The sequence below is a fragment of the Pseudomonas sp. S2_H10 genome, from assembly GCF_054668285.1.
In genome coordinates, this window is record NZ_CP162754.1 from 6,491,008 (window position 1) to 6,547,647 (window position 56,640).

Annotated in this window: 52 protein-coding genes (1 of these 52 only partly in view); 25 read left to right on the forward strand and 27 right to left on the reverse strand. The window is 61.8% G+C overall.

Going from position 1 to position 56,640, the window contains the following annotated elements:
* Positions 1–414 carry the 5' portion of an HvfX family Cu-binding RiPP maturation protein gene (locus AB4O16_RS29460; protein ID WP_460156531.1) on the reverse strand. The gene continues 93 nt to the left of window position 1, outside the view, so the window shows 414 of its 507 coding nt (coding positions 1–414); it begins with the start codon at positions 412–414; its stop codon lies beyond the left edge, outside the window.
* A gap of 352 nt (positions 415–766) precedes the next feature.
* Here AB4O16_RS29460 and AB4O16_RS29465 point away from each other — a divergent pair, with 352 nt between their 5' ends.
* Complete coding sequence (locus AB4O16_RS29465) at positions 767–2,269, forward strand: aldehyde dehydrogenase family protein (protein WP_460156532.1); 1,503 nt, start codon at positions 767–769, stop codon at positions 2,267–2,269.
* Positions 2,270–2,330: 61 nt separating this feature from the next.
* Here AB4O16_RS29465 and AB4O16_RS29470 read toward each other — a convergent pair whose 3' ends face one another.
* Positions 2,331–2,990 carry a carbonic anhydrase gene (locus AB4O16_RS29470; RefSeq protein ID WP_160387840.1) on the reverse strand — a complete coding sequence of 220 codons (660 nt, stop codon included), beginning with the start codon at positions 2,988–2,990 and terminating at the stop codon, positions 2,331–2,333.
* 61 nt (positions 2,991–3,051) lie between these two features.
* Complete coding sequence (gene cynS / locus AB4O16_RS29475) at positions 3,052–3,519, reverse strand: cyanase (protein WP_460156533.1); 468 nt, start codon at positions 3,517–3,519, stop codon at positions 3,052–3,054.
* 123 nt (positions 3,520–3,642) lie between these two features.
* Here cynS and cynR point away from each other — a divergent pair, with 123 nt between their 5' ends.
* Positions 3,643–4,524 (forward strand): transcriptional regulator CynR, encoded by an 882-nt coding sequence (gene cynR, locus AB4O16_RS29480; protein ID WP_460156534.1) that lies wholly within the window; start codon positions 3,643–3,645, stop codon positions 4,522–4,524.
* 239 nt (positions 4,525–4,763) lie between these two features.
* Positions 4,764–6,133 (forward strand): IS3 family transposase gene (locus AB4O16_RS29485; protein WP_371925942.1). Its coding sequence is split into 2 segments (ribosomal slippage): positions 4,764–5,237 and positions 5,240–6,133, totalling 1,368 coding nucleotides; the frame shifts between segments, so codons are not numbered across the junction.
* A gap of 95 nt (positions 6,134–6,228) precedes the next feature.
* Here AB4O16_RS29485 and AB4O16_RS29490 read toward each other — a convergent pair.
* The 3 genes from AB4O16_RS29490 to AB4O16_RS29500 form a co-directional block, all read right to left on the reverse strand.
* The gene (locus AB4O16_RS29490; protein ID WP_110662543.1) at positions 6,229–6,558 is read right to left on the reverse strand and encodes a hypothetical protein; all 330 of its coding nucleotides are present in this window, start codon (positions 6,556–6,558) and stop codon (positions 6,229–6,231) included.
* Between the two features lie 524 nt (positions 6,559–7,082).
* Entirely contained in the window at positions 7,083–7,586 is a 504-nt protein-coding gene (locus AB4O16_RS29495; protein ID WP_460156535.1) for a GNAT family N-acetyltransferase, read from the reverse strand.
* A gap of 96 nt (positions 7,587–7,682) precedes the next feature.
* Complete coding sequence (locus tag AB4O16_RS29500; RefSeq protein WP_460156536.1) at positions 7,683–9,635, reverse strand: DNA topoisomerase III; 1,953 nt, start codon at positions 9,633–9,635, stop codon at positions 7,683–7,685.
* A gap of 271 nt (positions 9,636–9,906) precedes the next feature.
* Here AB4O16_RS29500 and AB4O16_RS29505 point away from each other — a divergent pair, with 271 nt between their 5' ends.
* On the forward strand, positions 9,907–10,275 hold the full coding sequence (locus AB4O16_RS29505) for a DUF427 domain-containing protein (RefSeq protein WP_160387835.1): 369 nt from the start codon (positions 9,907–9,909) through the stop codon (positions 10,273–10,275).
* Between the two features lie 44 nt (positions 10,276–10,319).
* Here AB4O16_RS29505 and AB4O16_RS29510 read toward each other — a convergent pair whose 3' ends face one another.
* Positions 10,320–11,942 (reverse strand): MFS transporter, encoded by a 1,623-nt coding sequence (locus AB4O16_RS29510; RefSeq protein ID WP_460156537.1) that lies wholly within the window; start codon positions 11,940–11,942, stop codon positions 10,320–10,322.
* A gap of 199 nt (positions 11,943–12,141) precedes the next feature.
* A complete protein-coding gene (locus AB4O16_RS29515; RefSeq protein ID WP_460156538.1) occupies positions 12,142–13,788 on the reverse strand; it encodes a GMC family oxidoreductase in 1,647 nt (548 codons plus the stop codon).
* A 131-nt stretch (positions 13,789–13,919) separates the two neighbouring features.
* On the opposite strand from AB4O16_RS29515, the gene AB4O16_RS29520 reads away from it, so the two are divergent.
* Positions 13,920–14,810 (forward strand): LysR family transcriptional regulator, encoded by an 891-nt coding sequence (locus tag AB4O16_RS29520; protein ID WP_160387832.1) that lies wholly within the window; start codon positions 13,920–13,922, stop codon positions 14,808–14,810.
* Between the two features lie 133 nt (positions 14,811–14,943).
* Here the strand turns inward: AB4O16_RS29520 and AB4O16_RS29525 are convergent, their stop codons facing one another.
* From AB4O16_RS29525 to AB4O16_RS29535, 3 genes are all read right to left on the reverse strand, one after another.
* Positions 14,944–16,041, reverse strand: a complete 1,098-nt coding sequence (locus tag AB4O16_RS29525) for a DNA alkylation repair protein (protein ID WP_460156539.1) — start codon at positions 16,039–16,041, stop codon at positions 14,944–14,946.
* 127 nt (positions 16,042–16,168) lie between these two features.
* Entirely contained in the window at positions 16,169–17,977 is a 1,809-nt protein-coding gene (locus AB4O16_RS29530) for a monovalent cation:proton antiporter-2 (CPA2) family protein (protein ID WP_460156540.1), read from the reverse strand.
* Between the two features lie 60 nt (positions 17,978–18,037).
* Positions 18,038–19,210: a DUF1624 domain-containing protein gene (locus AB4O16_RS29535; RefSeq protein WP_460156541.1), complete on the reverse strand. Its 1,173-nt coding sequence runs from the start codon at positions 19,208–19,210 to the stop codon at positions 18,038–18,040.
* Between the two features lie 179 nt (positions 19,211–19,389).
* Between AB4O16_RS29535 and AB4O16_RS29540 the strand changes: the two genes are divergently transcribed.
* On the forward strand, positions 19,390–20,304 hold the full coding sequence (locus AB4O16_RS29540) for a LysR family transcriptional regulator (protein WP_160387828.1): 915 nt from the start codon (positions 19,390–19,392) through the stop codon (positions 20,302–20,304).
* On the opposite strand, the gene AB4O16_RS29545 is transcribed toward AB4O16_RS29540, so the two are convergent.
* The 3 genes from AB4O16_RS29545 to AB4O16_RS29555 all read right to left on the reverse strand — a co-directional run bounded on the left by AB4O16_RS29545 (position 20,294) and on the right by AB4O16_RS29555 (position 23,629).
* Complete coding sequence (locus AB4O16_RS29545) at positions 20,294–21,070, reverse strand: substrate-binding domain-containing protein (protein ID WP_460158099.1); 777 nt, start codon at positions 21,068–21,070, stop codon at positions 20,294–20,296. The genes AB4O16_RS29540 and AB4O16_RS29545 overlap by 11 nt on opposite strands.
* A 26-nt stretch (positions 21,071–21,096) precedes the next feature.
* Entirely contained in the window at positions 21,097–22,401 is a 1,305-nt protein-coding gene (gene tcuC / locus AB4O16_RS29550; RefSeq protein WP_460156542.1) for a tricarballylate/proton symporter TcuC, read from the reverse strand.
* Positions 22,402–22,555: 154 nt separating this feature from the next.
* Complete coding sequence (locus AB4O16_RS29555; RefSeq protein WP_460156543.1) at positions 22,556–23,629, reverse strand: diguanylate cyclase domain-containing protein; 1,074 nt, start codon at positions 23,627–23,629, stop codon at positions 22,556–22,558.
* A gap of 173 nt (positions 23,630–23,802) precedes the next feature.
* Here AB4O16_RS29555 and AB4O16_RS29560 point away from each other — a divergent pair, with 173 nt between their 5' ends.
* Positions 23,803–24,141 (forward strand): FKBP-type peptidyl-prolyl cis-trans isomerase, encoded by a 339-nt coding sequence (locus AB4O16_RS29560; protein ID WP_160387825.1) that lies wholly within the window; start codon positions 23,803–23,805, stop codon positions 24,139–24,141.
* Between the two features lie 22 nt (positions 24,142–24,163).
* Complete coding sequence (locus AB4O16_RS29565; protein ID WP_460156544.1) at positions 24,164–24,640, forward strand: MEKHLA domain-containing protein; 477 nt, start codon at positions 24,164–24,166, stop codon at positions 24,638–24,640.
* A gap of 7 nt (positions 24,641–24,647) precedes the next feature.
* Here the strand turns inward: AB4O16_RS29565 and AB4O16_RS29570 are convergent, their stop codons facing one another.
* Positions 24,648–25,769, reverse strand: a complete 1,122-nt coding sequence (locus tag AB4O16_RS29570) for a cytochrome P450 (protein WP_460156545.1) — start codon at positions 25,767–25,769, stop codon at positions 24,648–24,650.
* 79 nt (positions 25,770–25,848) lie between these two features.
* Here AB4O16_RS29570 and AB4O16_RS29575 point away from each other — a divergent pair, with 79 nt between their 5' ends.
* Positions 25,849–26,610 (forward strand): ArsR/SmtB family transcription factor, encoded by a 762-nt coding sequence (locus tag AB4O16_RS29575; protein WP_160387823.1) that lies wholly within the window; start codon positions 25,849–25,851, stop codon positions 26,608–26,610.
* Positions 26,611–26,778: 168 nt separating this feature from the next.
* On the opposite strand, the gene AB4O16_RS29580 is transcribed toward AB4O16_RS29575, so the two are convergent.
* From AB4O16_RS29580 to AB4O16_RS29600, 5 genes are all read right to left on the reverse strand, one after another.
* Positions 26,779–27,798, reverse strand: a complete 1,020-nt coding sequence (locus AB4O16_RS29580) for a branched-chain amino acid aminotransferase (RefSeq protein WP_160387822.1) — start codon at positions 27,796–27,798, stop codon at positions 26,779–26,781.
* Between the two features lie 201 nt (positions 27,799–27,999).
* Positions 28,000–29,382: a dihydrolipoyl dehydrogenase gene (gene lpdA, locus AB4O16_RS29585; protein ID WP_160387821.1), complete on the reverse strand. Its 1,383-nt coding sequence runs from the start codon at positions 29,380–29,382 to the stop codon at positions 28,000–28,002.
* A 3-nt stretch (positions 29,383–29,385) separates the two neighbouring features.
* A complete protein-coding gene (locus AB4O16_RS29590; protein WP_460156546.1) occupies positions 29,386–30,657 on the reverse strand; it encodes a dihydrolipoamide acetyltransferase family protein in 1,272 nt (423 codons plus the stop codon).
* Positions 30,658–31,716 (reverse strand): alpha-ketoacid dehydrogenase subunit beta, encoded by a 1,059-nt coding sequence (locus tag AB4O16_RS29595; protein WP_015095444.1) that lies wholly within the window; start codon positions 31,714–31,716, stop codon positions 30,658–30,660.
* 1 nt (position 31,717) lies between these two features.
* Complete coding sequence (locus AB4O16_RS29600; protein ID WP_160387819.1) at positions 31,718–32,953, reverse strand: 3-methyl-2-oxobutanoate dehydrogenase (2-methylpropanoyl-transferring) subunit alpha; 1,236 nt, start codon at positions 32,951–32,953, stop codon at positions 31,718–31,720.
* A 185-nt stretch (positions 32,954–33,138) separates the two neighbouring features.
* Between AB4O16_RS29600 and bkdR the strand changes: the two genes are divergently transcribed.
* Complete coding sequence (gene bkdR, locus AB4O16_RS29605; protein ID WP_150717686.1) at positions 33,139–33,627, forward strand: Bkd operon transcriptional regulator BkdR; 489 nt, start codon at positions 33,139–33,141, stop codon at positions 33,625–33,627.
* A gap of 120 nt (positions 33,628–33,747) precedes the next feature.
* Here bkdR and AB4O16_RS29610 read toward each other — a convergent pair whose 3' ends face one another.
* The gene (locus tag AB4O16_RS29610) at positions 33,748–34,611 is read right to left on the reverse strand and encodes an MBL fold metallo-hydrolase (RefSeq protein WP_460156547.1); all 864 of its coding nucleotides are present in this window, start codon (positions 34,609–34,611) and stop codon (positions 33,748–33,750) included.
* A gap of 103 nt (positions 34,612–34,714) precedes the next feature.
* On the opposite strand from AB4O16_RS29610, the gene AB4O16_RS29615 reads away from it, so the two are divergent.
* The 6 genes from AB4O16_RS29615 (at position 34,715) to nahK (ending at position 42,780) form a co-directional block, all read left to right on the forward strand.
* Positions 34,715–35,056, forward strand: coding sequence for an ArsR/SmtB family transcription factor (locus tag AB4O16_RS29615; protein ID WP_160387817.1), 342 nt, complete (start codon positions 34,715–34,717; stop codon positions 35,054–35,056).
* Positions 35,057–35,245: 189 nt separating this feature from the next.
* Positions 35,246–36,490, forward strand: coding sequence for an NAD(P)/FAD-dependent oxidoreductase (locus tag AB4O16_RS29620; protein ID WP_460156548.1), 1,245 nt, complete (start codon positions 35,246–35,248; stop codon positions 36,488–36,490).
* A gap of 9 nt (positions 36,491–36,499) precedes the next feature.
* Positions 36,500–37,306: a sulfite exporter TauE/SafE family protein gene (locus AB4O16_RS29625; RefSeq protein ID WP_460156549.1), complete on the forward strand. Its 807-nt coding sequence runs from the start codon at positions 36,500–36,502 to the stop codon at positions 37,304–37,306.
* Between the two features lie 250 nt (positions 37,307–37,556).
* Positions 37,557–38,741: a porin gene (locus tag AB4O16_RS29630; protein ID WP_110659425.1), complete on the forward strand. Its 1,185-nt coding sequence runs from the start codon at positions 37,557–37,559 to the stop codon at positions 38,739–38,741.
* Positions 38,742–39,059: 318 nt separating this feature from the next.
* Entirely contained in the window at positions 39,060–40,217 is a 1,158-nt protein-coding gene (gene nosP / locus AB4O16_RS29635; protein ID WP_110659424.1) for a nitric oxide-sensing protein NosP, read from the forward strand.
* The gene (nahK, locus tag AB4O16_RS29640) at positions 40,186–42,780 is read left to right on the forward strand and encodes a hybrid sensor histidine kinase/response regulator NahK/ErcS' (protein ID WP_317851687.1); all 2,595 of its coding nucleotides are present in this window, start codon (positions 40,186–40,188) and stop codon (positions 42,778–42,780) included. The genes nosP and nahK overlap by 32 nt, the downstream gene beginning before the upstream one ends.
* 112 nt (positions 42,781–42,892) lie before the next feature.
* Here the strand turns inward: nahK and AB4O16_RS29645 are convergent, their stop codons facing one another.
* The 6 genes from AB4O16_RS29645 to AB4O16_RS29670 all read right to left on the reverse strand — a co-directional run bounded on the left by AB4O16_RS29645 (position 42,893) and on the right by AB4O16_RS29670 (position 48,062).
* On the reverse strand, positions 42,893–43,558 hold the full coding sequence (locus AB4O16_RS29645) for a response regulator transcription factor (RefSeq protein ID WP_110662661.1): 666 nt from the start codon (positions 43,556–43,558) through the stop codon (positions 42,893–42,895).
* 56 nt (positions 43,559–43,614) lie between these two features.
* Entirely contained in the window at positions 43,615–44,172 is a 558-nt protein-coding gene (locus tag AB4O16_RS29650; protein ID WP_160387810.1) for a PQQ-dependent catabolism-associated CXXCW motif protein, read from the reverse strand.
* Between the two features lie 184 nt (positions 44,173–44,356).
* Positions 44,357–45,148: an ABC transporter permease gene (locus AB4O16_RS29655; protein ID WP_110663034.1), complete on the reverse strand. Its 792-nt coding sequence runs from the start codon at positions 45,146–45,148 to the stop codon at positions 44,357–44,359.
* Positions 45,145–45,876 (reverse strand): ABC transporter ATP-binding protein, encoded by a 732-nt coding sequence (locus tag AB4O16_RS29660; RefSeq protein ID WP_110663032.1) that lies wholly within the window; start codon positions 45,874–45,876, stop codon positions 45,145–45,147. The genes AB4O16_RS29655 and AB4O16_RS29660 overlap by 4 nt, the downstream gene beginning before the upstream one ends.
* Positions 45,873–46,847: a YVTN family beta-propeller repeat protein gene (locus tag AB4O16_RS29665; RefSeq protein WP_460156550.1), complete on the reverse strand. Its 975-nt coding sequence runs from the start codon at positions 46,845–46,847 to the stop codon at positions 45,873–45,875. The genes AB4O16_RS29660 and AB4O16_RS29665 overlap by 4 nt, the downstream gene beginning before the upstream one ends.
* A gap of 30 nt (positions 46,848–46,877) precedes the next feature.
* Positions 46,878–48,062, reverse strand: coding sequence for an ABC transporter substrate-binding protein (locus tag AB4O16_RS29670; RefSeq protein WP_160387802.1), 1,185 nt, complete (start codon positions 48,060–48,062; stop codon positions 46,878–46,880).
* A gap of 157 nt (positions 48,063–48,219) precedes the next feature.
* Here AB4O16_RS29670 and AB4O16_RS29675 point away from each other — a divergent pair, with 157 nt between their 5' ends.
* The 9 genes from AB4O16_RS29675 to pqqB all read left to right on the forward strand — a co-directional run bounded on the left by AB4O16_RS29675 (position 48,220) and on the right by pqqB (position 56,639).
* Positions 48,220–48,384, forward strand: coding sequence for a hypothetical protein (locus AB4O16_RS29675; RefSeq protein WP_178120627.1), 165 nt, complete (start codon positions 48,220–48,222; stop codon positions 48,382–48,384).
* Positions 48,385–48,440: 56 nt separating this feature from the next.
* Positions 48,441–48,902, forward strand: a complete 462-nt coding sequence (gene pedF / locus AB4O16_RS29680; protein ID WP_057397446.1) for a cytochrome c-550 PedF — start codon at positions 48,441–48,443, stop codon at positions 48,900–48,902.
* Positions 48,903–48,905: 3 nt separating this feature from the next.
* The gene (locus AB4O16_RS29685; RefSeq protein WP_460156551.1) at positions 48,906–49,781 is read left to right on the forward strand and encodes a substrate-binding periplasmic protein; all 876 of its coding nucleotides are present in this window, start codon (positions 48,906–48,908) and stop codon (positions 49,779–49,781) included.
* A 10-nt stretch (positions 49,782–49,791) separates the two neighbouring features.
* Positions 49,792–50,553 (forward strand): quinoprotein dehydrogenase-associated SoxYZ-like carrier, encoded by a 762-nt coding sequence (locus AB4O16_RS29690; RefSeq protein ID WP_460156552.1) that lies wholly within the window; start codon positions 49,792–49,794, stop codon positions 50,551–50,553.
* Between the two features lie 16 nt (positions 50,554–50,569).
* Complete coding sequence (locus tag AB4O16_RS29695) at positions 50,570–51,508, forward strand: quinoprotein relay system zinc metallohydrolase 1 (protein ID WP_460156553.1); 939 nt, start codon at positions 50,570–50,572, stop codon at positions 51,506–51,508.
* Between the two features lie 275 nt (positions 51,509–51,783).
* Positions 51,784–53,559, forward strand: a complete 1,776-nt coding sequence (locus tag AB4O16_RS29700) for a PQQ-dependent methanol/ethanol family dehydrogenase (RefSeq protein ID WP_110661132.1) — start codon at positions 51,784–51,786, stop codon at positions 53,557–53,559.
* A 259-nt stretch (positions 53,560–53,818) separates the two neighbouring features.
* On the forward strand, positions 53,819–55,339 hold the full coding sequence (gene exaC / locus AB4O16_RS29705; protein WP_160387800.1) for an acetaldehyde dehydrogenase ExaC: 1,521 nt from the start codon (positions 53,819–53,821) through the stop codon (positions 55,337–55,339).
* A gap of 258 nt (positions 55,340–55,597) precedes the next feature.
* On the forward strand, positions 55,598–55,669 hold the full coding sequence (pqqA, locus tag AB4O16_RS29710; protein WP_110660746.1) for a pyrroloquinoline quinone precursor peptide PqqA: 72 nt from the start codon (positions 55,598–55,600) through the stop codon (positions 55,667–55,669).
* 55 nt (positions 55,670–55,724) lie between these two features.
* The gene (gene pqqB, locus AB4O16_RS29715) at positions 55,725–56,639 is read left to right on the forward strand and encodes a pyrroloquinoline quinone biosynthesis protein PqqB (RefSeq protein WP_223594742.1); all 915 of its coding nucleotides are present in this window, start codon (positions 55,725–55,727) and stop codon (positions 56,637–56,639) included.
* Position 56,640 lies beyond the last annotated feature (1 nt).

Genomic DNA, 56,640 nt, shown 5'->3' on the forward strand with positions numbered 1-56,640 from the left:
CAAAGGCAGTTTGAAGTTGCCGTAACCCTTGTTGCTGATGGCATAGCCTTGGGCAAGTTCACTCAGGCTGTGCCAGTCGGCGGGCCAATGCACGGCAGCGGTTGCGACCAGGGTCACCACCATCAGGCTCAACGCCGAAAAACGTGTGCCCAGGCCCACCAGCAAGGTCATGGCGAAGATCAGTTCGGCCCACATCGACAGTTCCCAGTTCAGCGCCGCCGGAATGTGGTCGAACGGAAACGGGAAGCGCTCCTGGATGTCGGCAAACCAGTTCTGGCCGTTGAGTTTTTCCAGGCCCGACTCAAAAAATTCCCAGGCGAGGAACACTCGCAGCGCCAAGGGGGCAACCCAGTCGCCAGCACGGTCGAGATTCAGGTGCAGGCCTTTGACGGCCGAAGAAATGGAGATGTTCATGGACGTTGATCTCTTTCAGGTCGGGGAGGCGGGGCAACGGCATGTCCCGTGAGTTGAACGCTTTGATCGGCCGGGCCAATCGACAGGCGTATTTCATCAACGGGGTGTATCTGCGGTGTGTCGTCGGGGCGGGGTTTTGCGTGCGGGGTGTGTCGGTGGCGGGGTTGTACACATTGAGATACGTAAACGGTCACCACATACCTCTTACCCCTGTGGGAGCGAGCCTGCTCGCGATGGCGGAGTGTCAGGCTGCAGCTATGTTGGATGTGCCGGCCTCTTCGCGAGCAGGCTCGCTCCCACAGGGAAATTGCTATACATTTTCCGGCCGCCCATTGCATGGTGTAACCGCTTCATGTCTCTTGCGCTCGAACGTCTAGTCGCTGGCACGCCCATCCCTTTCGCCGGTAATCGTGTCACTGTCGTCAGCCCCGAACTGGCGCAGCGTTTCCAGCCCGGTGACCACCTGCTGGTGGAGCAGGTCAGCGGCGAGTTGCTGTTGATCCCCGTGGCGGACCAGCAAGCGGCCAACGTTGCGATCGAGCGCGCCCAGGCGGCGTTCGGCGCGCTGTCGGCGGTGTCCGATCAAGCCATCAGCGCCTTCTTCGACCTGTTTGCCCAGCGCCTGGAAACCCCGCAATGCTGGGCGCTGATCGAGGCCGCCAACCTGGCCGACATCGAGCGGGCCAAGGCGCGCGGTCGATCGACCACCCGCTTGCTGGCCGACGAGCGCATGCGCCGCGACATGATCGCCGGCCTGCGCGCGTGGCGTGATGCAGCGGCCAGCCGTGGCAAGGTGATCAGTTGCGTCGAGCACGATGGCTGGAAAGTCGAGCAAGTGGTCTCGCCCCTGGGCATCGTCGCGTTCGTTTTCGAAGGCCGGCCAAATGTGTTTGCCGATGCGGCCGGGGTGTTGCGCACCGGCAACACCGCTGTGCTGCGCATTGGCAGTGATGCGCTGGGCACGGCCCAGGCGATCGTCACCCATGCGTTGAACCCTGCACTGAGCGACGCCGGTTTGCCGGCCGGTGCGGTGTCGCTGGTGGAAAGTGTCAACCACGCCGCCGGTTGGGCGATGTTCGCGGATCGACGCCTGTCACTGGCGGTGGCCCGTGGTTCGGGTCGCGCCGTCAGCCAGTTGGGCAGCATTGCGCAACAGGCCGGAACGGCGGTCAGCCTGCACGGCACCGGTGGCGCCTGGCTGATCGCCAACGCCGATGCCGACGCCGGGCGCTTTGCCGCCGTGGTGCGCAACTCCCTGGACCGCAAAGTCTGCAACACCCTGAACGTCTGCCTGATCCACCGCGATCGCGCCGCTGAGCTGGTGCCGCTGTTCCTCGATGCACTCAAGCAGGCCGGCACCGCACGGGGGCAGGGCTGCAAGCTGCACATCGTCGAAGGCAGCGAGTCGCACCTGCCGCAAGACTGGCTGACGGCAACGGTCGAGGTGTACCGCGCCGAAGGTAATCAGACCGAGGCGCAGGCCGAGCCGTTGCCGGAAGATCAATTGGGCCGCGAGTGGGAGTGGGAAGAAACCCCGGAAGTCAGCCTGAAAATCATCGACGACCTGGACAGCGCCATTGCCTTGTTCAATCGCTACAGCCCGCAATTCACCGTGTCGTTGATCAGTGAAAGTGCCGAGGCCCATGAGCGTTTCTACAACGCGGTCAACGCGCCCTTTGTCGGCAATGGCATCACCCGTTGGGTCGACGGCCAGTACGCGCTGAACAAGCCGGAACTGGGGCTTTCGAACTGGGAGAGCGGGCGCCTGTTTGCGCGCAGTGCGATTCTTTCGGGGGATGGTGTGTTCACCATTCGTAGTCGCATGACCCAGGTCGATCTGGGCGTCAAACGCTGAGAGAGCCGAAGCTGTGACCGCTGCAAGGGCGGTCACTTTTTTGATCAAGCGGTGGTTCTGATCAGGCGGCTTTGATTGCCCTGGCCGATACGGCACAGGTGTGCGGGTGCTCGACCAGCGACACGAAGCTGCGGCTGTCGGCATCCAGCGCGTCGATCGAACCGGTCTCGATGTCGTACACCCAGCCATGCAGGTTCAGCAGGCCTTTTTCCTGGGCCAGGCGCACGCTCGGGTGCGTCTGGATGTTGGCCAGTTGGGCGATGACATTCTCGCGAACCATCGAACTGACCTTGGCCGCCTCACTGGCGTGTGGCCGCGCCTCGTTGATCACTTTTGCCGACTCGGCATGTTGCAGCCAGCCGCTGACGGCGGGCAGGTGGTCCATGCAGGTGCACTTGGCCACCGCCGTCATGGCACCACAGTCCGAATGACCGCAGATCACGATGTCGGTGACACCGAGCACCGCGACGGCGTATTCGACCGTGGCCGACACGCCACCCGGGTGCGGGCTGTAGGACGGCACGATGTTGCCGGCGTTACGGATCACGAACAGTTCACCGGGCTCTTGCTGGGTCAGCAGCTCCGGCACGACACGGCTGTCGGAGCAGGTGATGAACAGCGTGCCCGGGTGTTGGGTGGTGGCCAGGTGCTTGAACAGGTCGGTGCGTTGCGGAAAGGCTTCTTTCTGGAACTTCAGAAAACCGTCGATGAGTGCTTTCATGATCGCTTCCTCTTGGATGAGCAGGGTTCGGCCCGCACCGGTCGTGCGGGCCGCTATCAACTTAGAAAGGACGCAGGGGCAGGAACTTGCCGTCGAGGGTGATGACCGCGCGGGAACCGCCTTCCGGATCTTCGACTTTCTTCATGTCGAGCTTGAAGTTGATCGCGCTGATGATGCCGTCGCCGAACTGCTCATGGACCAGGGCCTTGAGGGTGGTGCCGTAGATCTGGATCATTTCGTGGAAGCGGTAGATGGTCGGGTCGGTCGGCACACCCGAGAGACTGCCGCGCAGCGGGATGATCTGCAGTCGGGCCACGGCGTCGGCGTCCAGCTCCAGTTTGTCGCCGACTACCTGGGCGGCAGCTTCCGGCAGCGGGTGTTGACCGAGCAGGGCGGCGGTGACGTAGGCCAGGCTCAGGCCGGTACCGTCGGCCAGGTCCTGCCACGACAGGTTTTTGCGCGCCTTGGCACCCAGGACAGAAGTGGTCAGGGCCAGGCTTGGGTCGTTGTAGGCATGGGATTGTTGCATGGTGATTCTCCTATCGGGAGGGGTGTTGCTTGGGTGTGGGGCCATCTTCTGCCGATCCATCCATAGCGTCCAAGACCGATATACAATGCAATCCATAAGTACAGCCTATAGATGGAGAATCCCATGCTGCTTCGACATTTGCGTTACCTGCTGGCGGTGGCCGACCAGGGTGGATTCACCCGCGCCGCCGAAGTGCTGCACGTGTCCCAGCCGACCTTGTCGCAGCAGATCCGGCAGCTGGAAGAGTCCCTCGGTGTGAGCCTGTTCGACCGTACTTCGCGCACGGTCAAACCCACCGATGCCGGTGAGGCTTACATTGCATGTGCCCGGCGGGTATTGGTGGAGCTGGAGGCGGGCAAGCGTGCGTTGCATGATGTGAAGGATTTGTCCCGCGGCACCTTGCGCCTGGCCATGACACCGACCTTCATGGCCTATCTGGTAGGGCCGCTGGTGCGCGACTACGTGGCGCGATATCCGAACATCCACCTGGAGATTTTCGAGTTGTCGATGGACGAGATCGAGGCCGGGCTGGCGGATGATTCGCTGGATATCGCGATTGCGTTTGATCAGGTGCGGAGTGCTGACATCGAATCGATCCCGGCGTTTACCGAGACCCTGGGGTTGATGGTCGGGCGGGATCATCCGCTCTACGAACATCAGGGCGCGCTGTCCGCCGAAGAGGTGGGCCGGCTTGAGTTTGCCCTGCTGACCCCGGACTACTTCACTCGCACGTGCATTGATGAGTACTTCACTCAGGTGCAGATCACGCCCAATGTGGTGATTGAGGTGAACTCGGTCAACACGCTGCTGGAAGTCATCCGACACTGCGCCATCGCCACCATCCTGCCGGAACCCATCGCCACTCAGGATCGGGCATTACGCAGGCTTTGCATGCAGGGCACAGCGCCTGAGCGCGGGGCGGCATTGCTGCGGCGCAAGAACAACTACCACAGTGCGGCGGCGCTGGCGTTTGTGGAGTTGGTGTCAGGCACCGATTTTTCCTGAACACCACAAACCCCTGTAGGAGCCGGCTTGCTGGCGATGGACTCCAGAGCGCCGCGGTTACCCGGTACCCAAGCGTTATCGTTATCGACCATCGCTGGCAAGCCAGCTCCTACAGGAGACTACGTGTATCAATTGGCAGAGTGTTATCTGACACACCGTATTCGCGAGCAAGCCCGCTCCCACATTTTGGACTGCACCCCAAAAGCTGGACACCAATCCTGACTTTTGGCGGTGTTTCCATGGGCAAGTTTTCGCTTCAGTTCAAAATTACGGCCATTGAGGCTTATATCAACGGCAATGTAGGTTTTCGCAAGGTAGCTCACCGCTACTTGATCGACTGCAGCCTGCTTCGGCGCTGGGTCGCCACCTATCGGGCCCGAGGCAGTGCTGGCCTGCAATCTCATGGTCGCCATTACAGCGCGGCATTTAAACGCTCAGTCATCCAATGCATGCAAAAGGAGCGGCTCTCACATCGGGAAGTCGCCGCGCGGTTCGGGCTTGGTCAGTCCTCGCAGGTGGGCATTTGGGAGCGGCAGTACTACAGTGGCGGTCTTCCTGTCCTGATCGTACCCAAGAGAAAAAAGGCTGTCGTCATGCCCAAAAAAACGCCTGTCCCTGATCAATCCCAATCCGTGGACGACGATTCGAAGAGCCGAGAGCAACTGAAGGCCGAACTCGAACACCTGCGTATGGAGAACGCTTACCTAAAAAAGCTCGAAGAGATAAAGGAGGTTTCGAAGAGGAGTCGCCCCGGGAAAAAACCATCGCCGTAATGGCGTTGAGATCCAGGTTTCCTCTGGACGGTCTGCTCAAGCTAGCCAACCTGGCTCGCAGCACGTTCTATTACCAGGTCAGCGCCCTTCAGAAACCCGACAAATACGCCTCGCTGAAAACGAAGATCCGAGACCTCTACGACGAGCACGAAGGGCGATTTGGCTATCGCCGCATCGCTTTGGCGCTTCAAAAGAAAGAGTCGGTCAGTGAAAAAATGATTCAGCGCTTAATGGATCGCATGGGCCTTAAGTCCTTGGTGCGCCCCAAAAAATATCGATCCTACAAGGGGCAAATTGGAACCATAGCGGCGAATCTCCTGGAGCGTAATTTCGTCGCGCAACGGCCCAATCAGAAGTGGGTAACTGACGTCACCGAGTTCAAGGTCGGATCAAAGAAACTCTATCTGTCGCCGGTAATGGACTTGTACAACGGTGAGATCATCGCCTATGAAACGGCCCCGCGACCGTGCTTTGCTTTGGTGACCGGAATGCTGGAAAAGGCCTTCGAGCGCCTACGAGGACCGACTCATCTGCTGCTTCACTCCGACCAAGGCTGGCAGTATCAGCAACCTCGCTATCAGCATGCGCTGAAGCAACGCGGCATAAAGCAGAGCATGTCACGTAAGGGAAACTGCCTCGACAATGCGGCGATGGAGAGCTTCTTCGGCACCCTGAAGTCCGAGTTTTTCTACCTCAAACGCTTCGAGAACCTGGAAGAGCTGAATGTAGGGCTGGACGAGTACATCAGTTACTACAATCATGATCGGATCAAATCAAAGCTCGGCGGACTGAGTCCTGTGGAATACAGGACTCAGTCAGTGGGCATGTGGCAGTAGACCGTCCAACATTTTGGGGTCAGTCCATTTGATCTTTGTATGGGCATAAAAAAGCCTGCTCCTTATTGGGAGCAGGCTTTGTGTATCAATAGTAATCAGTAGAGCCGGTCAATCACCCGAACTTCGTTCTGGCCCTGCATCGAGGCCCAGGCCTGTTTCAGGGTTTGCAGAACATTACCGATGAAGTCCTTGTCGGCTGCGGCTTTTTTGCCGACATAGCCCTGGCCGCGACGGTACATCTTCAGTCGGGCCAGCAGGTTCTGGTTGTTCTGGTCGAACTCTGCTTCATGGGCATGCGGCGACAGGCAGTCGATATGAACCTGGCCACACTTGCTGATCCAGAGAATATGGTTGTCGTGGCTGTCTTTTTTTGCAGCGAACATACGAGCCAGTTCATCGATAGTTGGTTGATTGTTCAGATTCATCATATATGCCCCTTGACCAATTGGTGATCTTTCAAAGTTGATTCGCTAATACAGGTAGCCCATCGGTTAGTTGATCCCTGGCACCGAAACCAGGACGTCAGCGTTCGACCGCCTTATCGGGCGGGGTCCTGCGTCTGTTGCATGTAGTCGTGTTGAATAACTGCTACGCAATAGCGTCACAACGAAGAGAAGCGGCGAAAACCTTAAGGCCACTGCCGACGTTTTCAGGGTCGGCCACAAGCATCATGAGGATTGCTCGCCAAGTCTTCTCGCCCTTGTACTGGACGTTCAGGCCAGGTCAGCTTCTTCAATCTGCCTTGTGGGCAGCGTGTATCCGGGAAAAACAGCTCGGCGGTCAGACGAGCTTGCTCAAACGTGTTGCCTGTACTCCCGATCGGGGAGACGTCTGCATCATGCAAGGGCAAATCGGAGGCGTCAACGGTTTTGTAGTGAATATTTTCAGTCACTACATATTGTCGGACAAAGCTGTTCGGAATTAGCGAGGGGAGTCGGGGGCGCGTTGGTCAGGGCAACAAAGACGGACACTCAAAGCGGTAAAAAGTGCAGGGATGGCCGTCAACTACCTGCTGATGCAAGGTGAGCCCGTCAACGCCAAGCCCCGGCATTACGGCGGTCCAGAACAGGCGTGCCAGCCTGTTCGTGTCGATATGGAAAATCTGCCATTGACCGGGGAACCGGCTCAAGAGGGTGGATACGACAAATCGCGCGACACCCCGGCCACGGAAACCTCGGCTGACAAACAGATAGCCGATGTTGTAGTCGGCGCCGGGTAGATGGACCTGGTTATCCACGGTGACGAAGCCGGCCAGTTCCCCGTCAACCTTGATCAGGAAGGGGCGGGTGGCCGGGTGTCGCCAGTAGTCGGGCATGGGCAGGATGTTGAAGAGTCCGTATTCGCCCAGCTTCAATGGCAACCATTCGCTGAAGTCGTAGGTGTAGAACTGCATCAGGTTCTCGATGGTATCCAGTTCATCGCGTTGGGCGGCGTGCAGTTCAATCGAAGACATACGGGTTGGCTCCAGTTACGCCGGGGCAGGGACACCAATTCATTATGGTTGGCGACAAGTAATTTGTGGCGAGGGAGCTCGCCACAGGGTTCGGTGTCAGGTTTGAGGGTTGCTTGCCGGTTTTGCCTTGCGCCTGGTGCCGCTTGCTGGTTTGCGCGCAGTGCCTTTGCGCTTTTTCTTCCATGGGGCTGCGGCGGAGCCGGTGGGTGGCGGGCCGCTGATGGTCATGCTCAGCCCGGCGCAGCGACTGACTTGCTTGCTCATCCACGCCGCCTGTTTGGTGACGAACTCTTCCAGGCTCATTTCCCCGCTTTGCACCATGTCCAGGGCCTGTTCCCAGATCGCCGTGGTGCCCGGATCGGCGATGGCTCGCGGCACGGCATCGATCAGGCTGAACGCGGCCGGTGTGGCGGCCAGGGCCTTGCCGTGCTTGACCAGATAACCACGGTCGAGCAGGCCCTGGATGATCGAGGCGCGGGTCGCTTCGGTGCCGATGCCGGTGGTGTCCTTGAGCTTTTGCTTGAGCAGCGGGTCTTCCACCAGTTTGGCGACGTTCTTCATGGCCTTGATCAGATCGCCTTCGGTGAACGGCTTCGGCGGTTGCGTCCAGAGGTCCTTGAGTTGCACGCCGGCCACTGCGCAATCGATGCCTTCGGCGAGGTTGGGCAGGGTCTGCGGCGCAGGGGCTTCGCGTCCCTTGGCCGGCGCCAGGGCTTCGGGCAGGGCGCGTTTCCAGCCCGGTTCGATGATCTGCTTGCCGACCGCGCGCAGCGCCTGGCCCGCGCAGTCGAAGTCGGCCTGGGTGCGGTCGTATTCGTGGTTGGGCAGGAACTGCGCCAGGTAGCGCGCACGGATCAGCGTGTAGACGGCGCGCTGCTTGCCCGTCAGCTTGTCGAGATTCTTCGCCGCGGCGGTGGGGATGATGCCGTGGTGAGCGCTGACCCCGGCATCGTTCCAGGCTCGTGAGCGGCGTTGCGGATCCAGGTGGTCATGCAAGGCGTTCAACGCCGGATCGGCCTGGCGCAGCGCCGCCAGGATGGCCGGCGCCTCGCTGTGCTGGCTGAGGGGCAAGTAGCCGCAATCACTGCGCGGATAGGTGATGACCTTGTAGGTTTCGTAGAGCGCCTGGGCGATGTCCAGGGTTTCCTGGGCGCCGAGGCCGAGCTTCTTCGAGCAGACCTCCTGCAGGGTGCCCAGGTCGAACGGCAGCGGGGCCACTTCGCGCATCCGTTCGGTACGTAGCTTGATCACCCGCGCGCTGGCCGCGCCGCGCATGGCCGCCGCTGCTTGTTGTGCCAGCGCCTGATTCAGGCAGCGGTCCTGATCGTCGCAAAGCTCCGATGGCGCGCGCCATTGCGCGGTGAACGCGGTGTCGTTGTGCAGCAGTTGCACATCGATCGCCCAATAGGCGACGGGCACAAAGTCGGCGATGCTGCGATCGCGATCCACCACCAGGCGCAAGGTCGGCGTTTGCACCCGGCCCACCGGCAACACACCCTGATAGCCAGACTGGCGCCCGAGCAAGGTAAACAGTCGGCTCATGTTCATGCCGATCAGCCAGTCGGCCCGGGAGCGCCCCAGGGCCGAGTGATAGAGGCTGAAGGTTTCGTTGCCCGGTTTGAGGGCCGCGAGGGCCTTGCGGATGGATGCATCGTCCAGCGCCGACAGCCAGAGGCGGCGGATCGGCCCGCGATAACGGCAATGCTCCACCAGTTCCCGGGCGATCATCTCGCCCTCGCGGTCGGCGTCCGTGGCAATGATCAATTCGGACGCTTCACCGAGCAGGCGCTTGACTGCCTTGTACTGGCTGGCGGTGCGCGGCTTGACGGTCATCTTCCACTTTTCGGGGATGATCGGCAGGTCGGCCAGCACCCAGCGCTTGTAGCGCGCGTCGTAGGCATCCGGCGGCGCGGTTTCCAGCAGGTGGCCGATGCACCAGGTCACCGTGACGTCCGTTCCCAGCCAGCAGCCATCGCCCCGGCGCCGGGCGCCGAGGACTGCCGCAATGTCTTTGGCCTGGGAGGGTTTTTCACAGAGGTACAGCCGCATAACCACCATCGTCGATCTAATGTGCCAGAGGTGCACAGAATGGCGGTTGATGGGCGATGGAGCAATCTTTATCTGTATGGATGTACAGCTTGGTGTGTCGCTCCCGTTCGGCTGTGAAGCCGTCGCGAGGGTAAAACTTGGGTTATACCTGATGAATCGTGGTTTCAGGTTTTGGGGCTGCTGTGCAGCCCATCGCGGGCAAGCCACGCTCCCACACCACCACCATCATCATCGATTTGCAGGTCCATCACCGTCATGAGGAAGGTTTTCCATGAAAAGCTCCGGTCCTAGCCCTGTCATCACCATCGCCGAGCAGCCTGGTTGTCTGTTGGTGAGGTTCCACGGCATTCAGGTCGCCGCTTCGGCTCGCGCGCTGGTGTTGCTGGAGGCCAATTACCCGCCGGTGTACTACGTGCCGCGAGAGGACATCGACGAGAAGTATTACGCCCGCACCGACCACACCAGTTATTGCCCGTACAAGGGCGATGCCAGTTATTTCAGTTTGCAGGTGCCGGGGCATGAGGCTGCCAATGCGGTGTGGAGTTATGAGAACCCCAAGATATCGGTAGAGCAGATACGCGAATACGTGGCGTTCTATCCGGATCAGGTGAAGTTCGAGTTGCTTGACGCCGAAGTCTGATCAACGCGACGAGGGAGCGAGCTCCCTCGTCGGCAGGCACGACCTCAGTTCTTGTCGAGATCGACGTTGCGTGTCTCACGCAGGCAAATCATCCCCACCACCAGGCTCACCCCGGTGATCACCACCGGATACCACAGCCCGTAGAAGATGTCCCCGGTGTACACCACCAACGCGAACGACACGGTTGGCAGGAAGCCGCCGAACCAGCCGTTGCCGATGTGGTAGGGCAGGGACATCGAGGTGTAGCGGATGCGGGTCGGGAACAGTTCGACCATCAACGCCGCCAGCGGGCCGTAGCACATCGCCGAGATGATGATCAGCGCGACGATCAGCGCGACGATCATCGGTTTGTTGATCTGCTGCATGTCCGCCTGTTGCGGGTAGCCGGCGAGGGTCACCGCGCCGCGCAGGGCGGCTTCGTCGAAACCGTCGATCTTCACGTCACCGACGCTCACCTGCACGCCACTGCCGACCGGGGCTGCTGCGCTTTGGTACGGCAGGCCCTGCTTGACCAGGAAGGTCTTGACCTTGTCGCACGGGCTGTCGAATTTCGCCTTGCCCACCGGGTCGAACTGGAAGGTGCAGGTGGCCGGGTCGGCCATCACGGTGATCGGTGCCTGGCGGCTGGCCTGGTCGATCGCCGGGTTGGCGTAGTGGGCCAGGGTCTTGAAGATCGGGAAGTACAACGCGGTGGCCAGCAACAGGCCGAGCATCAGCACCGGTTTGCGCCCGACCTTGTCCGACAGCCAGCCGAAGAAAATGAAGAAGGGTGCGCCAATGGTCACGCTGACGATCAGCAAGCCGTTGGCCACCGCCGGGTCCATTTTCAGGAACTGGGTGAGGAAGAACAGCACATAGAATTGCGCGGCGTAGAAGGTTACCGCTTGCCCGGCATTGATGCTGAACAGGGCGATCAACACCACCTTGAGGTTTTCCCATTTGCCGAAGGAGTCGCGGATCGGCTGCTTGCACAGCTTGCCTTCTTCCTTCATTTTCACGAAGGCCGGCGACTCGTGCAGGCTCATGCGAATCCAGGTCGAGATGCCCAGCAGCACGATGGAGAACAGGAACGGAATGCGCCAGCCCCAGACTTCGAACTGATCGCCGGTGAAGTAGCGACAGCCCAGCACGACCAGCAGCGAGAGCAACAGTCCCAGGGTCGCGGTGGACTGAATCCAGCTGGTGTGGAAGCCGCGCTTGCCGATCGGTGCGTGTTCGGCCACGTAGGTCGCGGCGCCGCCGTATTCACCGCCCAGGGCCAGGCCCTGGAGCATGCGCAGCACCACCAGGATGATCGGCGCGGCGATGCCGATGCTCGCGTAGGTCGGCAGCAGCCCGACACAGAACGTCGCCACGCCCATGAGGATGATGGTGGCGAGGAAGGTGTACTTGCGCCCGATCATGTCCCCCAACCGACCGAACACCAGCGCGCCGAACGGGCGGACGATGAAGCCGGCGGCGAAGGCCATCAGGGCGAAGATGAACGCCGTGGTGTCGTTGACCCCGGCGAAGAACTGTTTGCTGATCACCGCCGCGAGGGCGCCATAGAGGAAAAAGTCGTACCACTCGAAGACTGTCCCCAGGGACGAGGCGAAGATGACTTTCTGGGTTTCCTGACTGGTGCCCGCGCTGCGCACGGCTTCCAGGGGCTGAACGTGTTCTGACATACCGGTATCCCTCACAGTGATTGTTTTTGTTGTTCCACTGTCGGCGCCGGCCTTGTGGGCGGGTGCCGCTACATCGATGCATCGGGTGTATTCGTTTGTGTAGGAGCCGGCTTGCTGGCGATGACGTTGTCTGGCGCGAAATCAATGTTGACTGATTCGCCGCAATCGCCAGCAAGCCGGCTCCTACATTTGTCCGTGTTCAGATGTTTGCTGCCAGCTCCATGGGTTGAGTGAGTTTCCTTGCGTCTGGGTTGAGAATCATCTGCGCAGCCTTCTCCGCAATCATCAGCGTCGGCGAGCAGGTGTTGCCCGAGGTGATGCGCGGCATGATCGAGGCGTCGGCGATGCGCAGGCCGGGGACGCCGTGGACCTTGAGTTGCGCATCGACCACGGCGTCGGCGTCGTTGCCCATGCGGCAGGTGCCCACCGGATGGAAAATCGTCGTGCCGATGCGCGCGGCGGCTTCGTGCAGTTGTTCTTCACTTTGCAGGCTGGCGCCGGGCAGGTATTCCACCGGGTTGAAGGCACGCAAGGCCGGTGCGGCAACGATGCGCCGGGTCAGGCGGATGGCGTCGGCGGCGACCCGCAGGTCTTCGGGGTGGCTGAGGTAGTTGGGCTGGATCAGCGGTGCTTCCTGCGGATCGGCCGAGCGGATATCCACCCGGCCACGGCTTTGCGGGCGCAAATCACAGACCGATGCGGTGAATGCCGGGAAGGCATGCAGCGGTTCGCCAAAGCGCTCCAGCGACAGCGGCTGCACGTGATATTCAAGGTTGGCCGAGGTCTGTTCCGGCCCCGAGCGGGCAAAGGCGCCCAACTGGCTTGGCGCCATGGACAGCGGCCCGCTGCGGTCGTACAGGTAGCGCAGGCCCATGCCCATCTTGCCCCACAGGCTGCCGGCAATCTGGTTCAGGGTGCGGGCGTTTTCCAGCTTGTAGATCAGTCGCAGTTGCAGGTGATCCTGCAAATTGCCGCCGACACCGGGCAGCTCATGGGCGACGCCGATGCCCAGCCGTTCCAGCAGCGGGCGCGGGCCGATGCCGGAACGTTGCAGGATGCCCGGCGAACCGACCGAGCCGGCGCAGAGGACAATCTCCTTGCGGGCCTTGAAGGTTTTCGCCTGGCCTTGCCAGCGGGCGCTGACCGCTGAGGCGCGGCCATTGTCCAGCAGCACGCGGTCGACTTCGACTCCGGTCAGTACGCTGAGATTGGCACGCTGACGCACCGGTTTGAGAAAGGCCTTGGCCGCATTCCAGCGGATACCGGACTTCTGATTGACCTGGAAATAGCCGCAACCTTCGTTGTCGCCCTGGTTGAAGTCATCGATGCCGGCGATGCCGCTTTGTTCGGCGGCACTGCGGAAGGCGTCGAGAATCGGCCATGACAGGCGCTGGCGTTCCACTCGCCATTCGCCCGCGGCGCCGTGAAATTCGGCGGCGCCGGCAAAGTGATTTTCACTCTGTTTAAACAGTGGCAACACGTCTTGCCAGCTCCAGCCAGGATTGCCGTCGGCGGCCCAGCTATCGTAGTCGCCGGCCTGGCCGCGCATGTAGATCATGCCGTTGATCGAGGAGCAGCCGCCCAGCACCTTGCCACGCGGGTAGCTCAGGGCGCGGCCTTGCAGCCCCGGTTGCGCTTCGGTCTTGAAGCACCAGTCGGTGCGCGGGTTGCCGATGCAGTACAGGTAACCAACGGGGATGTGGATCCAGGCATAGTTGTCGCGGCCGCCGGCTTCGAGCAGCAATACGCGCTGTTGCGGGTTGGCCGACAGTCGATTGGCCAGCAGACACCCGGCCGGCCCGGCCCCGACCACGATGTAATCGTATTCATCAAGGGAAGCCTGCATCCCTGACCTCGTTTGTTGTTCTTGTTGTCTGTCATCCTAGTTGTTAGCTTTCGTCAAAAGAATGTTAGTTTTTGCGCAGCCGCTGTGCGTTTTTAAACAGCATCCCGAACAGCAAAGAACAAGGACGATTCATGTTCGACTGGAATGACCTGCGGTTTTTTCTCGAATTGCAGCGCAGCGGGCGATTGCTCACGGCAGCCCGTCGCCTGAACACCACCCATGCCACCGTGGCACGGCACATCGAGGCCATCGAAAAGAGTCTCGGCACGGCGTTGTTCGTCCAGCATGCCCAGGGCTATGAGATGACCCCGGCGGGCGAGGCGTTGCTTAAACACGCCGAGGCCATGGAGAACGTGGCGCTGCTGGCCCAGGAGGAAATCACTCAGTCCACCGCGCCGCTGGGCAAGATCCGCGTCGGGGTGACGGAGGGGCTGGGCATCATGTTCCTCGCCAGTCGCATGAACGGCTTGTTCGAGCGCTACCCGGGGCTGGAAGTGGAACTGGTGGCGGTACCGCGTTTTGTCAGCATCCTCAACCGCGAGGCGGAAATCAGCATCCACCTGGAGCGTCCGGCCGCCGACATGCTGGTCACGCGCAAACTCACTGACTATCGCCTGGCGCTGTACGCCAGCCAGGACTACCTCGACCGTTCGCCACCGCTGCACAGCCGTGAAGACCTGGGGCGCCACGCCTGGATCGGTTACGTCGATGACCTGCTGTTCAGCCAGGAACTGATGTTCCTCAACAGTTTCTGCCGCAACCCGCGGGTGGTGTTTCACAGCACCAGCGTGATCGCCCAGCAACAGGCGGCGCGCTCAGGCCTGGGGATCGCGGTGCTGCCGTGCTACATGGCCAGCGCCGATCCCGGTCTGGTGCCGTTGCTGCCGGACGAAAGCATCCAGCGCAGTTACTGGATCAGTACTCGTCGGGAGCTGCACAAGTCGGTGCGGCTGCGGGTGTTGTGGGATTATGTGGTGGAGTTGTGTGAGCGGGAGCAAGGGTTGTTGTTGGGCGGTGCCTGAGCTGGCGCCATCGCTGGCAAGCCAGCTCCCACAGGGATCTGCTGTGTTACACAGTTAGTGTGAACAACACAAAAACCTGTGGGAGCGGGCTTGCCCGCGATGGCGGCGGCCCATCCAGAATTGATCTTGAGGTTCAACCGAGAATCTCAAACGCCGTGCTGGCCAGCCGTTCGCCATTGACCATGATATGCACCGCATGGCGTCCCGCATAATGCCGGCGGGTGGTGAGTTCCTTGATGTGCTGGCCACGGCTGACGGCTTCGAGCGCATTGCCGGGCAGCGTCAGTGCCTTGAGCTTGAACACCTTCGCCGAGGTGCTGCCGTTGGCCTTGACGTAGTCGATGGCGTAATCGATGACCAGGCGCTGACTGTTTTCAACGGTCGATCGGACGGCAAACGACAGGGTGATTTTTTCGCCCAGGCCAATCACCGGCGGTTCGACTTTCACATCGACGATCTCGACTTCAGGCTTGCCGCCCGCGCCGATGATCGCCAGCGCCCGCTGGTTGCCCTGTTTGATCAGGCTGCGCAAGGCGTGTCTGGCGATCCATGCGCTGTGCCGGTTGTCCAGCGCCCAGCCTTCGATCAGGTCCAGCACCCAGTCGGGGTGATCCTTGGTGATGTCGTTGAGGTGATTGGCCACGGACTTGCGCACGTAGAGACTGGTGTCGGCCTTGAGGTTGTCGAGGATTTTCGCCGCGAGTGTCGGATCGGCCTGAACCGGTTCCAGCCGGAATGACCAGGGCAGGCGTGGCCGACAGCCTTCACTGGCCAGGCGCCGTACGTGTTCGTTGTCATCCAGCGACCAGTCATGCATCAGCCGCAGCGAACGCTCGAGGTCGCTGCGCAGGAAATGGCGGATCGCGAATTCCGAGGAGCCGAAGGTGGTGAAGTACTTCAGCGCGTCCATCGACTGCTCGAACGCATGGGCGCCGTAGCTGGCGACGTAGTGCGGCAGGCACATGCTGACAAAACCGCTGTTCAGGCGCGGGGCGAGGGCGCGCAGCACCTGCAGCGACGCCTCGTAATCCAGCGGCAACACCGCGTGCAGGCACTCGCTGACCCGGGCCATGCGCTGCATGACGCTGAGGTCCGCCAGGCCGGATTGGGCCAGCTTGAGGAATTTTTTGCCGTCAAAATCGGGATACACCGCCGTCATCTCTGTGGTGATGTGCTTGAGGCGCTCGGCGTTGAATATTTCCTTGAGGGCGGGGGCAGGTTGGTCAGTCATGGTGGTTCCTTGGTAGTTGTTGATCCATCACACCGCGTTATCGTTCATCGCTGGCAAGCCAGCTCCCACAGGGTTGCGATGAATTTGTAGGAGCCGGCTTGCCGGCGATGGGGCCCTCGAATTCACCTCATTTTGTCCCCGCTTGCTCCTGCAGCTGATCCGACTCGAATAACCTGGCCAGTTCAACCCGCGCTTCCTGCGCCGTCTGCATCACCTTCACCGCATCGTCATACACCGCATGCTGGGCCTCCAGCACCTCTTCGTCGTGTTGCTTGAAGCGTTTGATCCGCGCATCCGCCTGGGCCTGGGTCAGCCCCAACCCGATCAGGGTTTGCCGGCTCATTTCCAGGCTCGAATAAAAGGTTTCGCGCACGGCATGGGCGCCGACGTCCATCAGCCGGTGCACGTGCTGGCGGTTGCGGGCGCGGGCGATGATCTTCATATGCGGGTAGAGCTTGCGCACCAGTTCGGCGGTCTTGATGTTGGTGTCCGGGTCGTCGGTGGCGATCACGAAATACTCGGCTTCGCCGACCTTGGCCGCGTTGAGGATTTCCGGGCGCATCGGGTCGCCGTAGAACACCGGTACGCCACCGAAACTGCGCGACAGTTCGATGGTTTCCACCGAGGTGTCGAGGGCCACGAACCTGATGTTCTGCGCGCGCAGGATCCGCGCGACGATCTGGCCCATGCGGCCCATGCCCGCAATCACCACCCGTGGCGCGTCGGCGTCGATTTCGCGGAATTTTTCCGGCACTTCCACCGGCTGCACTTTCGGGCTGACCAGGCGTGCGCACACCAGCAGCAACAGCGGCGTCACCGCCATGGACAGCGTGATGGTCAGCACCAGCAGGTCATACAGTTGTGCCGCGAACAGCCCATGATCGCGACCGATCTTGAACACCACGAAGGCAAACTCGCCACCGGCCGCCAACACGATGCCCAGACGGACCGCACTGACCTTCTTCAAGCCACCGGCCAGTCGACCGACAATGAACAGCAGCGGCAGTTTGATCGCGATCAGCAGCAGGGTCAGGGCCAGCACCGCGACCGGCATGCTCAGCAACAGGCTCAGGTTCGCGCCCATGCCGACGCTGATGAAAAACAGCCCCAGCAACAGGCCCTTGAAGGGCTCGATCTGGGCTTCCAGTTCATGGCGATACTCGGAGTCCGCCAGCAGCAGGCCGGCGAGGAAGGCGCCCAGGGCCATGGAAATCCCCGCCAGTTCCATCAGCCAGGCCGTGCCGATCACCACCAGCAACGCGGTGGCGGTGGAGACTTCCGGCAACGCGGTCTTGGTCACCACGCGAAACACCGGTCGCAGCAGATAACGCCCGCCGATCACCACCACGGCGATGCTGACCAGCACTTGCAGGCCATGATTGAGGTCTTCGCTGGCGCTGGTGCTGTGATCGCCGCCAGCCAGCAACGGCACCATGGCGATCAACGGGATCGCGGCGATGTCCTGAAACAGCAGGATGGCGAACGCCAGCCGCCCGTGCGGGCTGGTCAGTTCCTTGCGTTCGGCCAGGCTTTGCAGGCCGAACGCCGTGGACGACAGCGCCAAGCCGAGGCCGAGGACGATCGCGGTGTTCAGTGGCTGGGCAAATCCCCACAGCGCCACCACGCCGATCGCCGAACCGGTCAGCAGCACTTGCGCCAGGCCTACGCCGAACACCGATTTACGCATCACCCACAAGCGTCGCGGCGACAGTTCCAGGCCGATGATGAACAGCAGCAACACCACACCGAGTTCGGAAATGTTGGCGACGCTTTGCGGGTTGTCGATCAGCCCCAGCACCGACGGGCCGATGATCACGCCGGCGAACAGGTAACCCAGCACTGCCCCCAGTTGCAGGCGCTTGGCCAAGGGGACGATGAGTACGGCCGCCAGCAGAAACACGACAGCGGCTTGTAGCAGGTTGCCTTCATGGGGCATGGGCGAAACTCCAGGACTCGGGACAGCGGGGTGACAAGAATAAAGGCAATCAGGTCCCGATCAGAAGTATTTGAGCCAGGCGATATCTCGACGACGCGCCTTCAATGCCGCGAACCAGCGCACCGGTAAGTAAAGTGCTGCAGTCAAGAGCACTGCCGTCAGCCACACCGCCCAAATGCCGTCGAAACCGAAGTAGTCGCCCTGGTTCAGACCGAACCACCCCACGCTGATCAGATACAGCATTTTCAACACATAAAGATGGAGCAAGTAGAAGAACATCGGTGCCGCACCCAATACCGCCAGGGTGCTTATCCATTTGCGTTGCCGAGCCCGCTCAAAGCCTAGAAGCAGCAACAGCCCTGCACCCAGCGTCAGAGACAGGAACAGCAGGGAGGGGGGGTATTTTGTGATGTTGAAGAAACTCATGAAGGTTTGCGTGGTGCTTTCATGAACCCTCCAATGTGCCTCGCCATAACCGTTGATCAGGCGCAGGGCGATGAAACCGAGCAATGCGCCGACCCCGGCGAGCAACAGGTAGCGCTGACGCCCGGCGGCCGAGGCCGGGCGAGCGAACCAGGGGCCGATGCAGTAACCCAGGGCGATGACACCTATCCACGGCAGCACAGGGTAGGAAGTGCGCAGGCGCAAGCTGTCGGAGAATTCGATCCAGCCGCGATCATGCAAAATGGCCCAGGGCAGGTGCATCGCCGATCCGCTCGGGAAGTGCAGAGAGTCGAGCAGGTTGTGTCCGGCAATGATGGCCAGACCCAGGACACACAGGATGGGTCGAGGCAGCCAGACCAGTGCTGCGAGGGCAATCATGCTGATACCAATCGCCCAGATCACCTGCAGGTAAATCACATTGGGCGGGAACTGGAACGTCCAGGCGAAATTCACCAAGGTGAACTCCAGCAGAACCAGGAACAAGCCACGCTTGAACAGGAACATCGACACTTCGTTCTTGCCCTGGTGTTTTTCGCCGTACAGGAAAGCTGAGAGTCCGGTGAGAAGAACGAACACCGGCGCACATAAATGGGCGAGCGTCCGGCTGAAAAACAATGTCGGCTCCGTGCTGTCGATGACCATCGGGTCGGCGACCTGGCGGTGCAGAAAGAACGTTTCGCGCACGTGATCCAGCAACATGAAAATCATCACCAATCCCCTTAGGGCATCGATGGACATCAGGCGTTGGCTCAGGGTTGTGATGGGCGGGATTTGAATAGGGTTTGTCATCGAAAGTCGCAGGCAGGAAGTGGATAGCTGTGCCGGTAAACGACCGACAGATCATGTTTTTGATATTGTATAACGTTTCAATATCAGGCAGAAGGCGTCGCCCTGTTCAATAGGTCTTTGCATCAATTGGTTACATTTATACAATAAGCTGATCAATCCGCTTTGCTGCCGAGTAACCCATGGCGATCAACTTCGACCTCAATGACCTGCAAGCCTTCCGTGCCGTGGTCGAGCAGGGCAGCTTTCGCAAGGCCGCCGATGCGGTGCGCATTTCCCAGCCGGCCTTGAGCCGGCGCATTGAAAAACTCGAAGACGCCCTTGGCGTGCGGCTGTTCGAACGCACCACGCGCAAGGTCAGCCTGACTCAGGCCGGACGCGGTTTCATGCCCAGCGTCGAGCGCCTGCTGGACGATCTGGACGTGGCGTTGCTGGGCATCAGCGAAGTCGCTTCGACCCGGCTCGGCCACGTTACGGTCGCCTGCGTGCCGTCGGCGGCGTATTACTTCATGCCGCGGGTGATCGCGCACTATCACCGCCAGTTTCCGCGGATCAAGGTCAAGGTGCTCGATTCCAGTGCCCATGAAGTGTTGAGCGCGGTGGTCAATGGCGAGGCGGATTTCGGCCTGAGCTTCATGGGCACACTGGAAGCCGAAGTGGATTTCGAGCCGCTGGTGCAGGAAGGGTATGTCGTGGCGTGCCGGCGTGATCATCCGCTGGCGGGGCGCAGTAGCGTGACCTGGGACGAGTTCTATCAGCAGGATTACATCTCGCTGGATAAAACCTCCGGCAACCGGTTTCTGCTGGATCAGGCACTGACCGGCGTGGTGCCGCAGCGGCCGAGCATCTGCGAAACCCGGCATGTGACGACCATGATCGGTCTGGTCGAGGCCGGATTGGGCGTGGCGGCGGTGCCGCTGATGGCGATGCCGGCGGCGGATCATCCGATCCTGACGCGGGTGCCGTTGACCGATCCGCAAGTGATGCGCAGCGTCGGTCTGATCAAGCGCCGGGGTCGAACCCTGACCCCGGCGGCACTTGAACTGGAACGGTTGGTGATAGAAATGAAAGTCGTGCAGCCGGCGGTCAGCGGCTGACCGAGTCCAGCCCGGTCGCCTTCACATCCGGTTGCGCCTGGGCCGAGGCCATGTATTCAAGCAAGGCCCTGGCTTCGGCCGGGTGCCGGGCACCGACCGGGATACCGGCGGCAAACCGGGTGACCGACTGCACTGGCTCCGGAATCTTCGCTACGAAACTCACCCCCGGCACCGGCAACAATTCGCTGACTTGCTGGAAGCCCAGTTGATAGTCACCGGTGGCGACCACCGAGCCCACGGGGATTTTCGGCACCATGGTCGACTTGGGCTTGAGTTGCGCTTCGATACCCAGGCGCTTGAACAACTGCTGCTCGATGTACACGCCGCTGGCGCTGTCGGAGTAGGCCACCGATTTCGCCTCGAGCAGGGTCTTTTTCAGGCCCTCGACATTGCTGATGTCCGGCTTTGGTGCACCTTCGCGCACCACCAGGCCAATGCGTGAATCGGCCAGCTCGACACGGGAGGCCGGGTCGACCTTGCCTTGTTTGATCAGATCGTCCAGGGCGTAGCCGACCATGATCACAACGTCCGCTTGCTCACCGCGGGCCAGGCGATTGGGAATCGCCTCCGGGGCCTTGCCCATGGAGGGGCCGAGCGCGGTGTCGAGGGTGTTGCCGGTGGCGGCGGCGAACTTCGGGCCGAGGACTTTGTAGGCCGCCGTGAAACCGCCGGAAGTCATCACACGGATCTCTTCAGCCTGGGCAATGCCGCTCAAGCCCAGGCTCGCCAGCAATGCGAGGGCGGCTAGATTGAAAGGTTTTTTCATGGTCATGTTCTCGATAGAAGGCAGGTTCACGACGCCACCGGTTGCAGATGATTCGAGGCGCGGCGATAGAGCATCAACGTCGCGCACAGTGCGCACAGTGCTGCAAAGCTCATCCAGTAACCTGGCGCCGCCTTGTCACCGGTGTACTGGATCAGCAAGGTCGAGATCGCCGGGGTGAACCCGCCGAACACCGCGGTGGCCAGGCTGTACGCCAGCGAGAACCCGGCGACTCGCACCTCCACAGGCATGATTTCCGTCAGCGCCGGAATCATCGCGCCGTTGTACAGGCCGTAGATGAACGACAGCCACAGCAACACCAGCAACATGTGCATGAAGCTCGGCGCATTGACCAGATAGGTCAGCACCGGGTAGGTGGTGGCGATGGCCAGCAAAGCCATGGCGATCAACACCGGGCGTCGCCCGATACGGTCCGAGAGCGCGCCGCCAATCGGCAGCCAGATGAAGTTCGAAACGCCGACCAGCAAGGTCACCAGCAGCGCATCGGAGGTGCTCAGGTGCAGCACGGTTTTACCGAAGGTCGGCGCGTACACCGTGATCAGGTAGAACGCGGTGGTGGTCAGCGCGACCATCATCATGCCGGCGAACACGGTCTGCCAGTTTTGCCCGAGGGTGCGGAACACTTCGCCCATGCTCGGGCGGTGTTTACGGGTGGCGAATTCTTCGGTTTCTTCCAGGTTGCGGCGCAACAGGAAGATGAAGGGCACGATCATGCAGCCGACGAAAAACGGAATCCGCCAGCCCCAGTCGGCAATCACACTCGGTGCCATCCACTGGTTCAAGGCGTACCCCAGCGCAGCGGCGACGATGATCGCCACTTGCTGGCTGCCCGACTGCCAACTGGTGAAGAATCCCTTGCGGCCGGGCGTGGCGATTTCGGCGAGGTACACCGACACACCACCCAGTTCCGCACCGGCGGAAAAGCCCTGCAGCAACCGCCCGATCAGCACCAGGGCCGGGGCGAACAAGCCGATGGTCTCGTAACCGGGCACCAGCACGATCAGGATGGTGCCGCTGGCCATGATCGACAGGGTGACGATCAAGCCTTTGCGCCGGCCCACGTCATCGATATAGGCGCCCAGCACCACGGCACCCAACGGACGCATCAGAAAACCTGCGCCGAACACGGCGAAGGTCATCATCAGCGAGGCGAATTCGCTGCTGGCCGGAAAGAACACGGCAGCGATCTGCGTGGCATAGAAGCCAAAAAGGAAGAAGTCGAACTGTTCGAGGAAGTTGCCCGAGGTGACCCGGAAGATTGCGCTGGCCCGGGAGCGACCGGCAGTCGCGGGCCGTTGGGTTGATGCTGTCATTGACCTGTACTCCACCGCTTTTATGACGTGCTCCGGCTGGACGCGGCGCACGGTTCTTATTGAGGCGGATAGTGGGGCAGGAGCATCGATATGTTAATTGCATTGTTGGCATGCATTGATGTGCGAAGTGGATCAATGCATCCGTGGGCACACGCTATGGATTATGTGCCCGCACCACGCTTTCGGTGCCCAGCCGATACTGATTGTTGCCGCTGCGCTTGGCCTCATACATCGCCAGGTCGGCGATGTGCAGCAGGCGGTCGATGCTCGGCGCGTGATCGGGGAACACCGCGACGCCCAGGCTGGTGCCGATGTGGCGCTGGTCGTTGCCGATGGTGACGGGCGGGGAGAGTTCGACGAAGATCTTCTGGCAAATGGTGCGCGCTTCGTCTTGCAGGTTTTTGCCCTGGGGCAAGCCCTGGAGGATGACCACGAATTCGTCGCCGCCGATCCTCGCGACGGTGTCGGTGCCGCGCAGAATGCGCTTGAGCCGCGTGGCAGTCGTGACCAGTACGCGATCGCCGGCCGCATGACCATAGCGGTCATTGATGGCCTTGAAGCCGTTGAGGTCGACAAACACCAGCGCCACCCGCGTGGTACTGATGCGCGCCTGCTCCAGCGCTTCGGACAGGCGCTCTTCGAGCACCAGGCGATTGGGCAGGCCGGTCAGCGGGTCGAAATGGGCCAGGTGCTTGAGGTAGTGGGCGGAGGCCTTTTCTTCGGTGATGTCGCGTACCACGCCCATCATCTTGATCGTTTCGTCGTGATCGTTCTTGACCACGTTACCGGTTTCGCGCAACCAGCGGATCGTGCCGTCGGGCCAGACCACGCGGTATTCCTCGTCATGGTTTTCGCCGGTTTCCAGGCAACGCAGCTCACCGGCCCGAACCCTGAGCCGGTCATCCGGATGCACGCAGGCGCAGAACAGCGCGTAGGAGGGCGTCACTTCGCCGATCTTGAACCCGAACATGCCGAAGATCGCGTCTGACCAAAACAGGCGGTCGGTGTCGACATCCCAATCCCAGGTGCCGATGCGAGCAAAATACTGGCTGCGTTTGAAGCGCTCGGCGTCGCCATCCTGGTGGATGTTCCGGCCTTCGGACAGGCTGCTGATGATCACCCGGTACTGCGCCAGTTGCTTTTGCAGCGAGCGCTCGCGCCAGACCAGCGCGACGATCAGGGTAAGCGTCATTGCACCAAGGATGACGCTGGTCCAGAGCAGGATCATTCGGGAATGGTCATCAGGGCGTTGAACCGTACGGGTAATGGTTGATTATGTTAGTTCAGCAAACAGTTTTAAACGTCGTGCGCGGAGGCGGCAAGGGTTGCCAACCGACGGCAAATCTGGGAAAACGGCGCCCATCAGGCCCTTGACGGCGAGTGAGCATACGAGTGAATTCAATGAATGACGAGCTTCAGGTAATCGATCTTCAACCCGGTGACGGAAAAGCCGCGGTAAAAGGCGCGCTGATCACCACCCAGTACCGTGGCTGGCTGGAGGACGGGACCGAATTCGATTCTTCCTGGAGCCGTGGCAAACCCTTCCAGTGCGTGATCGGCACCGGGCGGGTCATCAAGGGCTGGGACCAGGGCATCATGGGCATGCAGGTCGGTGGCAAGCGCAAGTTGCTGGTGCCGGCGCACCTGGCCTATGGCGAACGCAGCATGGGCAAGATCACGCCGAACTCGAACCTGATCTTCGAAATCGAGTTGCTGGAAGTACTGACGCGCGATGATTGACCGCGTTTGTCAGGGAGAATGCATGTTGCGCAACGATGAATACGCCACGGCCATCGAACTGCTGGACTCGTCCTATCGACACTGGACCGGTGAACACTTGCCAGCGCCGCAGTCGCTGACCGCACTGGAGCGCCTGCACTGGTTGCACGCCCACGCGCCCTACAGTCTGCTGGCCCACGGCACTGAAGACGATCCTGTGTTTTTCTACGCCAATGAACAGGCGCTGGCCTGCTTCAAGTATCCGCGTTCGGGGTTTCTGGGCATGCCCTCACGCTTCAGCGCTTCGCCTCTGGACCGTGCAGTGCGCCAGACCTTGCTGGAGCAGGTCACGGCCCATGGCATTGCTCATGGTTACAGTGGCTATCGGGTGGATCGGCAAGGGAATGCCTTCATGATTCATGAAGGCAAGGTGTGGACGCTCATCGATCAACACGGTGAGCGGGTGGGGCAGGCGGCGTTGTTCTGGCCGGATGCTGCACGGGTTGGGCAGTTGGGCTGATCGTCGATCACGCGGTTGGCCGATCCGAGAACAGCGCAATTCGTCCATTGGCGGACGGGCGGTAATGCCAGGTCAGGCGATCCAGTGCCGGCTGCATCGCCAGAATATGCCGGACGGTAGCGCCAGCAATGCTCAACGCCAGTGTTTGCCCCGGACATTGATGGCGCCCCGCACCAAACGTGAAGCTGCGCCGGTTCGGGCGTTCGAGCAGGAATGCGTCGGGGTTGTCGTTGAGCTGCGGGTCGCGATTGGCCGAGGCCAGCAGCACCAGGATCACATCACCGGCATGCAGAGCCACGCCGTCAATCTCGCAGGGGGCGGCGACGAAGCGGCGGGTGTTCTGTACCGGCGGGTCGAAGCGCTGCACTTCCGCCACCAGGTCTTCGACGTGGGTTGAATCACTGCGCAACGACGGGTGTTGAATCAGTGCCAGCAGGGCGTTACCGATCAGCCCGGCCGTGGCCTCGAAGGTCTGGGAGAACAGGCCGATCAGGTTGGCGATCAACGATGGCGTTGCGTCGGCGGCGAAGCGCTGGCGGATGCCTGCAAGCAGATGGCTGTGGTTGTGCGGATCGTCGAGCAATTCGATGAAGTAACCGCTCAACTGTTCGGCGGCGGCATGGGCGGCAGCCAGTTGTGCGGGGCTGCTCAGGGGCGACAGGCAAGCCACGAAATCCGCCGTCAGTTCGCTGATGGCGCGACCCTGGGCCGGGGTGAAGCCCAGCAACGCCGCCACCACGCACACCGGTCCGCGGAACATGGCGTTGTACAGGCCAGCGGCGTCGGCGGTGATCAATCGGGCGCTGACCAGGGCCTCGACTTGCTGCACATCGATCAATTCCAGCCTCGGCGCAATCGCCGCTCGTGGGCAACGCTGGCGTTCACCTTCATTCATGCGCATCAAATGACCGAATACGTGGCCGGCCATGCCATCGGCAATCGCCTTGGGGATTGGCTCCTGCGCCGGTCGAACGTGGCAATCGGGATGTGCCAGTACGGTGGCCACCACTTGGGCGCTGCTGGCCAGCCACATGTTCAGCCCCGGATGAAAAACCAGCTCACCCTCGGCACGCAGTTGTGCGTAGTAGGGATAGGGATCGGTATGGGTCGCAGCGATGATCGGGTCCATGGGTCACAGCCTTATGTTGTCGGAAAGTGTTGCTACTATCTCCAGTCCGAAAGTCTGTTGATTCGTCCGGGAGCGAAATATGAGCGCAGCACAACACGACACTGGCGTCTCGCAGGTGGCGGCCGCCATCGCTGAGCCGGCGCGGACGAAAATCCTCTGTTCGCTAATGGACGGCCACGCGCGCACCAGTACCGAACTGGCGGCGGTGGCCGAAGTCAGCGCGTCGACCGCGAGTGCCCACCTGGCCAAGCTCAAGGAACTGGCGCTGGTGCGGCTGCACGTCCAGGGACGTCACCGCTATTACAGCTTGGCGGACAAACGCGTGGCCCAGGCCCTGGAGGCGCTGATGGTGATCGGCCAGAACACCGCGCCGGGCTTCCAGTCGCGTACCCCGGATCGCCTGCAATTTGCCCGCACCTGCTACGACCACATGGCGGGCACCCTGGCCGTGCTGTTGCATGACCGGATGCTTGAAGCGGGCTGGCTGGAGGAAACCGACGAACAGGCCTATCGCTTGAGTGACAGTGGTTCGGCAATGTTTCAGGGGCTTGGGATCGAGGTACAGGACTTGAGCACCTTGCGCCGCCGCTTTGCCTGCCCGTGCCTGGACTGGAGCATGCGCCGACCACATCTGGGAGGATCGCTGGGCGCGGCGTTGCTGCAAACGGCACTCAAGCGCAAGTGGGTGACGCAGGATCTGGACAGTCGGGCGTTGGCGTTGACGGCGTTGGGGCGCAAGGAGATGGGCGCCCGTTTTGCTGTCGAGTTGCCTGCGGGGATCGAAGGCAACCGATCGCAGTCTGCGGCAGCCCGAGGGGCATCGCTCAACCCGAACCTGTAGGAGCCGGCTTGCCGGCGATTGTGCCTTCAAGCATGGCGGTGAATTTGAGGAGGCCATCGCCGGCAAACCAGCTCCTACAGGGGAACGGGTGGCGGTTTTTGAAACGTGGCCATGAAAAAAGCCCCCATCGATCGCTCGATGGGGGGCTTTTGTGCGTCTGGCGTCAGGTCAAACCTTGACGATCCAGCCTGCTGGCGCTTCGATGTCACCGGTCTGCACGCCGGTCAGCTCTTTGTAGAGCTTCTGGGTGATCGGGCCGACTTCGGTTTCGCTGTGGAACACGTGCAGGTGGTCGTTGTAGTTGATGCCGCCGATTGGCGTGATCACTGCAGCGGTGCCGCAAGCACCGGCTTCCTTGAAGTCCGACAGTTTGTCGATCAACACGTCGCCTTCGACCACGTCCAGGCCCAGGCGGGTCCTGGCCAGCTCGATCAGCGACAGACGGGTGATGCCCGGCAGCACCGACGGCGAGTTCGGGGTGACGAACTTGTTGTCGTGGGTGATCCCGAAGAAGTTGGCCGAGCCGACTTCCTCGATCTTGGTATGGGTCAATGGGTCCAGGTAGATGCAGTCGGCAAAATGCGCCTTCTTGGCCTGGGAGCCGGGCATCAGGCTGGCGGCGTAGTTGCCACCGACCTTGGCCGCACCGGTGCCTTGTGGCGCGGCGCGGTCGTAGCTGGAGATCAGGAAGTTGTGCGGGGTCAGGCCGCCCTTGAAGTAGGCGCCGACCGGGATGCAGAAGATCGAGAAGATGAACTCCGGCGCCGTGCGCACGCCGATGTTGTCACCCACGCCGATCACGAACGGGCGCAGGTACAGCGCGCCGCCGGTACCGTACGGCGGAATGAAACGCTCGTTGGCGCGAACCACTTCCTTGCAGGCTTCGATGAATTGCTCGGTGTCGACTTGCGGCATCAGCAGGCGGGCGCAGCTGCGCTGCATGCGCAGGGCGTTCTGGTCCGGGCGGAACAGGTTGATCGAGCCGTCCTTGCAACGATAGGCCTTCATGCCCTCGAAGCATTGCTGGCCATAGTGAAGGGCCGTGGAGCCTTCGCTGATGTGCAGCACGTTATCTTCGGTCAGGGTGCCTTTGTCCCATTCGCCATTGCGAAAGTACGACAGATAGCGCTTGTCGGTCTTGATGTAGTCAAAACCCAGCTTGTCCCAATTGATGCTTTCGTTACCCATGACACCCTCTATCACTTAACAACCGCCGAAACGGTTCAAGGCTTCTGACGTTTTTTGGATGGGGACAACAATACTTCATTCCGGGCCTGTTTCGCAGCCCGGATTACGATCCTTGTAGGAGCCGGCTTGCTGGCGATCAATACGGCGCGGTGTATCAGATTCACCGCCATCGCCGGCAAGCCGGCTCCTACAGGTCGCATTTTACATGTGTAAGGCGTGACCCAAAGCCCGCAACGCCGCTTCCTGCACCGCCTCACCCAGCGTCGGATGGGCATGGATGGTGCCGCCGATGTCTTCCAGCCGCGCGCCCATTTCCAGGCTCTGGGCAAACGCCGTGGACAACTCCGACACGCCGACACCCACCGCCTGCCAGCCGACGATCACATGATTGTCGCGGCGGGCGACCACGCGCACGAAGCCGCTTTTCGACTCCAGCGTCATGGCCCGGCCATTGGCGGCGAACGGGAAGCTCGAGACGATGCAGTCCAGACCTGCTGTCTTGGCGTCGTCCGGGGTCTGGCCGACCACCACCAGTTCCGGGTCGGTGAAGCACACGGCGGCGATGGCGGTGGGGTTGAACTCGCGGGTCTTGCCGCTGATCAGTTCGGCAACCATCTCGCCCTGGGCCATGGCCCGGTGCGCGAGCATCGGTTCGCCGCTCAGGTCGCCGATGGCATAGACGTTGCGCATGCTGGTCTGGCAGCGGTTGTCGATCTTGATCGACGAACCGTTCATGTCCAGGTTTAGCGCTTCGAGGTTCCAGCCCTGGGTATTCGGCTTGCGACCGACGGCCACCAGCACCTGGTCGGTTTCCAGATTCAGGGTCGCGCCGTTCGGTGCCAGTACTTGCAAGGTATTTTCTTGTGAATCGAAGCCTTGCACGCTGTGCTTCAAGTAAAGCTTCACGCCGAGTTTTCGCAGTTCGTCGTGTACTGGCTGGGTCAGTTCGGCGTCGTAGGCCGGCAGGATGCGTTCCTGCGCTTCCACCACGCAGACTTCGGCGCCGAGCTTGCGGTAGGCGATGCCCAGCTCCAGACCGATGTAACCACCGCCGACCACGATCAGCCGTTTAGGAACGGAGGTCGGCGCCAGGGCTTCGGTGGACGAGATGATCGGGCCGCCAATCGGCAGCATCGGCAGGTTCACGCTTTTCGAACCGGTGGCCAGCACCAGGTGCTCGCACTGGATGCGCGTGTCGCCGACGTCGACGGTTTTACCGTCAACCACTTTGGCCCAGCCTTGAACGACCTGGACCTTGTGCTTTTTCAGCAGCGCCGCGACGCCGGTGGTCAGGCGATCGACGATGCCGTCCTTCCACTCGACGCTCTTGCCGATGTCCAGAGTCGGCGCCGAAACGCTGATGCCCAGGGGCGAAAGCTGATGGTGGTGCCGGGTCTGGTGAAACTGCTCGGCGACGTGGATCAGTGCCTTGGACGGAATGCAGCCGATGTTCAGGCAGGTGCCGCCCAGGGATTGGCCTTCCACCAGGATGGTCGGGATGCCCAGTTGGCCGGCGCGGATCGCTGTCACATAACCGCCGGGGCCGCCGCCGATGATCAGCAGCTTGGTGTTCAAAGTCTGCATCACTTACTCCACAAACAGGGTTGCGGGTTGTTCGAGCAAGCCACGGATGGCCTGGATGAAGAGCGCCGCGTCCATGCCGTCGACCACGCGGTGATCGAAAGAGCTGGAGAGGTTCATCATCTTGCGAATCACGATCTGGCCTTTGATCACCATGGGCCGCTCGACGATCTTGTTGACGCCGACAATCGCCACTTCCGGCAGGTTCAGCACCGGCGTGCTGACGATGCCGCCCAGGGCGCCGAGGCTGGTCAGGGTGATGCTCGAGCCGGACAGCTCATCGCGGCTGGCCTTGCCGTTGCGCGCGGCAGTGGCCAAACGGGAGATTTCGGCCGCGTTGTCCCACAGGCTGCGGGCTTCGGCGTGACGCACCACCGGCACCATCAAACCGATATCGGCCTGGGTGGCGATACCGACATGCACCGCGCCGAGGCGGGTGATGACCTGGGCTTCGTCGTCGTAGCGGGCGTTGATCTGCGGGAAGTCGCGCAGGGCAACGACCAGGGCGCGGACCAGGAACGGCAGCAACGTCAGCTTGCCGCGGGTCGCGCCGTGTTTTTCGTTGAGGTGCGCGCGCAGTTCTTCCACGGCGGTGACGTCGATTTCTTCGACGTAGCTGAAGTGGGCGGCACGCTGGGTGGCGTCCTGCATGCGCTGGGCGATCTTGCGGCGCATGCCGATCACCGGGATCTGCTGTTCGTCGGTGCGCTGGATGTAGGCGCTGCTGACCGTCGAGGCATTCGACTGACCCTGGGCCAGGTAGGCGTCGAGGTCTTCGTGGAGCACGCGACCGGCGGGGCCGCTGCCACGCACCAGACGCAACTGGATGCCCAGGTCCAGGGCATGCTTGCGCACGGCCGGGGAGGCCAGTGGGCGCTCATCGGCTGCGCGAGCGACCATCGGGCCCTGGCAGACGGCAGCTTTCGGCGCCGGGGCGGCAACCGGTTTGCTTTCCACCACGGCTTCGACTTTCGGCGCTGCGACCGGTGCTTGTTTCACCGGGGCCGGTTGCGCCGACTCCTTAACGTTGCCCGCGCCTTCGACTTCAATGCTGATCAGCACACTGCCGACCGCCATGACTTCACCCGGCTGGCCGCCAAGGGCGATGACCTTGCCATGCACCGGCGACGGAATATCCACCATCGCTTTATCGGTCATGACATCGGCCAGCACCTGGTCCTCGACGACCATGTCGCCGACCTTGACGTGCCAAACCGACAATTCAACTTCTGCAATGCCTTCACCAATGTCCGGCATTTTAATGACGTGCGTGCCCATTCAGACCTCCATGACCCGTTTCAACGCCGCGCCCACTCGGGACGGGCCTGGGAAATACGCCCACTCTTGCGCGTGCGGGTAAGGGGTATCCCAACCGGTGACGCGTTCGATCGGCGCTTCCAGGTGGTGGAAGCAATGCTCTTGCACCAGCGACACCAGTTCGGCGCCGAAACCGCAGGTGCGGGTGGCTTCGTGAACCACCACGCAGCGGCCGGTTTTCTTCACGGATTTGACAATGGTTTCCAGGTCCAGCGGCCACAGGCTGCGCAGGTCGATGACTTCGGCATCGACGCCGCTTTCTTCAGCAGCGACTTGCGACACGTACACGGTGGTGCCGTAGGTCAGCACGGTGACGTCCTTGCCCGGACGGGTGATGGCGGCGACGTCCAGCGGCACGGTGTAGTAACCGTCCGGCACTTGTGCGGCAGGGTGCTTCGACCACGGGGTTACCGGGCGGTCGTGGTGGCCGTCGAACGGGCCGTTGTACAGGCGTTTTGGCTCGAGGAAGATCACCGGGTCATCGTTTTCGATGGAAGCGATCAACAGGCCTTTGGCGTCGTACGGGTTGGACGGCATCACCGTGCGCAAGCCGCAGACCTGGGTGAACATCGCTTCGATGCTCTGGCTGTGGGTCTGGCCGCCGTAGATGCCGCCACCGCAAGGCATGCGCAGGGTCATCGGGGCGGTGAACTCGCCGGCCGAGCGATAACGCAGACGGGCGGCTTCGGAAATGATCTGGTCCGACGCCGGGTACACGTAGTCGGCGAACTGGATCTCGGCCACCGGGCGCAGACCATAGGCGCCCATGCCCACGGCGACGCCGACGATGCCGCTTTCGGAGATCGGCGCGTCGAACACCCGCGAGGTGCCGTACTTGTTCTGCAGGCCTTCGGTGCAGCGGAACACGCCGCCGAAGTAGCCCACGTCCTGGCCGAAGACCACGACGTTGTCGTCCCGTTCAAGCATCACATCCATGGCCGAGCGCAGGGCCTGGATCATGGTCATGGTGGTCGTGGTCATGGCGGTTTCCAGCTCGATATTGTTGTTGTGATCGTTCATGTCAGATCCCCAACTCTTGGCGCTGGCGCTTCAAGTGCTCCGGCATCTCTTTGTAGACGTCTTCGAACATGGTCGCGGCGCTCGGAATCTGGCCGCCGGCGAGGGTGCCGTACTGCTCGGCTTCTTTCTGTGCGGCGATCACTTCGGCTTCCAACTCGGCGCTGACGGCGGCGTGCTCCTCTTCGGACCACTGGCCGACCTTGATCAGGTGCTGCTTGAGACGCACGATCGGATCACCCAGCGGGAAGTGGCTCCAGTCATCGGCAGGGCGGTACTTCGATGGATCATCGGAGGTCGAATGCGGGCCGGCGCGGTAGGTGACCCATTCGATCATGGTCGGGCCGAGACCGCGGCGCGCACGTTCGGCGGCCCAGGCGGAGGCGGCGTAGACCGCGTAGAAATCGTTGCCATCGACCCGCAGGGAGGCGATGCCGCAACCGACGCCACGACCGGCGAAGGTGGTGGCTTCACCGCCGGCAATCGCCTGGAACGTGGAGATCGCCCACTGGTTGTTGACCACGTTGAGGATCACCGGCGCGCGGTACACGTGGGCGAAGGTCAGGGCGGTGTGGAAGTCCGACTCGGCGGTGGCGCCATCGCCGATCCACGCCGAGGCGATTTTGGTGTCGCCCTTGATCGCCGAGGCCATGCCCCAGCCCACGCCTTGAATGAACTGGGTGGCGAGGTTGCCGGAGATGGTGAAGAAACCGGACTCCTTGACCGAGTACATGATCGGCAACTGACGTCCCTTGAGCGGATCGCGCTCGTTGGACAGCAGTTGGCAGATCAGGTCGACCAGCGGTACGTCGCGGGCCATCAGGATGCTTTGCTGGCGGTAGGTCGGGAAGCACATGTCGTCGATGTTCAGGGCCAGGGCCTGGGCGCTGCCGATGGCTTCTTCGCCAAGGCTCTGCATGTAGAACGACATCTTCTTCTGACGCTGGGCGACCACCATGCGGTTGTCGTAGATGCGGGTCTTGAGCATGGCGCGCATGCCCTTGCGCAGGATTTCCACCGGCACGTTTTCGGCCCATGGACCGAGGGCATTGCCCTGGTCGTCGAGCACGCGGATCAGGCCACGGGCCAGGTCAGCCGTGTCAGCCGGTTCAACGTCGATTGGGGGTTTGCGCACCGTGCCGGCATCGGTCAGATGCAGGTAGGAGAAGTCGGTTTTGCAGCCTGGACGGCCCGAGGGTTCGGGGACGTGCAGACGCAGCGGTTCATACGCTTGGGTCATGGCTTCTACGCTCGATCTTGTGAATTTCTTGTAGTGAGCTGACAGATTTCGTTCGATAAAAGAAATCTTGTCCTACAACAATCATAGGCCCGCCCAAGAAGAATATTTCTCTCTGTTTCGTTGCGCTAAAGATCATTTGCAGATAAAAAACCTGCATAAACATAAAAAACAGGTGGTTTTGTCTCATGCGTAAACTGGACCGTACCGATATCGGCATTCTCAACAGCCTTCAGGAGAACGCACGCATCACCAACGCCGACCTCGCGCGCTCGGTGAACCTGTCGCCGACACCGTGTTTCAACCGGGTCAAGGCCATGGAAGAACTGGGGGTGATTCGCGAGCAGGTGACGCTGCTCGATGCCGACCTGCTGGGGCTGCACGTGAACGTGTTCATTCACGTCAGCCTGGAGAAGCAGGTGGAAGAGGCGTTGCAGCATTTCGAAGAGGCGATTTCCGACCGCCCCGAGGTGATGGAGTGCTACCTGATGGCCGGCGACCCGGACTACCTGATCCGGGTGCTGGTGCCGACCATTCAGTCGCTGGAGCGTTTCATGATGGACTTCCTGACCAAGGTGCCGGGGGTGGCGAACATCCGTTCGAGCTTTGCGCTCAAGCAGGTGCGCTACAAGACCGCGCTGCCGTTGCCGGCGAACGGCTTGACGCTCGGCGGCTAGGCAGCGCAAACCTGTGGGAGCTGGCTTGCCAGCGATAGGCCGAAGGCCGCTTTCAGCATTTCCTGTTTTTTTTGCGGGGACTGTACCGGCCCCTTCGCGGGCAAGCCCGCTCCCACAGGGTCAGAGTTGGTTCAGGGGGATCTTGAGGTAGGTCACGCCATTGTCTTCGGCCGGCGGCAAATTCCCCGCCCGCACGTTGACTTGAATCGCCGGCAACAGCAGCGTGGGCATGCCCAACCCGGCATCGCGTTGGGTGCGCATCTGAACGAAGGTTTTTTCGTCGATGCCGTCTCGTACGTGGATGTTGCCCTTGCGTTGCTCGCCCACCGTGGTCATGCAGTGCGGTTCGCGACCTTCGGGCGGATAGTCGTGGCACACATAAAGACGCACGCTGGCGGGGAAGGCCAACAGTTTGCGGATCGAGGCGAACATCTGGTTGGCATTGCCGCCGGGAAAATCGCAGCGCGCGGTGCCCACATCGGGCATGAACAGGGTATCGCCCACCAGAATTACATCGCCGTCGATCAAGTAGGCCATGTCCGCCGGGGTATGACCGGGAACATGCAGTGCGACGGCCTTGAGGTTGCCAATATTGAAGGATTCGTCCGGCGCGAACAGGTGGTCGAACTGCGAGCCGTCACTGCGAAACTGTGGTTCCAGATTGAACAATGTCTTGAACACGTCCTGGACCTTGCAGATCGACTGACCGATGGCGATCTTGCCGCCCAGCTCGCGCCGCAGATAAGGCGCAGCGGACAGATGATCGGCGTGGGCATGGGTTTCCAGCAGCCATTGCACTTGCAGTCTGCGGGCACGGACGAAGGCGATGATTTTGTCAGCCTGGGTGGTCGTGGTACGCCCGGCCGCACCGTCGTAGTCGAGCACGGGGTCGACAATCGCACACTGCCCGCCATCAGCCTCGTAGACCACGTAGCTGTAGGTCGAGGAGGCGGGGTCGAGGAAAGCTTCAATCAGCGCGGGCATGGGCACGAACCTGGGCAGGAGTAGAAAAGTCAGCGATGGGTTGCAACAGTTTATGTAAAAACATAATGTTAGTAGCTTAAGTGACGTTGAAGGCATCCTGCAAATGCAATCCAGTCTGACCGAGGGTGAAGTCGCCCAACTGCGCGCCTCGGCTTCCAAGGCATGCGCGCTGCTCAAGGCCCTGGCCAATGAGGACCGCCTGTTGATCCTGTGCCAGCTCACCCAGGGTGAGCGCAACGTAGGCGAGCTGGAGAAAATGACCGGCGTGCGCCAACCGACCCTGTCCCAGCAGTTGGGCATCCTGCGCGATGAGGGATTGGTCGCGACCCGTCGTGAAGGCAAGTACATTTTTTACGGTCTCGCCAGTCATGAAGTGATCCAGGTGATGAAAACCCTCTCCGGGCTGTATTGCGGGGCGGTGCTTAAAAGCTGGGTACAACCTTGATGCCAGCTAACACACCGAACCTGTAGGAGCGAGCTTGCTCGCGATGGACGTAATGGCACCGCGTTTATACAGATAACACGCGTAATCGTTAGCGACCATCGTCGGAACGCCGCCCGGAGCAAGCTCGCTCCTACAGTCGTTTTGTGTCGCGGCTGGAAGAAAATTTGCGTACAGCAAAAGGAACAAGCAATGAACGATCAACACTGGGGCCCATCCATCAGTGCAGATATCGTGGTCATCGGCGGCGGCACGGCAGGCATCGGCTTTGTCGCCAGCCTGCTCAAGCGTAGCCCGCACCTGAACATCACTGTGATCGAGCCCAGCGCCCGGCATTTCTACCAACCGGCCTGGACGCTGGTCGGCGGTGGTGCCTACAACGTGGAAAACACCGTGCGGCCGATGGCGTCGGTGATGCCGCGCGGGGCCCACTGGCTGCAGGCTGCCGTGACGGGCATTGACCCCGACAAGCGCCAACTCACCCTCGCGGACGAACGCACGGTCAGCTATCAAAACCTGATCGTCTGCCCCGGCCTGCGCCTGGCCTGGGAGAAAATCGAAGGCCTGGAGGAAACCCTCGGCCAGCACGGCGTGACCTCCAACTACAGCTACCGGCACGCGACCTACACCTGGGATCAGGTGCAGAAACTGCGCGGCGGCAAGGTGCTGTTCACCCAGCCGGCCATGCCGATCAAATGTGCGGGGGCTCCACAAAAGGCGCTGTACCTGTCCTGCGATCACTGGAACAAGAGCGGCGTGCTGAACAACATTGACGTCGAATTCAATCTTGCGGGCGCGGCACTGTTCGGTGTGGCGACCTTTGTCCCGCCGCTGATGAAGTACATCGAGAAATACAACGCCCGGTTGGCGTTCAACTCGAACCTGGTCAAGGTCGACGGCCCGGCAAAAACCGCATGGTTCGACGTCAGGGACGCGGATGGCAATGTCACCCGCCAGGCAAAAACCTTTGACCTGCTGCACGTCGTGCCGCCTCAGGTGGCCCCGGATTTCGTCGCCCGCAGTCTGCTGGCCGATGCCGCTGGCTGGTGCGAGGTCGACCCGCACAGCTTGCAGCATCCGCGTTATCCGGAGGTCTTCGCGCTGGGTGATATCTGCGGCACCAGCAATGCAAAAACCGCCGCGGCGGTGCGCAAGCAGATCGTGGTGGTGGCCGAGAACCTGCTGGCGTTGCGCACGCTGCAACCACTGCCGCTGAAGTACGACGGCTACGGCTCCTGCCCGCTGACGGTGGAGAAGGGCAAGGTGATCCTCGCCGAGTTTGGATACGCCGGCAAATTGCTGCCGACCTTTCCCCTTGACCCGACGACACCGCGCCGCTCGGCGTGGTGGCTGAAGGCGACACTGCTACCGTGGTTCTACTGGAACGGTATGCTCAAGGGCCGTGAGTGGCTGACGCGTTTGTCCAAGGTCGACTGAGAACTCCCTATGTTGCTGGCAAGTCTGTTTGGCGTAGTGATGGGGTTGGTGCTCGGCTTGACCGGTGCCGGCGGCGGTATCCTTGCGGTCCCGGCCCTGGTATTGGGGTTGGGCTGGAGCATGACCCAGGCTGCTCCGGTGGCGTTGTTTGCGGTGGGCAGTGCGGCAGCGGTCGGCGCCATCGATGGCTTGCGTCATGGCCTGGTGCGTTATCGCGCGGCGTTGTTGATTGCCGCGCTCGGCGCGGTGTTTTCGCCGGTGGGCATCTACTTCGCCCATCAACTGCCGGAAAAAATCCTGATGATCCTGTTCAGCCTGCTGATGGTCATGGTGGCCTGGCGGATGTTGCGCCGTGAGCGCAAGGATGACGGCCCGAGCGACCACGGCCACGCCAACTGGGGCCAGAAGAACTGCATGCTCGATCAGCAGACCGGACGCTTTTCCTGGACCGCCAAATGCACCGCGACCCTCGCCGCGCTCGGTGCGGTGACGGGCGTGGTCTCGGGATTGCTGGGCGTGGGCGGCGGCTTTCTGATCGTGCCGGCGTTCAAGCAACTGACGGACGTGCAGATGCGCGGGATCGTCGCCACCTCGCTGATGGTGATCAGCCTGATTTCCGCCATCGGGGTGATCGGCGCGTTCCATGCCGGCGTGCGCATCGATGGTTTGGGCATTGCCTTCATCGTCTCCAGCATCGTCGGCATGATCATCGGCCGCAAGCTCTGTGCCCGGGTGCCGGCACGGGCGTTGCAGGTCGGGTTCGCCAGCATTTGCTTCGTGGTCGCCGCCTACATGCTGATAAAAGCCAGCGATTGACCTGTAGGAGCCCGGCTTGCCGGCGAAGGGGGCTTCAAGTGCGCCTTCGCCGGCAAGCCGGATCCTACGAAAAGCGGTTCTTTACAACTTTAGTGGCTTGCCCTGCCAACAAACGGTCGTACGCCTTAGTTGTCGCGTACAGTCGTCCATTCCAAAGCACCTGAAAACCAGCTCCAAGGCAGCGTATGGCGCCGCCGGTCTGGTTTCGATAATCGCCTCCGACACTTAGTCCCCCGTTTCGGAGCGCGCCATGCACAACAATAAGAACGTCACGCATCGTTTTCTGCCTGCCTTGATCGCCAGCCTGTCTGCCCTTGGCCTGAGCCAGGTGGCCCGGGCGGATATCATGCTGTACGACAAGGACCAGACCACGTTCTCCACCGACGGCTACATCAACGCCTTCTACGTGAACAGCGATGTCGACCGCACCGGCGATCAGTTCGACCGTCGACAGGCGCGGGTCAAGATGGGCTTCTTGCCCAACTACCTGGGGTTCAACATGGGCAAGCAGGTAGACGATCTCAAGCTCGGCGCCCGTGCCTCGTTCTGGGTCACCATCAACGACAGCCAAACCAACGGCACCGACACCGCCATTGATGTGCGGCAGTTCTATGGCACCGTGGCCAACCCGGAATGGGGCGAAGTGCTGATCGGCAAGGACTTCGGGCTGTTCGCCCGTTCCAACATCCTGCTCGACGAAATGCTCGCCGGTTATGGTCAGGTCAGCGATACGTTGGGGCTGGTGGATGGCGGCGGGGTGTCGTTCGGCAACATCGGCACCGGTTATCCGTATCCGTTCCCAACCTCGCAGATCACCTATCGCACCCCGGTGATGGACGGTCTGCGCGTGGCGGTCGGCATCATGGACCCGGTGGACACCAACGACAGCAGCCCGACGGGCAAGGCCTATCAGGAAAACCCGCGTACCGAGAGCGAAGTCACCTATCAGTTCGACCTGGCCGGGGCAAAGATCTATAGCTGGGTCAACGGCAGCTACCAGACCTCGGACAACACCGATTCCACGGTCGAGACCGTCACCTCCAAAGGTGTCGGTTATGGCGTGCAGGCGAAGATGGGCGGCTTGTCCCTCACCGGGTCCGGCTTCCAGGCCAAGGGCATCAACCCGTTTTTCACCAACAATGCCGGCGAGCCGACCTTGCGTAACGTCGACAGCGACGGCTACCTGTTGCAGGGCTCCTACAAACTGGGCAAGAACCGCCTGGCCTTGTCCTACGGTAAGACCAATGACGATGGCAACGGCGTGGTCGGGAGTGGCGCGGACTACGAGACCCGCGGCATCGCGTTGTTCCATGACGTGAACGACAACCTCAAGCTGGTGGCCGAGTACAACCAGTTCGAAATCAACGGCCACGACACTAACGAGCAGAACGAAAACACCGACACCTTTGCCGTGGGTGCGGTATTGACCTGGTAACAAAGCCGATCTGCTCATCCTTTCCCTGTGGCGAGGGAGCTTGCTCCCGCTGGAGCGCGTAGCGGTCCGGATTCTGGTCGCGCATCGGCCGGTTTTGGGCCTGCTACGCAGTCCAGCGGGACGGTGCGGCGATCCGACAAGCTCCCTCGCCACCAAAGCGCGTACTTCACATCTCCAGCTACAGCCTTCAAGTCCTCACCCCCCTCAAACATTCTCATCCCATCGAAGCGGCTACCCGCTACCCAAGTAGCATTCGTCCCCCCCCCCACAGACTTCGTACACTCGTGCCTCATACACACGCACCAGCCGGAGACGATGATGCTGCAGAGCGAAGGTGTCGTCAGTGCAATGTCCCAGGCCACCGATGCCCGGCAGGTCGCGCAGGAACTGGCATGCCAGTTGTTGCATCCGCACCTGGGGTTCGTGCTGTTCTTCTGTTCCGCCGAGTACGACTTGCAGGTGCTGGGCCAGGCCTTGCAGCAAAGCTTCGGCGGTATTCGCCTGGTGGGCTGCACCAGTGCCGGGGAAATCACCCCGCTGGGCTACGGGCGCAATTGCGTGACGGCGGTGGGTTTCGATCACCGGCACTTTTCCATTGCGATCGAGCTGATCGACCAGATGGAGCACTTCAGCCTGATCGACGCCCAGCAAATGGTCGAGCGCCTGGTCAGTGGCTGTCGCAGCAACACCCTGGCTCCGATCAAGGGCAACAGCTTTGCCCTGACCCTGCTCGATGGCCTGTCCAGCCGTGAAGAAATGGTCCTCGCGGCCTTGAGCGCGGCATTGGGCGACATTCCGCATTTCGGCGGCTCGGCCGGCGACGACAACTACCTGACCCATACCCATGTGTACTTCGATGGCGGGTTCCACAGCGGCGCGGCTGTGGTGGTGCTGGTCAATACCTGGCTGGATTTCGAAGTGTTCACCACCCACCACGTGCTGCCCCGCGCCGAGAAGCTGGTGGTCACCGGGGCCGACAGCACCTTGCGCCGGGTCTTCGAACTCAATGCCGAGCCGGCCGCCGCCGAGTACGCCCGGCACATCGGCGTGCCGGTGGCGCAGCTCGATCACCGGGTCTTCGCCGCGCACCCGTTGGCGGTGCGGATCAACCAGCAGTACTACGTGCGGGCCATCCAGCAGGTGCACCCGGACCTGAGCCTGAGTTTCTACTGCGCCGTGGAAAACGGCATCGTCCTCACCGCCATGACCCCGGGGCCGATGCTGCCGAACCTGCAGAGCCTGTTCGAGGGGTTGCAGGAACGCCTGGGCGATTTGCTGCTGACCATCGGTTGCGACTGTTTCCTGCGGCGTCTGGAACTCGAAGACGACGGCAGTCTTGATCAGATCGGCAGGTTTTTGCGTGAGCAACGGGTGATGGGTTTCAACACCTACGGAGAACAGTTCAATGGCATGCACATCAACCAGACCTTCACCGGCGTTGCCATTGCCCGAAGCCGCGCCCCAGGACATCGCTGAGCTGCAGGCCGAACTGGCCAGGCTGCGCCTGGAAAACCATAAACTGCAGCGCATCAATGGCGCGCTGATCGAACGGGTCGAGTCCGGGGGAACCCGCGGCAACGATCCGTACGCGGCATTCCAGCATTCGGTGGTGCTGGCCGAGCAAGTGCGCGAACGCACCGATGCCCTGAACCAGGCCATGGCCGAACTCAAGGCCGGCAATCATCTGCTTAGCGAAGCCCGCCTGCGCGCGGAAACGGCGCATCAACACCTGATCGATGCCATCGAAAGCATTTCCGACGCCTTCGTGCTGTTCGACGCCGAGCAGCGAATCGTGCTGTTCAACAGTCGCTTCAAGGCGTTTTGGCGCAACAGCCGGGTGCGGATCAATGCCGGCATGCGCCTGACCGAGGTCAAGCGATTGATGATGAACAACGGCCTGTTCACCGAAGAGCCTTGGGGGCATGCCGACGAAAACCTGCTGTACCGCCTGCAGAACGGGCGCTGGCTGCAAGTCAGCGAGCGGCCCACCCAGGAGGGCGGGCGGGTGATCCTGTTCACCGACATTACCGACGTCAAACTCAGCGAAACCATGCGACGGGAGCAGGCGGTGGCGCAGAAGTCGCACCTGCTGCAACGGGCGGTCGACAACCTGTCCCAAGGGGTGGCAATGGTCAGCGCCGAGGGCATCCTGGAGTTGTGGAACCGGCGGTTCCTGGAGTTGAGCGGCCTGGCGCCGGTGGCGGCGCATCGCCCGTTTGCCGAAGTGATCGCCGACAGCGAGTTGAACCTGCTGACCCCGGCCAGTCGCGATGGCAACGGACGACCGGTACGCGAATGCGAACAGCGCCTGTACGATGGCCGGGTCCTGGAAATCCGCACCCATCCGTTGCCCACCGGGGGGTTCGTCAATACCTTCACCGACATCACCGAACGTTACCAGCACGCCGAGGCGCTGAGTGAAAGCGAACACTGGATTCGCCTGATCACCGATCACGTACCGGCATTGATTGCCTACCTCAATGCTGACCTGGTCTACGAGTTCACCAACAAGGTCTATGAAGAGTGGTACTGCTGGCCCCGCGGCGTGATGCTCGGCCAGAGCCTGCGCGAAGTGCACAGCGAACAGCATTATCAGCGGCTGGAGTCCTACGTGGCCAGGGCACTGGACGGCGAGAGCGTGACCTTCGAGTTCGCCGAAACCAACGTCAACAACCAGGAGCGCTACATGCTGCGCTCCTATGTGCCCAACCGTCTGGCCAGTGGCGAGGTGGTGGGGATTTTCGTGCTGATCCGCGACATCACCGAACGCCGCCGCACCGCCGAAGCGCTGCATCAGGCGTATCAGAACCTTGAGCTGCGGGTACGCGAGCGCACGGCGGAATTGACCACCCTCAACGACCAGCTGCTGCGCGAGATCGATGAGCGGCGCCTGGTCGAGTCACGCTTGCGCGAAGCCAAGCAGGAAGCCGAGCAGGCCAACCTGTCGAAGACCAAGTTCCTCGCCGCCGTCAGCCACGACCTGCTGCAACCGTTGAATGCCGCGCGCCTGTTTACCAGCGCCTTGTTGGAGCGGCGCGAGCCGATGTCCAGCGAGATTCTGGTGCGCAACGTGAGCAATTCCCTGGAAGACGTGGAGAACCTGCTCGGCACCCTGGTGGATATTTCCAAGCTCGATGCGGGGGTGATCAAGGCTGACATTGCGCCGTTCGCCCTCAGTGAGCTGCTGGAGAACCTGGCTGCTGAATACACCCAGGTGGCCCGCAGTGAAGGCCTGCAACTGCACTTCATTGGCTGTTCGGCGCTGGTGCGCAGCGACATCCAGTTGCTCGCGCGGATTCTGCGCAATCTGCTGAGCAATGCGATTCGCTATACCTACAGTGGTCGCGTGGTGCTCGGTTGCCGGCGGCATCATCAGTGCCTGACGATCGAAGTCTGGGACAGCGGCATGGGCATTGCCGAGCATCGCCTGGAGGAGATTTTCCAGGAGTTCAAGCGCGGTGATGTGCAGCGACCCGATCAGGATCGCGGCTTGGGCCTGGGCCTGGCGATTGTCGAGAAAATTGCCGGCATCCTCGGCCATCCCATACATGTGCGCTCGTGGCCGGGCCGGGGTTCGATGTTCTCGGTCGAAGTGCCCTTGAGCGCCACCGCGCCGACACCGCCGCCGGCGTTGCAGATGAGCGAGCCGATGCTCGAGCGCCTGCGGGGTGCGCGGATTTGGGTGCTGGACAACGACGCGACCATTTGTGCCGGCATGCGCACCTTGCTGGAGGGGTGGGGGTGTCGGGTGGTGACGGCGCTGTCGGAGGAGGACCTGGCGCGGCAAGTGGACAACTACCACGCCGAGGCCGACCTGCTGATCGCCGACTACCATCTGGACAACGATCAGAACGGTGTCGATGCGGTGGCAAGAATCAATGCCCGTCGTGCCTCACCGGTCCCGGCAATGATGATCACGGCCAACTACAGCAATGAACTCAAGCAACAGATCCGCGAGCTGGGCCACACCCTGATGCACAAGCCGGTGCGGCCGATGAAGCTGAAGACGGCGATGAGTCATTTGCTTGGCCGGCCTTGAAATCTACGGTGCATGGGACGGCCCCTTCGCGAGCAAGCCCGCTCCCACAGGTACATCGCTGTCCTTGTGGGAGCGGGCTTGCTCGCGAAAGGGGCGCCGCGGTCTTACTGACTCAACGCCGCAGATAAGACCCGAAATCAATATCCCCGGCACTCAGGATCGCCTGCACCCGGTTGTGCACGTTGAGCTTGCGCAGGATTGCCGAGACGTGGGCCTTGACCGTGGTCTCGGCGATTTCCAGGGTGTAGGCGATCTGCTTGTTCGATTCGCCCTTGGTCATGCGCTCCAGCACCTGCAGTTGCTTGCGGGTCAGGGCCTGGAGCAGTTCGGGCGGGAAACTCGGGGTGTCGTTCATCCGCCGGTGGCTGCTGCTTTTTCCGGTGCGGATGATGTCCGGGGGCAGGTAGACATTGCCATTGAGAATCTGCTGGATGGCATCGGTCATCTGGGTGCGGGGTGACGACTTGGTGATGAAGCCCACTGCACCGTAGGTGATGGCTTGCAGCACGATCTGTTTGTCCTGCTCGGCGGAGACAATCACCACCGGAATGGTCGGCGCTTCGTTACGCAGGTTGATCAGGCCATTGAGCCCGTGCATGCCGGGCATGTTCAGGTCGAGCAGGATCAGGTCCAGGTCATCGTGCTCCTGGGTCAGGGCCAGGGCGCTGTCCAGGTCGGCGGTTTCCATCACTTCGCTGCCGGCAAAACCGTCGCTGATGACGTTGTGGATGGCTTCGCGAAACAGTGGGTGATCGTCGGCAATCAGGATTTTGTACATGGCCTTTCACCTCATTATTTTGATTATGGTGTGGCAACTGCGTGCACGCGTAAAGCTCAGGGAAAGGGTTCGGGCCGGGCTGGCGAAACCGGCAGGTTGGCCGCTTGCCAGGCGTCCAGGCCATCGCGATACCAATACAGAGTCTTATAGCCCATGGTGGCTGCGCGCTTGACCGCATTCCAGCTCAACCAGCAGTCGGAGCGGCAGTAGAAGACCAGCGGTTGTGTCGGGTCGCCGGCGGTCAGCTTTTTCAGGTTGGCGGCGAAATAGTCCTGCCATTGCGGCGTCAGGTCGCCGTCCCCGGTATTGGCCAGCCAATGGCTGCCGGGCAGGTTTTCATGGGGCTGGTCTTCGATGAATTGCCCTTGCAGCCACTGCCGGCGGTAGACGTCAATCAGCACCGGGCGCGGGGTTTGGCCGAGCAGGGTTTGCAGGGCGGGGGTGTCGATGAGGGTTGCGCCTTGCAGTTGTTCCGGCGTCGGGCTGCGGTACAGGCCGATGCGATAGCCGTCGGTGGAGAACAGCGCAGTGTCGGCCTGCGCGGTGCTCAGCAGCAGGCTCAGCGACAGGACGGCGAGAGCAGGGCGCAACAGGCAACGTCGGGCACGTGGCATGGGTTCAGTCCTTATAGTTATGGACCTATTACATGCCAGTCGGGGGGCGTTGGGAATGCGACGATAGACAGGTAGAACCAGTACTAAAGTAGGAGCCGGCTTGCTGGCGATCCAGGCGACGCGGTGAAATTGATACACCGCGTCGTCTGGATCGCCAGCAAGCCGGCTCCTACAGAGGGGGGTGTCAGCTGGATTTGCGCAGGGCCGCATGCTGCGGGTTGAACGTCAGTACGGCGAGCAGCGCAAACAGCAGCGTCAGCCCCGAGCACACCGCCAGCGCCAGCGGATTGAAGCGTTCATACAGGGCAAAACGCACCAGCTCCACCGCATGGGTGAACGGATTCAGTGCGCATAGCCAATACAGCCACTCACTGGCCTCGCGCATCTTCCACAGCGGATACAGCGCCGACGACAGGAAAAACAGCGGGAAGATCACGAAATTCATTACCCCGGCGAAGTTCTCCAGCTGGCGGATCGCGTTCGACAGCAACAGGCCCAGTGCGCTGAGCATCAACGCCACCAGCAGCAGGGCCGGCAACGCCAGCAACAAGCCCATGGCCGGTGGCCGCACGCCGTAGACCCAGGCAATCGCCAGGAACGCATACACCTGCAACAGCGAAATCAGCGAGGTGGCCAACAGTTTGCTGCACAGCAGAAAGGTTCGGGGCAGGGGGCTGGTCAGCAACACGCGCATGCTGCCCATCTCGCGGTCGTAGACCATCGACAGTGACCCCTGCATGCCATTGAACAGCAGGATCATGCAGGCCAACCCGGGAATGATGTAGACCTCATAGGGGATGTAGGTGTCGTAGGGCTCGATGATCGCGATTCCCAGCGCTGCGCGAAAACCCGCGGCGAACACCAGCAGCCACAGCAGCGGCCGCACCAGGGCGCTGAGAAATCGCGTGCGTTGCAGCACAAAGCGCAGCCATTCGCGCAGCACGATACCGCTGAAGCATTGCCAGTAAGCGTTCATTGGGCAGCTCCTGATGTTGTCAGGCGGGTGAAGGCCGAACCGAGGTCACCGCCGTGTTCCAGGCTCAGGGCATCGGCCTGTCCGCTGGCTACCAGCCGGCCCTGATGCAGGATCAGCAAGTCATCGCTGGGCTGTACTTCATCGAGCAGGTGGGTGGTCCAGAGCACGCTGATGCGTTCCTCGCGACACAGGCTGCGGATGTGCTGGTTGAGCGCCAGGCGGCTCGCCGGGTCGAGGCCGACACTGGCTTCATCGAGCAGCAACAGACGCGGTTGATGCAACAGGGCGCGGGCAATTTCCACCCGGCGACGATGGCCGCCATTGAGTTCACGCACCCGTTCGCGGCGGCGTTCGGTCAGGGTCTGGCGGGCCAGTTCAGCGTCGACCCGAAGGTCGGTCTCACGCCGGGACAAGCCATGCAATGCCGCGTGATAACGCAGGTTCTGCTCGACGCTGAGGTCCAGGTCCAGGGTGCTTTGCTGGAACACCACGCCCAGTTGCCTGAGTGCCGGGCGTGGCGCGCTGCGCAATGAACAGCCACCGATGCGGATCTCGCCGTGCTGCAGATCATAGAGCCGGGTCAGCAGGGCAATCAGGGTCGACTTGCCCGCGCCGTTGGGTCCCAGCAGCGCGGCGAAGCGCCCGGGTTCCAGGCTGAAACTCACCTTGCGCAAGGCCTCTCGGGCACCGTAGGCAAAGCTCAGGTCGCTGACTTCAAGGGCGTTCATGGCGTCACCACCACGCCCCAGGGATAGCGCCCGACCTTCACCGATTTGCTCACCTTGAGGCTGTCGACATCGATCACCGAGACATCGCCGCTGACGCCGTTGGTGGCCAGCAGTTGTTTCTGATCCGGGGTGAACGCCATCTGCCAGACCCGTCGACCCACCAGCAGGTAATCGAGAATCTCGAAGGTCCCGGCATCGATCACCGCCACATGATTGGCCGGGCCCAGTGCGACAAAACCGTATTTGCCATCGGCGCTGAGCTTGATGCCGACCGGCTGGACCTTGTCCGGGTGCACGCCCTTGATCTGGAAGTTCAGGGTCTTGAGCACGGTGCGACTGGCTACATCGAGAATGGTCACGGTGCCGCCGATTTCCGCCGAGGCCCAGAGCTGGGCGCCATCGGGGGAGAACTCGACGAAGCGCGGGCGCTGGTCCACCAGGGTGCTGTCGGCCAGGGTCTGGGTGCTGGTGTCGATCCAGTGCAGCATGTTGGTGGTTTCGCTGGTGTTGACCGCCCACTTGCCGTCAGGACTGACGGCCATGCCTTCGGGTTCGACACCGACGTTGATCTGGCCGAGCACCTTGGAGGTCTCGGTGTCGATCACGGTGACCAGCGCATCGTCTTCGTTGGAGACGTACAACCAGCGATTGTTCGGGTGCAGGGCGAATTGTTCAGGGTCTTTGCCCGACGGCAATTCCTTGATGATCTTGCGCGTGGCCACGTCCATCACCTGGACCCGGTCCGAGTCACTGGCGCAGATGTACAGCAGCTTGTTGTCATGGGACAGCAGCAGGCCTCGGGGGCGCTGGCCGACGGGCAGGGTGTCGGTGACTTGCAGGGTCTGCAGGTCGATCAGGCTCAGGCTGTTGTCCTTTTCGTTGGAGACCCAGGCTGTGCTGGCAACGGCATGGCCTGCGGCGAGCAGCATGGCCCAAGAAAGTAGGGAGCGGCAGAGCAGGGTGCGGCGCATGGCGGACTCCTTGTTGTTGTGATTATCGGATCAGGGAAAGCGGCAGCTGACCTCGGGTTTGTCGTAGCCCAGGCTGTCCATCTCGTTGAACGGGTGCAGAAAGCCATCCTGGGGTGAGGTGCTGACCAGCGCTCGCGGCTGGACGATGGGAATCGGCTGGCGCAACTGACCGTTCCACGGCCGGTAGCTGAGCTTGCGGCCCTTGAAGCCATCGAGTGGCAACTGGTCGCTGATTTCCAGCGTACGGATCGCCATCGGCTCGGCCTGGCGCAGTTTGCTCACGGCGCTGGCGATACTGCGCACGGCCATCCACGCGGCGAAATCGCGGTCATTCATCCAGCGCCCGGTCAGGGCTTCGAAACGTTTTTGCAGCTGCGCGGCGCCATAAGTTTCCACGGTCTTGTGCCAGCCTACCGGGGTCAGGCCCTGGGTGCCGGCGACCGGGCGCGGGTACCAGGTCTGGTAGGGCACGTATTCACCGAAGTCGCCGCGTTCATCGGCCACCAGCACCACGTCGTACTCGGCGGTCTGGGTGAACAGCGGCATATCCGCCTGGGCGCTGCGGCGTTGGTCGTTATCGAAGCTCCAGGGTTTTTCCGCCACCAGTTGCAAGCCAAAGCGCTTGGCCCCGCGGCGCAGGGCGGCGGCATAGGCTTGATCGTCCGGCGTCGGGCCGACAATCAGCAGTGCCCGCTGCCATTTGCGCAGCACCAGAAACTGCGCCAGGGCATCGGCGAGCATCGCCCGGCTCGGCAAGGTGTGCAGCACGTTGGGCAGGCAATCGGTGGTGCGCAGGCTGTCATCGGGGCTACCGGCGTTGAACAGCAAACTGTCGGGCAGTGCTGCACTCAATTGGCGCAGGCTGGTCGCGGGGGCATTCACCACAAACAGGCGCAGGCCTTGTTCATGCTGCACCTTTGCCGCTTCGAGCAAGGCCTCGGGGCTGTCGACACTGGCGCTGACCAGGCTGTAGCCGTGGTTGAGAAAACGCCCGGTGCTGTTGCTGTCGGTGATCGCCAGTTCGGCGCCGCGCAATCCGGCATCGGTGGGCTCGGGGATGACGTTCGACAGCAGCGGCCCGGGGTCGGGGCGATAACCCAGGTAGCCGATCCGCACCTGCAAGGGCGCATCGGCGGCCTGGCTCTGGGTGGCCAGGCCGGCGGCGCAGGCAATTGCCAGCAGGTAGATCAGGGCGTAAGGGGCAAGCTGGCGCATAAGGCTCTCCATTACAGGTAGCGCCAGCATAGGAAGGCTGTGGTGCAGTGAAAATATGCAGAAAGTACCGAAGGGCCAGTACCAAGGTAGTAGACCGCCACGCGCGGCGCGGTTCTAGCATGGGCAACCACGGCCTTTGATCTGGAGGGGATTGACCATGCGTATCGTCAAAGCACTGCTCCTGCCATTTCTGCTGATCCTGACCCTGATCGGCGTCGACCGGCTCCACGGCCCGCGTCCCGTGTCCACCGATAGCCTTACGACCAAGGGAGGAGGCGGCGACCACCAAAGCAGCATGGGGTCTGGGCGCAGGGCTTTCTAAGATGGCTGCCATAGCCTCTGCCAAGAGGTTTTGCGTGCAATCCAGAGGGCATAACAATGACAACAAAACGCAACGCCTTGCTCGTGACCGGGCTATTGGCCAGTTTGATCAGTGCAGGTTCCGTCTGGGCCCACGGCAACGTGGTGCCACAGGCCGTCGCCACCCCGGGGCTGACCCCGATCAAGGACGCCGGTGTGCAACTCGATGCCGATGGCTGGGCCGCGGTGAACCCGTATCGCACCGCTGCGGAACACGACAAGGCAGTGGAAATCGGTGCCTCGGCCTACACCCAGAACTGCGCGGCCTGTCATGGCCTGGAAGCCAAGTCCGGCGGCATCGCCCCCGACTTGCGCATGCTCGATGTCGGTGAGTCGGGCGATGAGTGGTTCGCCGAGCGGGTGCGCCATGGCGCGGTGCGCGACGGTCGGGTGTACATGCCGAAGATGGCCGACTACCTGAGCCAGGAAGCCCTGTGGGCGGTGCGCACTTATCTGGATACTGTGCACGTCGAGGAGTGACCCATGCGCCTGCTCGCGGTGTTGATCAGCGCTCTGTGGCTGTGCTGCCAGGCGGCGCAGGCGCAGGTTCGCAACTACGACGAAATGATCGCCGCCGGGGAGCTGAAGGTGGCGGTCTACAAGGACTTCGCGCCCTACAGTTTTGAACGCGCCGGCAAACCCCAGGGTGTCGATGTCGAACTCGCCGAGGCCCTGGCCAAGGCGCTCGGCGTGCGCCTGACGCTGATCTGGGCACCGGCGGGAGAAAAGCTCGATGACGACCTGCGCGATTACATCTGGCGTGCCAGTGCCTTGCACAACCAGCAACTGGCCGACCTGATGATGCGCGTGCCCTACGACCGTGACTACGCGCAGAAGCGTAACGAACTCGGCGAACTGGAAAATGGCCACGTGGTGATGTTCGGTCCGTACCAGAACGAGCAATGGCAGGTGGCCTATGACCGCCGGCGGCTGGACAAGGTCGCCAGCGTCGCGGTGTTCGAGCAGCACCCGATTGGTGTCGAAGTCGACAGCGTGCCGTCGTTCTACCTGACCTCGGTGTTCAACGGCATGCTCGCTGGCAAGACCCATCACTATCCGGGCGTACCCCAGGCGTTTGCCGCGATGAAGGCCGGTGAGGTCGACGCGGTGATGGCCATGCGCGGTGAAATCGACTGGCAGGTCCATGAAGCGGCCGACCCGCAAGTGGCACTGGCAGAAAATGCCTACCCGAACATGGGCAAGCAGCTCTGGGAAATCGGCATGGCGGTGCACGAAAGCAACCGTCAACTGGCCTATGCCGTGGAGGAGGCGCTGGAAGCGCTGATCCGCGAGGGCGCGGTGAAGACCATCTACGGCCATTACGGCCTGCAATACGACGTGCCCGAGATGTATCAATAAGGAGCAGGCGATGAAATGGCGAGGGAGTTGTCTGTTGGCTTGCTGGTTAAGCCTGGCGGCACAGGCTGGCGCTATCGATCCCGGTAAAGACCCGGTGCCATCGGTGATGTGGGCCTTCTATCACCAGCAGTTCCTGGGCAATGCGCCGTTCGTTTTCGATGAGCGGGTCAAGCTGCTGGCGCCGCCGTTTGCCGAAGATGCCCGGCAGGTGCCGCTGGAAATCGACGCCCGGGCGTTCAAGGGCGAGGTGGTGAAAATCCTCGCCTGGGCAGAACTTAACCCTTTGCCGAAAATCGTCGACTTCCAGCCGCTGAATTCGGTTTTGCCCTGGCTGTCGTTGCGCATTCGCATCGAACAGGCCACGCCCTTGCGCGCGGCGGTGTTGACCCGTGACGGGTTGTGGCATGTCGGCTCGACCCTGATTGACGCAGCGGGTGGCGGCTGCACTGCACCGAGCGTGGTGCGCACGCAACCAGGCTGGGAGGAGCACATTGGCGAAGTGCTCGGCGGGCGCTATCCCCGGGACGAATTCAGCCGTTTGCGATTGCAGGTGGCCCATCCCATGGACAACGGCATGGTCAGCGGCATTCCGGAATTTTTCATCAACCATGCCGAGCTGCGCGACCACAACGAGCAAGTGCTGGCCCGGCTGGAGCTGTTTCCCGCGGTCAGCGAAAACCCCAACCTGGCCTTCGACATCGAAGGGGCAGGGCAAACGCGCCTGCTGCTACGGGACAACAGCGGCAATGAGTTCGATGCGTCGATCCCCTGACCCCAAGGAGCGTGGCATGCGCTGGATCCTGTTGATGGTGCTGAGCGTCAGTGTGCCGGTCCTGGCCGATCTCGAATATTCACTCAAGCCCCGGCAGATCGCCCAGGACACCTGGCTGCTGGAAGGCAGCACCGATAATTTCGCCAAGGCCAACGGCGGCAACATCGTCAACACCGCATTTATCGTCACTGAGCGCGGTGTGGTGGTGATCGACACCGGGCCGTCCCGGCGTTACGGCGAAGCGATGCGCAAGGCCATTGCCGCCACCACCGACAAGCCGGTGATCGAGGTCTTGCTGACCCATCACCACCCGGACCATGTGCTGGGCAATCAAGCCTTCAGCGACGTGCCGATCGGCGCCCTGGCCGGCACTACCGAACTGTTGCATCAGCAAGGCGATGCCATGGCCGAGAATATGTACCGCATGGTCGGCGACTGGATGCGTGGCACCGAAGTGGTGTTGCCGACCCAGGCGTTGGTACCCGGGGTGAAAAGTTTTGGGAATCACGATCTGCGTCTGCTGAGCCTGGGTGGGCATACGGGCGCGGATCTGGCTATTCTCGACCAGCAAACCGGCGTGTTGTTTGCCGGGGACCTGGTGTTTTATCAACGGGCGCTGACCACGCCCAACAGTCCAGGGCTGGCGGTGTGGCTGGCGGACATCGCGACCCTGCAAGGCTTGCCCTGGACGCAGGTCGTGCCGGGCCATGGACCGGTGTCGAGCGATCCACAACCGTTCGAGCAGATGCGCGATTACCTGACCTGGCTCGATCAGCTGATGCGCGACGGCGCCGCCAGTGGCAGCGACATGGCCGAGATGATCCGCAGCCCCATCCCTGAACGCTTCGCCGGGATCAACCTGAGCCGCTATGAACTGATCCGCAGCGTCAGCCATCTGTACCCGCGTTACGAGCGTGAGCGGATGACGCGGGTGGATTCCCCCACAAAAAACTGACCCACCCCGATCTAATGTGGGAGCGGGCTTGCTCGCGAAGAGGCCGGCACATTCAACATCGATGTCGCCTGACATTCCGTCTTCGCGAGCAAGCCCGCTCCCACAAGGGATCTATGCCGGGCCCAAAATCCGCTGCTCATCTCCTCCCACCCTGTACCAAGGAACTAGCAATCTCCTCATTGCGGGCAATTGTTGCCAGGGCGGCGGCGCTCAAGAATCTGCACCAGACCGGGAAAATTTTCCGGAAATAACAAAAATCCGCAGAGGAAGCCGTCATGACCCAACCCGCACGTCGCCAGCCCTTCGTCTTGAGCCTGCTGCTCAGTGCCATGCTGTTGTCCGGCCAGGCATTGGCCGGGGTTTCCGACCAGGACATTCTCCAGGACCCGAAGAACCCGGAACAGGTCGTGACCAATGGCCTCGGCGTCCAGGGTCAGCGCTACAGCCCGCTGGATATTCTCAACGTCGACAACGTCAAGGAGCTGCGCCCGGCGTGGGCGTTTTCCTTCGGCGGTGAAAAACAGCGTGGCCAGCAAGCGCAGCCGATGGTCAAGGACGGCGTGATGTACATGACCGGTTCCTACTCCCGGGTGTTCGCCGTGGATGCGCGCACTGGCAAGAAACTCTGGCAATACGATGCACGCCTGCCCGATGACATCCGCCCTTGCTGCGACGTGATCAACCGTGGCGTCGCTCTGTATGGCGACCTGGTGATTTTCGGCACCCTCGACGCCAAGCTCGTGGCGCTGAACAAAGACACCGGCAAGGTGGTGTGGAGCAAGAAAGTCGCCGACCACAAGGAAGGCTACTCGATCAGCGCCGCGCCGCTGGTGATCAACGGCAAGCTGATTACCGGCGTGGCCGGTGGCGAGTTCGGCGTGGTGGGCAAGATCGAGGCCTACGACCCGAAAAACGGTGATCTGCTGTGGACCCGGCCGACGGTCGAAGGCCATATGGGCTACGTCTACAAGGACGGCAAAGCGGTAGAGAACGGCATCTCCGGCGGCGAAGCGGGCAAGACCTGGCCAGGTGATCTGTGGAAAACCGGCGGCGCGGCCCCTTGGCTGGGCGGCTATTACGATCCGGAAACCAACCTGCTGCTGTTCGGTACCGGCAACCCGGCGCCGTGGAACTCGCACCTGCGCCCTGGCGACAACCTGTACTCGTCGTCGCGCCTGGCGCTCAACCCGGACGACGGCACCATCAAGTGGCACTTCCAGAGCACGCCCCACGACGGTTGGGACTACGACGGCGTGAACGAGCTGGTGTCGTTCAACTACAGCGAAGGCGGCAAGGAGATCAAGGCGGCGGCCACTGCCGACCGTAACGGTTTCTTCTACGTGCTGGATCGCACCAACGGCAAATTCATCCGTGGCTTCCCGTTCGTGGACAAGATCACCTGGGCCACCGGCCTGGATAAGAACGGCCGGCCGATCTACAACGAGGCCAGCCGTCCCGGCGCCCCGGGCTCCGAAGTCAAGGGCAGTTCGGTGTTTGTCGCGCCGGCGTTCCTCGGCGCGAAAAACTGGATGCCGATGGCTTACAACCAGGACACCGGGCTGTTCTATGTGCCGTCCAACGAATGGGGCATGGACATCTGGAACGAAGGCATCGCCTACAAGAAAGGCGCGGCATTCCTCGGCGCCGGCTTCACCATCAAGCCGTTGAACGAAGACTACATCGGCGTGCTGCGGGCCATCGATCCGAAAACCGGCAAGGAAGTCTGGCGCCACAAGAACTACGCGCCGCTGTGGGGCGGGGTGCTGACCACCAAGGGCAACCTGGTGTTCACCGGCACGCCAGAAGGCTTCCTGCAGGCCTTCAACGCCAAGACCGGCGAAAAGGTCTGGGAATTCCAGACCGGCTCCGGCGTGCTCGGCTCGCCCATCACCTGGGAAATGGACGGCGAACAGTACGTCTCGGTGCTCTCCGGCTGGGGCGGTGCGGTACCGCTGTGGGGCGGTGAAGTGGCCAAGCGCATCAAGGACTTCAACCAGGGCGGCATGCTCTGGACCTTCAAGCTGCCTAAGGACCTTGTCGCTAAGCACTGATCCCGACTCCACCGCATAACCCCTGTAGGAGCGAGCCTGCTCGCGATGGTCGTCAACGATAACGCTGGAAACCTGATACCCCGTGGCGTTCTCGGGCTCATCGCGAGCAAGCTCGCTCCTACAGTGATCAGTGTGAAATCTACGACCAAATAACGAGAGCCCCTCCTGCCAACGATGCATTCGTCTGGCACGCGGGGCTCTCTAGTATCGGCTCATCGCCTGTCAGTACGACAGGCATCGACCCAGACAGAGGCCCACCATGATCTACGCACAACCCGGAACCCCAGGCGCCCTCATTACCTTCAAGCCGCGCTACGGCAACTTCATCGGTGGCGAGTTCGTCGCTCCGATCAATGGCGAGTACTTCACCAACACCTCGCCGGTCAACGGTGAAGTGATCGCCGAATTCCCGCGCTCCAGCGCCGCCGACATCGACAAGGCCCTGGACGCCGCCCATGCCGCAGCGGATGCCTGGGGCAAGACCTCGGCCCAGGACCGCTCCCTGGTGCTGCTGAAAATCGCCGATCGCATCGAGCAGAACCTTGAAGTGCTGGCCGTCACCGAAACCTGGGACAACGGCAAGGCCGTGCGCGAAACCCTGAACGCCGACGTGCCGCTGGCCGCCGACCACTTCCGTTACTTCGCTGGCTGCATCCGCGCCCAGGAAGGCGGGGCTGCCGAGATCAACGAGCTGACCACGGCCTATCACTTCCATGAGCCCCTGGGTGTGGTCGGGCAGATCATTCCGTGGAACTTCCCGCTGCTGATGGCCGCCTGGAAACTCGCCCCGGCCCTGGCCGCCGGCAACTGCATCGTACTCAAGCCTGCCGAGCAAACGCCGCTGTCGATCATGGTCTTCGCCGAGCTCATCGCCGACCTGCTGCCGGCGGGCGTGCTGAACATCGTCCAGGGTTTCGGTCGCGAAGCCGGCGAGGCCCTGGCCACCAGCAAACGCATCGCCAAGATCGCCTTCACCGGCTCGACCCCGGTGGGCGCGCACATCATGCATTGCGCCGCCGAGAACATCATCCCGAGCACCGTCGAACTGGGCGGCAAATCGCCGAACATCTTCTTCGAAGACATCATGAACGCTGAACCGGCGTTCATCGAAAAAGCCGCCGAAGGCCTGGTGCTGGCGTTCTTCAACCAGGGCGAAGTCTGCACCTGTCCGTCCCGGGCGCTGGTGCAGGAGTCGATCTATGAGCCGTTCATGGCCGAGGTGATGAAGAAGATCGTCAAGATCAAGCGCGGCAATCCGCTGGACACCGAGACCATGGTCGGCGCCCAGGCGTCCGAGCAGCAATACGACAAGATCCTCTCGTACCTGACCATTGCCCAGGAGGAGGGCGCCGAGCTGCTCACCGGCGGTGCGGCTGAACGTCTGGAAGGCGACCTGTCCAGCGGCTATTACATCCAGCCGACCCTGCTCAAGGGCCACAACAAGATGCGCGTGTTCCAGGAAGAAATCTTCGGCCCGGTGGTGGGTATCACCACCTTCAAGGACGAAGCGGAAGCCCTGGCGATTGCCAACGACAGCGAGTTCGGCCTCGGCGCCGGTCTGTGGACCCGCGACATCAACCGCGCCTACCGCATGGGCCGGGCGATCAAGGCCGGGCGCGTGTGGACCAACTGCTACCACCTGTACCCGGCGCATGCGGCGTTTGGTGGCTACAAGAAGTCCGGAGTCGGTCGGGAAAACCACAAGATGATGCTCGATCACTACCAGCAGACCAAAAACCTGCTGGTGAGCTACGACATCAATCCGCTGGGGTTCTTCTGATTCCTTAAACACGCCGCATAACCTGTGGGAGCGGGCTTGCTCGCGAATGCGGAGTGTCATTCAGCAGAGATGTTGACTGGCACACCGCCTTCGCGAGCAAGCCCGCTCCCACATGGGGTTTGTGTGATGCCAATGACCATGCAACACCCCCTACCAAATCACCCCGCAAACTCCTTCGAAAGTAGCATTCGGGCGCTCATCGCCCCGTGCATTAATGGCTCTACCGGAATCACCCGGGCACAAGAAGAGGAATGACCCATGTGGACTAAACCCGCGTTTATCGATCTGCGCATTGGCTTCGAAGTGACGATGTATTTCGCCAACCGTTGATTGATCACCCGGCCAGCGGATACGTTGGCCGGGCCTGCCTTCTGGAGCATCCGCCATGCACATCCGCGTTCTCGGTTCCGCCGCTGGCGGTGGATTCCCTCAGTGGAATTGCAACTGCCGCCAGTGCGCCGGTGCGCGCAATGGCAACGTGCGGGCACAGCGCCGTACGCAGTCGTCGATTGCCCTGAGTGACGACGGTGTGGAGTGGGTGCTGTGCAATGCGTCACCGGACATTCGCGCGCAACTCGAGAGTTTTGCGCCACTGCAACCGGCGCGGCGCCTGCGTGACAGCGCCATCGCCGGCATCGTGCTGCTGGACAGCCAGATTGACCATTGCACCGGTTTGCTCAGCCTGCGTGAAGGTTGCCCGCATGCGGTGTGGTGCACCGAGCGCGTGCACCAGGACCTGAGCAGCGGTTTCCCGTTGTTCAACATGCTGGAGCACTGGAACGGCGGGTTGCAATGGCAACCGGTCGGTCTCGATCGCCAGCCGTTCAGCATCCCGGCCTGCGGGCATTTGCAATTTCGAGCGATACCCCTGGTGAGCAACGCGCCACCGTATTCGCCCAATCGCGGCAATCCGCAACCGGGCGACACCATTGGCCTGTTCATTGAAGACCTGCGCAACGGCGCCTCGCTGTTCTATGCGCCGGGCCTTGGCCGAATCGACGGCGAAGTACTGGGCTGGATGCAGCGTGCCGATTGCCTGCTGCTGGACGGCACCCTGTGGCGCGACGACGAGATGCGCATCTGCGAAGTCGGCCAGAGCCTGGGCAGCGAAATGGGGCACCTCCCACAAAGCGGCCCCGACGGGATGCTTGAAGTGCTGGAGGGTTTCAACCGCCAGCGCAAGGTGCTGATCCACATCAACAACACCAATCCGATCCTCGATGAAGACTCGGCCGAGCGGGCGCTGCTGGAGCGGCGGGGTATTGAAGTGGCTTATGACGGCATGAGTATTGAGCTGTAGC

Bases quoted from the DNA above. Each gene is read 5' to 3' on its own strand.
- AB4O16_RS29545 (WP_460158099.1), bottom strand. From the start codon at position 21,070: ATGAAAAAACCTTTCAATCTAGCCGCCCTCGCATTGCTGGCGAGCCTG.
- AB4O16_RS29500 (WP_460156536.1), bottom strand. From the start codon at position 9,635: ATGCGGCTGTACCTCTGTGAAAAACCCTCCCAGGCCAAAGACATTGCG.
- AB4O16_RS29510 (WP_460156537.1), bottom strand. From the start codon at position 11,942: ATGTCAGAACACGTTCAGCCCCTGGAAGCCGTGCGCAGCGCGGGCACC.
- lpdA (WP_160387821.1), bottom strand. From the start codon at position 29,382: ATGCAGACTTTGAACACCAAGCTGCTGATCATCGGCGGCGGCCCCGGC.
- AB4O16_RS29565 (WP_460156544.1), top strand. From the start codon at position 24,164: ATGTTGCGCAACGATGAATACGCCACGGCCATCGAACTGCTGGACTCG.
- AB4O16_RS29595 (WP_015095444.1), bottom strand. From the start codon at position 31,716: ATGAACGATCACAACAACAATATCGAGCTGGAAACCGCCATGACCACG.
- AB4O16_RS29575 (WP_160387823.1), top strand. From the start codon at position 25,849: ATGAGCGCAGCACAACACGACACTGGCGTCTCGCAGGTGGCGGCCGCC.
- AB4O16_RS29530 (WP_460156540.1), bottom strand. From the start codon at position 17,977: ATGCCCCATGAAGGCAACCTGCTACAAGCCGCTGTCGTGTTTCTGCTG.
- AB4O16_RS29695 (WP_460156553.1), top strand. From the start codon at position 50,570: ATGCGCTGGATCCTGTTGATGGTGCTGAGCGTCAGTGTGCCGGTCCTG.
- AB4O16_RS29665 (WP_460156550.1), bottom strand. From the start codon at position 46,847: ATGCGCCGCACCCTGCTCTGCCGCTCCCTACTTTCTTGGGCCATGCTG.
- AB4O16_RS29465 (WP_460156532.1), top strand. From the start codon at position 767: ATGTCTCTTGCGCTCGAACGTCTAGTCGCTGGCACGCCCATCCCTTTC.
- AB4O16_RS29570 (WP_460156545.1), bottom strand. From the start codon at position 25,769: ATGGACCCGATCATCGCTGCGACCCATACCGATCCCTATCCCTACTAC.
- AB4O16_RS29650 (WP_160387810.1), bottom strand. From the start codon at position 44,172: ATGCCACGTGCCCGACGTTGCCTGTTGCGCCCTGCTCTCGCCGTCCTG.
- AB4O16_RS29625 (WP_460156549.1), top strand. From the start codon at position 36,500: ATGTTGCTGGCAAGTCTGTTTGGCGTAGTGATGGGGTTGGTGCTCGGC.
- AB4O16_RS29490 (WP_110662543.1), bottom strand. From the start codon at position 6,558: ATGAATCTGAACAATCAACCAACTATCGATGAACTGGCTCGTATGTTC.
- AB4O16_RS29645 (WP_110662661.1), bottom strand. From the start codon at position 43,558: ATGTACAAAATCCTGATTGCCGACGATCACCCACTGTTTCGCGAAGCC.
- cynS (WP_460156533.1), bottom strand. From the start codon at position 3,519: ATGCAACAATCCCATGCCTACAACGACCCAAGCCTGGCCCTGACCACT.
- nosP (WP_110659424.1), top strand. From the start codon at position 39,060: ATGCTGCAGAGCGAAGGTGTCGTCAGTGCAATGTCCCAGGCCACCGAT.
- AB4O16_RS29515 (WP_460156538.1), bottom strand. From the start codon at position 13,788: ATGCAGGCTTCCCTTGATGAATACGATTACATCGTGGTCGGGGCCGGG.
- AB4O16_RS29580 (WP_160387822.1), bottom strand. From the start codon at position 27,798: ATGGGTAACGAAAGCATCAATTGGGACAAGCTGGGTTTTGACTACATC.
- AB4O16_RS29660 (WP_110663032.1), bottom strand. From the start codon at position 45,876: ATGAACGCCCTTGAAGTCAGCGACCTGAGCTTTGCCTACGGTGCCCGA.
- AB4O16_RS29600 (WP_160387819.1), bottom strand. From the start codon at position 32,953: ATGACCCAAGCGTATGAACCGCTGCGTCTGCACGTCCCCGAACCCTCG.
- AB4O16_RS29620 (WP_460156548.1), top strand. From the start codon at position 35,246: ATGAACGATCAACACTGGGGCCCATCCATCAGTGCAGATATCGTGGTC.
- AB4O16_RS29670 (WP_160387802.1), bottom strand. From the start codon at position 48,062: ATGCGCCAGCTTGCCCCTTACGCCCTGATCTACCTGCTGGCAATTGCC.
- AB4O16_RS29525 (WP_460156539.1), bottom strand. From the start codon at position 16,041: ATGACTGACCAACCTGCCCCCGCCCTCAAGGAAATATTCAACGCCGAG.
- AB4O16_RS29675 (WP_178120627.1), top strand. From the start codon at position 48,220: ATGCGTATCGTCAAAGCACTGCTCCTGCCATTTCTGCTGATCCTGACC.
- AB4O16_RS29535 (WP_460156541.1), bottom strand. From the start codon at position 19,210: ATGACAAACCCTATTCAAATCCCGCCCATCACAACCCTGAGCCAACGC.
- AB4O16_RS29470 (WP_160387840.1), bottom strand. From the start codon at position 2,990: ATGAAAGCACTCATCGACGGTTTTCTGAAGTTCCAGAAAGAAGCCTTT.
- tcuC (WP_460156542.1), bottom strand. From the start codon at position 22,401: ATGACAGCATCAACCCAACGGCCCGCGACTGCCGGTCGCTCCCGGGCC.
- exaC (WP_160387800.1), top strand. From the start codon at position 53,819: ATGATCTACGCACAACCCGGAACCCCAGGCGCCCTCATTACCTTCAAG.
- AB4O16_RS29540 (WP_160387828.1), top strand. From the start codon at position 19,390: ATGGCGATCAACTTCGACCTCAATGACCTGCAAGCCTTCCGTGCCGTG.
- AB4O16_RS29555 (WP_460156543.1), bottom strand. From the start codon at position 23,629: ATGATCCTGCTCTGGACCAGCGTCATCCTTGGTGCAATGACGCTTACC.
- AB4O16_RS29520 (WP_160387832.1), top strand. From the start codon at position 13,920: ATGTTCGACTGGAATGACCTGCGGTTTTTTCTCGAATTGCAGCGCAGC.
- AB4O16_RS29700 (WP_110661132.1), top strand. From the start codon at position 51,784: ATGACCCAACCCGCACGTCGCCAGCCCTTCGTCTTGAGCCTGCTGCTC.
- bkdR (WP_150717686.1), top strand. From the start codon at position 33,139: ATGCGTAAACTGGACCGTACCGATATCGGCATTCTCAACAGCCTTCAG.
- pqqB (WP_223594742.1), top strand. From the start codon at position 55,725: ATGCACATCCGCGTTCTCGGTTCCGCCGCTGGCGGTGGATTCCCTCAG.
- AB4O16_RS29690 (WP_460156552.1), top strand. From the start codon at position 49,792: ATGAAATGGCGAGGGAGTTGTCTGTTGGCTTGCTGGTTAAGCCTGGCG.
- AB4O16_RS29590 (WP_460156546.1), bottom strand. From the start codon at position 30,657: ATGGGCACGCACGTCATTAAAATGCCGGACATTGGTGAAGGCATTGCA.
- cynR (WP_460156534.1), top strand. From the start codon at position 3,643: ATGCTGCTTCGACATTTGCGTTACCTGCTGGCGGTGGCCGACCAGGGT.
- AB4O16_RS29630 (WP_110659425.1), top strand. From the start codon at position 37,557: ATGCACAACAATAAGAACGTCACGCATCGTTTTCTGCCTGCCTTGATC.
- AB4O16_RS29505 (WP_160387835.1), top strand. From the start codon at position 9,907: ATGAAAAGCTCCGGTCCTAGCCCTGTCATCACCATCGCCGAGCAGCCT.
- AB4O16_RS29560 (WP_160387825.1), top strand. From the start codon at position 23,803: ATGAATGACGAGCTTCAGGTAATCGATCTTCAACCCGGTGACGGAAAA.
- pedF (WP_057397446.1), top strand. From the start codon at position 48,441: ATGACAACAAAACGCAACGCCTTGCTCGTGACCGGGCTATTGGCCAGT.
- AB4O16_RS29610 (WP_460156547.1), bottom strand. From the start codon at position 34,611: ATGCCCGCGCTGATTGAAGCTTTCCTCGACCCCGCCTCCTCGACCTAC.
- AB4O16_RS29615 (WP_160387817.1), top strand. From the start codon at position 34,715: ATGCAATCCAGTCTGACCGAGGGTGAAGTCGCCCAACTGCGCGCCTCG.
- AB4O16_RS29655 (WP_110663034.1), bottom strand. From the start codon at position 45,148: ATGAACGCTTACTGGCAATGCTTCAGCGGTATCGTGCTGCGCGAATGG.
- AB4O16_RS29495 (WP_460156535.1), bottom strand. From the start codon at position 7,586: ATGTCTTCGATTGAACTGCACGCCGCCCAACGCGATGAACTGGATACC.
- AB4O16_RS29685 (WP_460156551.1), top strand. From the start codon at position 48,906: ATGCGCCTGCTCGCGGTGTTGATCAGCGCTCTGTGGCTGTGCTGCCAG.